Source organism: Kitasatospora sp. NPDC058048 (assembly GCF_042885555.1).
Taxonomy (GTDB): domain Bacteria; phylum Actinomycetota; class Actinomycetes; order Streptomycetales; family Streptomycetaceae; genus Kitasatospora; species Kitasatospora lactacystinica.
The window spans coordinates 1-57,671 of record NZ_JBHVRT010000055.1; the positions used below are offsets into that span (position 1 = coordinate 1).

Below are 57,671 nucleotides of genomic sequence, written 5' to 3' on the forward strand. Positions count from 1 at the left end.
CGGGCGGGTGCGCATGGCGGGTGTCCCTCGGGGCGGTGTGGGAGGACGGGTACGGGAAACGGGGGCGGCGCGGGGCGCGGCCGCCCCGGCACGGGTGGCCGCGCCCGGCGCGCGGGTCGCCCGGCGCGCGGGTCGGGCGACGTACGGGACCGTGGCACCGGGCTGCCGGGCTGCCGGGCTGCCGGGCTGCCGGGCCACGATCCTCGGGCGCGCGGCCCGCGGTCGGTCGGAGGTGCCTGCTTACGTGGTCTTCAGGAGCGACCAGTTCTGCTGCGGCCGGCCGTTCGCCTGCTGCAGCTCCAGCAGGCAACCGCCGTAGTACCAGCGAGTGCTGAGCCCCAGCACGAGCGAGCCGCCGTCCGCGGTGACGGTGAACCCGCCCTCGACGGCGTTGAGCTGCCACTTCTGCGCGGCCGTGTCGGAGCACGGCTGCTGGGCGACGTACTGACCGGCCACCGGGGCGCCGCCGAGCTGCAGGCACTTGCCGGAGCGCGCGGACTTGATCCGCACCGCGCCCTTCCCGGCGTCCTCGAACTGCCACTTCTGGTTGGCGTAGCCGGTGCGCTGGTAGGCGATGGCCACGGTCCCGTCGTTCATCGAGCTGCCCCACAGGTCGGCGGCCTGCCCGGTCAGTCCGTTGACCATCGTGTAGCGCGTGCCCGGCTGCGGGCGGCCGGTGTCGGTGACCGTGCGGAAGGTGGCGGTGCGACCGGGCTTGCCGACCGCTCCGGCGGCGTCGCGGACGGCCACGGCCACGGTGTACGAGGTGCCGGGGGCGAGGCGGACCACGCCGACCACCGTCGAGCGGACGGTGCCGATCGCCTGGCCGTTCAGCAGCACGTCGTAGCCGGCCGCGGCGGGTACGGCGGTCCAGCTGAGCACGGCGGAGTTCTGGGTGACCTGGCTGACGGCCACCGCGGGGCCGGTGTTGCCCGCCGTGGGGGTCGCGGTCGGAGTGGGGGTCGCAGTCGGTGTCGCGGTCGGGGTCGCGGTCGGCGACGGGGAGCCGGTCGGCGTGGGGGTGGTGCTGCCGGTGGGCGTCGGGGACGGCGAGGGCGTGCGGGTCGGCGTGCCGGTCGGAGTCGGGGTGGGCGTCGGAGTAGGCGTCGGGGTGGGGCCGCTGCCGCCACCGGCGACGAGGAAGCGGTTGTTGGCGACGTTCCAGTGCGTGGTGAGGTAACTGCCCGGCGACGGTGAGGTGTTGTAGTAGTCGTCGTGGTTGCAGTCGAGCCGGTCGTCATGGGCGCGGTCCGGGCAGACGGTCCGCATCTGCGGGTAGTCGGGGGCGTCCGAGTAGCACATCACGTCCCACTCGTCGACACAGTGCCCGGCCTTGCTGGAGTTGGGCGCGCTGTTGTTCACCGCGCCCAGGTTGTGGCCGAGTTCATGGGCGGCGGTGCTGCCGCCCCAGCACCCGGAGTCGGTCCGGCCGTACGAGGGACCGAAGTTGCTCAGGTTGTCCTGGCCGGGGCGCTCGTCGCCGGCGAAGGTGCCGATCCCGCAGTACACCTTGGCGTCGGTGAACATCATGTACTTGCGGTCCTTGCGGTTGAACCCCTGCGCGGTGAGGGCCCGGTTGCTCGCGTTGAAGTCCTGGATCTCGGCGTCGGAGATCTGCACGTTCAGCACCGAGGCGCTGCAGTCGGACTCGGTGACGAAGCGGACGTGCCGTTCGCCGCCGGTCTCCGCGGCGCTGGCGTTGTAGATGACGTCGACGTCGGCGGCCCACTTCTTGAACGAGCCGAGGTACTGGGCGAAGCGGTCGTTGCCCGGGCTGTGGACGTACACCACCTGGACGCGGTTGCCGCTGCTGCCATCGCCCTCGCAGACCAGCTTCGACCCGGCGGGCGCGTCCGCTCCGGCCGGGGCGGCGTCCGCGGCGGTGCCGGCGCCGCCGAGCAGTGCCTTCTGCGTGGCGTCCAGGACGGGCGCGGAGCCCTTCAGCAGGTCGGCGGCGGCGGGTACCTGGGCTCCGGCCGCGGCGGTGAGCGCGGGCGTCCGAGCGACCGGGGCCGCGACCGGCGGGACGTCCTGGCGGATGTCCACGCCCTTGGGCGGCACGTCCGGGCCGTGGCTGCACTGGGTGCTGCCGGTGACCTCCAGCGTGCCACCGCAGCGGTCGCTGCCCGGCAGGCTCAATCCGGCGTAGACCAGGCCGCGTTCGGGCTCGTCCTTGGGTATCGCCTTGAGCGGCGCGGCCTTCTGGTCCCGCTTCGGGGCGGGCGCCTGGGTGGCCCCCTCGGCGGTGCCGGTCTCCCCCGGTCCGCCGTCGTAGCCGACCAGCCCGGCCTGCGTCCCCGAACCGTCGACCCCGTCGGCCGCGGCCGTGACGGCGCCGTTCAGGGCCGCCGGCTCCAGCGCGGTGCGGATGCCGAGCGTTCCCGCCAGCAGCCCTGCCGCCACCGCCGCGGCGACCAGGGCGCTCCTGCGGGTGAGCCTGCGGCGCTTGCGCCGGCGAAGCTCGGTGCTCCGGTGTCCCATCGCGTTCCTTTCCTCGTGCGATGACCCGGACCCTGTGGTGTGGGGGTCCGGGCCTTCCGACACTCCGGAGAGCACGAGGGACGACCGGCGATAACAGAAACATCTTGCGAAAATATTCAGCGCGTTCGAACCGTGGGCGGCGGCGGAGCCGGTTCCGGCCGGGGTGGTCCGGAGCCCGGCGACGGCCCGTGCCGCACGGCCAAGAGGTGATCCGGTCGGCGAAGTCAGTGCCTTCGCCGACCGGATCACCTCAGAGCTCAGCGCTCAGTGCCCGGTGCTCAGTGCCCGGTGCTCGGTACGGACACGGTCAGAAGATGAGCTTCCAACCGTCGATGCGGCCCGAGTCGGTGCGGTACATGTCCTGCACCCGGAGCCGCCAGGTGCCGTTGGCGAGCTGGGCGGAGGCGTCGACCGTGTAGGTCTCGATGACGTTGTCGCCCGAGTCGCCGACGTTGCTCTTCTTCAGCGAGTACACCGTGCCGTCCGGGCCGACCAGGTCGACGACCAGGTCACCGCGCCAGGTGTGCTTGATGTCCACGCCCACCTTGAGGTCGCTCGGCGCCTGGCCCGGGATCCGGTCGATGACGATGTCCGAGAAGATCGCAGGGCCCCCGTCCGGAATCTGCACAGGGGTGGTGTTCGCGAAGATGCCCCGGGAGACCTTCCAGGTGAACGTCGTCGCGAGGCTGCTGTGGTGGGAGGCCTTGGCGGTGACGGTGACCGTGTAGGTGCCGGTGAGGGCCGGGACGCCGGTGACGCGGCCGGTGACCGGGTGGAGCGTCAGGCCCTCGGGGAGGCCGGTCGCGTGGTAGGTGACGATGCCGGGGTTGAAGTTGGCGGCCTTGATCTGGAGATCGGCGGGGGCGCCGATCGCGGTGATCTGGCTGGCGACGGGGTCCAGCAGGAGGCCGTCGACGACGCGCGGGCCGACGTTGATGGCCGCCCAGGCGTTGGCGGTGTTCATGTAGGTCGCGCTGGTCGGCCCGTACAGGTCGGCGGCGGCCTGCAGGGTGGCGGTGCGGGCCGCCGCGTAGTTGGTCGACGAGGTCATGTAGGTGGTCAGCGCCCGGTACCAGATCTTGGCGGCCGCGTCCCGGCCGATGCCGGTCACCGGCAGGCCGTCGGAGGTCGGGGAGTCGTAGGCCACGCCGTTGACGGTCTTGCTGCCGCTGCCCTCGGAGGCCAGGTAGAACCAGTGGTTGGCCGGGCCGGAGGAGTAGTGCACGTCGATGGAGCCGAGGTCGGACGACCAGGAGTCCCTGGAGCGACCGTCCTTGGAGGGCTTGTCCATGTAGCGCAGCGGGCTGCCGTTGCCCCTGATGTCGATCTTCTCGCCGACCAGGTAGTCGCCCTTGTCCTCCGGGTTGTCGGCCCAGAACTCGATGGCGGCGGCCATGATGTCCGAGGTGGCCTCGTTCAGGCCGCCGGACTCGCCGCTGTAGACCAGGTTCGCGGTGGCGGAGGTGACGCCGTGGGTCATCTCGTGGGCGCCGACGTCGATGGAGGTCAGCGGCTTGACGTTGCCCGCGCCGTCGCCGTAGGTCATGCAGAAGCAGCTGTCGGACCAGAACGCGTTGACGTAGTTGTTGCCGTAGTGGACCCGGGTGTAGGCGCCGACGCCGTCGTCCTTGATGCCGTTGCGGCCGTGGACGTTCTTGTAGTAGTCCCAGGTGAGTTGGGCGCCGTAGGCGGCGTCCACGGCGGCGGTCTGCCGGTTGGAGACGGTGCCGTCGCCCCAGGTGTCGGTCGGATTGGTGAACAGCTTCCTGGTGGAGCTGGTGCCGTTCAGGTCGTAGGTGCTGTGGCCGCCGCGGGTGTTGTCGGTCAGCGCGAAGCCGCCGCCGGCCGCAGCCGAGGTGCCGATGGTGACCTGGCCCGAGTACTTGCTGTTGCCGACGCCGGTCTCGATGCCCTGGTACTCGAAGATCTTCTTGCCGGAGTTGGCGTCGGTGATGACGTGCAGCTCGGACGGCGTGCCGTCCTCCTGCGTGCCGGTGACCACCGTCTCCCACGCGAGGCGCGGGGTGCCGGACGCGGCCCAGACCACCTTGCGGGCGCTGTCGGCCGCCGGCTCCGCGACCTTCGCGCTGCCGGCGCTGTCGAGCGCGAGGCCCTTCGCCGCCTCGGCGCTCTCCTTGGCGGTGGTGTCGACGGCGATGTCCGCCTCGGTGGCCTTGGTGACGCCCTTCGTGGAGCCGTCCGAGGCGGTGTGGACGACCAGGTCGCCGCCGAGCACCGGCAGTCCGTCGAAGGTCCGCTCGTAGCGGGTGTGCACGCTGCCGTCGGCGTCCTTGGTGACGCCCCTGGCGACCAGCGCCTCCTTCGACCCCAGCTTCAGCGACCTGGCGGTCTCCGCCAGCGACGCGTCCGCCGAGGCCAGCAACTCACCGCGCTGCTCCGGCGACAGCTGCACCGGCAGCGCGCCGGCAGCGGCCCGGACCTCGGCGGGGGCCTGGGCGGGGGTCTCGTCGGCGATGGCGACACCGGATGTCAGAGCAGCCACGATCATCGCGGCGCCGACTGTCAACGCGCCCGCGCCGGTGGTCTTTCGGGAGGATCGATTCACACTGAACTCCTTCTGCGACGACCGCGTGGGTGCGGCCGGAGTCAGCCGGGAGGGCAGGGATGGTGCCGCCCGGTAGAGCTGGTGGTTCGAGTGGGGGACAACCTCCACGTGATCACCGCAGCGGGTGGTGCGCGTGCGACTGCAAGGGCCGCTGCAGCGATGGGACGGTACAGTGCCATCTTTGTTGGAAACACGTCACCCGTGCGGCGACAAGTTGGCCGGAATGCTTCGTCATAGACGTAATGTCGAGGTAATACACCGTCAGAAGGCGGGTAATGCGGGGGAAAACAGACCCCAGCCGGCGACGGCCCCACCACCGGGCGTCCGGTGTGACGCCTACCGGAGGGCGCTCTTGACGGTGGGCTGGGTCTTCTGGTTGTAGATCTCCTTGCCGTCCGCGTTGTAGGCGTGGACGTAGGGGGCCGGGGGGAAGGAGTTTCCGTCGGGGTCGGTGGAGACGGCCGCGGTGTAGGCGAACGCGCCGCCGGCCATGACGGCCGGGTACTGGGTCGGGTCGTCGCCGTAGCTGATGGTGACCTTGGCGACGTCGGGTGTGTAGTGTCCGGCGCCCAGCGAGAGGAACTGCCCGGCGCCGGTCGGCGTGCTGAAGCTGTCGAAGAACGAGATCAGGTGACCGGTGCCCCACAGGCGGTCGTTGATGAACGTCGCCGGGGAGGACATGCTGTTGCCCTGGAGGCCCTTCGACTCGCACTGCACGTACTGGCCGGCGGAGTTGACGGCGACGACCACGCCGTCGGTGTCCGGCGAGGCGACGGGAGCGCGGACCGCGATCACCGCGTGGTACTGCGACGCGTCGGAGCCCAGACAGGAGGCCAGGATCTCCGCGACGGCCCCGGCCTCGATCGGGGCCGTCGTCGTGCTGGTGACCGTGAAAGCCGCCGGAGGGTGGGGGGAAGCCGGCACGGAAGGGGTCTCTGTGGCAACTGCTCCTTGCTGCGGTCCCGGTGAGTGCGGCACGGACGGGAGAGCCAGGCACAGGGTTGCCGCGGCGCAGGCAGCGGTCGCGCCCAGGGCGCGTCGGAGGTGGCGGCGGTGGCGGCGCCGGTCGGCGCGTCGGCGGATCTCCGCAGCGGGCAGGGCCGGTGCGGGCATCTGCGTGCCGAGCAGCCGCAGCCGGTCGGCGAGGGTGTCGTGGACGGGGTCAGACACGGAGCTTCCCTTCCTCGCTGGTCGGGGTCTGGTCGGCGAGTCTGGCCGCGAGCGCGGCCCGGCCGCGGGCGAGGCGGCTCTTGACGGCGCTCACGCCGGCGCCGGTCTCGACCGCGACCTGCTCGACGGAGAGATCGCACATGTGGTGCAGGACCAGGGCGATCCGCTGCGCCTCGGGCAGGTCGCGGAGCGCGGCGACCAGCATCAGGTGCTCCTCGGTGGGCGGCTCGACGGTGGCTGGTTCCTGGCGGTGGTGGCGTCCGGCCAAGTGCAGGCCCCGGGCCAGACGTCGCCAGCGGGAGAGGGCCAGCCGCCGGGCCGTGGTCCGGATCCATGCCTCCGGGGCGTTGCCCGGGTCGAAGGTGCGCCGTCGGTCCCACGCGCGGATGAACGCCTCCTGGACCACGTCCTGTGCTTCGGACCAGTTGCCGGTGATCGCGTAGAGCTGCCCGGTCAGGCGGGAGAAGGACGCCGCGTAGAACGCGTCGAACTCCTGTGGCGTCATCAAGGGCCTCTCTTCCGGGGCTGTCCGTCGGCTCGCGGCACAGGCGGCGCGCGAGGAAGCACTCCTCGGCCGCGGCGGCGGATCCGTGCGTCCTGGGCTGAGCCTCCCGCCCTGTACGCACGAGCCCCGCCCCGGCGTTGCGCCCACGACCTATGACCTGGATCACGTGCGCGGGGTGCGACCTGCCGGGCGTCGGGAGGCGTACAGGGGTGCTGGCATCAACCGGACGCCCGCAGGAAAGGACACGGATTCATGCGCATCCGCCCGATCATGCTCATCGCCGCCACCGTCACCGCCGCAGCCATCGCGACCGCAGGGGGAATGGCCACCGCCGCGACCGGCACCTCCACGCCCACCGCCACCCCCACGGCCCACGACAAGCCCTCCGGTGCGCCCACCGCCACGGCCTCCGACGCCGGCTCGGCCGGCGCCTCGGTGGCCCCCGGCAGCGGCTCGGCCGTCACCGGTGCGACTGCCGCCCCGGCGGCTTTCACCGTCACCAGCACGACGACGACCCCGATCGAGGCCGGGGCCGTCGCGGAGATCCTGGCCTCCTGCCTGGGCTCCGACGCGTCGCAGTACCACGCGGTGATCGCGGTCCGCGCTCCCGTCGCCTCGCCGGACACCGACGGCGTGGTCGTCGCCGTCAACTCCGCCGGCCAGTACGTGCAGTGCGAGTCGAAGGGCCTCCAGGGCAACAGCATGTCCTCCCCGGCGACGTTCATCAACGACCGCCTGTGGGGCACCGGTCACCTGATCTCGTTCTTCGACAGCTTCAGCACGCCGACCGGCGCCGGGCAGTTCCTCTCGCTGGGCGCCGGACACTACACGCCCGACGTCGCCAAGGTCACCATCAGCTACGGCGACGACCCGACCCAGTACCCGGCCGTCATGGCCGGCGGCGCGTTCGCCTACACCGCGGCCGTCTCCACCAACCCCAACGCGAACACCTTCCCCCCGGCCCCCTACGTCCACGCCTACAACGCGGACGGCAAGGAGATCTACAACCAGAAGACCCAGCCCAACATCAAGGGCACCCCCCAGTAGGCATCACACCAGGGCCCGGTGGTGGGGCGATCAGCCCGGCGGCAGCGCGGGCCGCGAGCGGCTCCGCTCCACCACCCACCGAAATTGCTCAATCCTGCGCCCGGTCCACGGCCCGGCGTCGCCGCGCGGAACCTCGTCCGGATCGTGCGAGTCCTTCGGCTCACCGCCGTCCATCCGGCCGCCTGCTCCTGCTCCTACTGGGCCACCGCTCTCAAAGCGCCTCCCCTACCGGTTTCCCCACTGCCTCGGACGGCGGCGCTCTCGAACGCGTCGCCCCGCCCGTCCGTGTCGTCCGAGAGTGGTCCGGGCTCCTGCGGCGTGCCCGGCGCTTCGGACGGTCCATTCCGGCATGCCGACGGCGTGCATCGTGGCGATCCTTCTGTGTGAGGTGTCAGCTCACAGCCGATCCCAGCGCAGGAGGTTCCGATGAGCAGTTCGGAGGTGCCGGCGGACGATGCCGAGCGATCGAGCAGCGCCCGGGCTGCGGACGCTGCTCGGGCAGCGGCCGGATCGCAGAAGATCACCTGGTTGACGCTGGCGCTGATGACGACCAGCTCCGTCGCGAGCCTGCGTGCCTCGCCCACCATGGCGGTGTACGGCCTCGCCTGTGTCTTCCTGTACCTGGTGCCGGCCATCGTGTTCCTGCTGCCCACCGCGCTGGTGTCGGCCGAGCTGGCCTCCGGCTGGAGCGGCGGTGTCTACAACTGGGTGGCGCAGGGGCTGTCGAAGCCACTGGCCTTCCTCGCCGTCTGGTGCCAGTTCGCCATGACGATCTTCTACTACCCCAGCCTGCTGGCCTTTGTCGCCAGCACGATCTCCTACGTGATCAACCCGGCGCTGGCCAGCAACGGCGTCTACACCGCGATCGTCATCGTGGTGCTGTACTGGACCGGCGTCTGGGTGTCCTCCCGCGGCACGAACGCCGTCGCGGGGCTGGCCTCCGGCGGCCTGATCATCGGCACGCTGATCCCCGGCACGTTGCTGGTCCTGCTGGGGTTCGTCTTCCTCGGCCAGGGCAACGCCTCCGCCGCACCGATGAACGCCTCGCACATCCTCCCCGAGTGGACCGGCATCGCCAGCCTGGTGCTCATCGTGAACAACTTCCTCAGCTACTCCGGCATGGAGATGAACGCGGTCCACGTCAACAAGCTCCGCGACCCGGCCAAGGAGTTCCCGAAGTCGATGTTCCTGGCCATGGGCATGGTGCTGCTGATCTTCATCCTGCCGGCCCTGGCCATCAGTTGGGTCATCCCGGCCGACCAACTCAGCCTCACCGCCGGAGTCATGCAGGCCTTTGACGCCTTCTTCCAGTACTTCCACATCGGCTGGCTGGTCCCGATCGTCGCGTTCGCGCTCTGCGCCGCCTCGCTCGGCGGAATGCTCACCTGGCTGGCCGGCCCCTCCAAGGGCCTGCTGCTGATCTCCCGCCAGGAGGGCTACCTCCCGCCCTACCTGCAGAAGCTCAACAAGCACGGCATCCAGCAGAACATCCTGGTCACCCAGGGCCTGCTCACCACGGTGATCGCCCTGCTGTACGCACTGATCCCGAACGTGTCCAGTGTCTACTGGATCTTCTCGGTGATCACCACCCAGGTCTACCTGATCATGTATCTGCTGATGTTCCTGGCCGCCATCCAACTGCGCCGCAAGCTGCCGGACCATCCCCGCGGGTACCGTGCGCCGGTGCTCACCACGCTCTGCGTGGTCGGTTTCGTCGCCTCCGCGCTGGCCATGGTGATCGGCTTCATCCCGTCCTCCCAGTTCAGCGGCGGCAGCGGCTGGTCGTACGTCGCCATCGTCGGCGGCGGCCTGCTGCTCCTCGGAGTGGTCATCCCCTTCGGCTTCCTGAAGGCACGCAAACCCGGTTGGCGCCAGCCCGACGCGGACGCCGTTCCCGTGGACGGAGGCACCGCGTGAGCCCCACCCTGATGCGGTCCCAGCACCGCTGGATCTACATCGGCGCGATCGTGGTGCTGGTCGCCATGATGATCATCGGACTGTTCACGTACACCCAGCAGCGGGCCACCAACGAGGCGCACCGGAAAGCCAACCAGCTGAACGACGCCCTCGTCGCCCAGGGCTTCCCTCCCCAGAATGTCGAGAACCTCGCCCTCACCCTCGGCACCGGCGGAGGCACCGTCTGCGACGACCCCAACTCGGCACTCAAACGCGCCCTCTGGCTGGTCCAGCTCTCCAATGGAGCAGGCGGCCCCGGACAGCGCCCGATCATCGCCGACCAGCGGATCCTCGAGGCCGGCGCCGAGGTGATCAAGGTGTACTGCCCGGACAGGCTGGACGACTACCAGAAGAAGATCAACAGCCTCAAGACCGCGGACGTGATCAATGACTGAGCCCGGACCGGCGAACGACCCGATCGACGACCTCGCCGACCGGGTGGCCGCACTCATGCCCCGGGCGAAGGCCGACCTCGCCGAGCTGGTCCGGATCCCCTCGGTCGCGGACGCCCGCCAGTTCCCGCCCGAGCACTGCCTGCGCGCCGCCGAATGGGTCGCCGCGGCCTTCGCCGAGGCAGGACTGGAGGACGTCAGGCTCGCGGCGACCCCGGACGGCAGCCACGCGGTGCTCGGCCACCGGCCGGCCCCGCCCGGAGCCCCCACCGTGCTGCTCTACAGCCACTACGACGTGCAGCCGCCCCTCGACGACTCCGCCTGGCAGTCCCCTCCGTTCGAGCTCACCGAGCGCGACGGCCGCTGGTACGGGCGCGGCACGGCCGACTGCAAGGGCAACATCGTCATGCACCTCACGGCTCTGCGCGCACTGGGCGACGACATCCCGGTGGGCCTGAAGCTGGTGGTCGAAGGCTCCGAGGAGCAGGGCACCGGCGGGCTGGAGGCCTACGTCCCCGACCACGCCGACGAGTTGCGGGCGGACGCGCTGCTCATCTGCGACACCGGCAACGCGGCCGTGGGAATCCCCACCGCGACGACCGTGCTGCGCGGCCTGGCCAACGTCGTCGTGACCGTCTCCACGCTGGCCGGGGACCTGCACTCCGGCATGTTCGGCGGCCCCGCCCCGGACGCCCTGGCCGCGCTGATCCGCATGCTGGACTCCCTGCGCGACACCGACGGCACCACCCGTGTCAACGGCCTGGACAACGACGGCATCTGGCCGGGGATCGGCTACGACGAGCAACAGTTCCGCGCGGACGCCGGGGTGCTGGACGGGGTCGGGCTGCTCGGCTCCGGAAGCGTCGCGGACCGGCTGTGGGCGCGCCCGGCCGTCACCGTCCTCGGCATCGACTGCCCGCCGGTGGTCGGCTCCGCCGCCGCCGTCCCCGCCACGGCCAGGGCCCGGGTCAGCCTGCGTGTGCCGCCCGGCACGGACGCCGCTGCCGCGGCCGACGCGCTGGCCGCTCACCTCCGGGCAGCGGCACCGTGGGGTGCGAGGGTCGAGGTGGAACGGGAGGGCACCGGCTCGGCGTTCCGTGCCTCCACGGACGGCCCGGCTTACGCCGCTCTCGACCGTGCGGTGCGGGACGCCTACGGCAAACCGGTCTCCTTCCTCGGCCAGGGCGGCTCGATCCCGCTGTGCAACGTCCTCGCCGGCACATTCCCCGACGCTGAACTGATCCTGATGGGCGTCGAGGAGCCCCGCTGCCTGATCCACGCGCCGAACGAGAGTGTCGAACCGTCGGAAATCGAGCGGATGGCCCACGCCGAAGCGCTCTTCCTGCGCTATTACGCTGCCGACCACGGCCAGCCTTCGGACGGCGCCGCGTCTTCCTCGGCGGACTACTGCTGATCGTGGCCTCCTGCGTGCTGATCGCGCTCGTCGACAGCACCGGCCGGCAAGGACTGTTCTGGATCGACGCGGGCATCGCCGCCGCCTGCGTGCCACCGATCCTGCGCATCAGCCCGGACATCCGGCGGGTCCTCAGCCGCGCCCCTCGGCCCTTCGCCGAGTGGGCCGCCCGCAAGGCCGCCGCGTTCCGCTGAGACCGGGCCCCGCCGCGCGAACCCCGGGACCTGGCACGGACCGGGGGCGCGGGGAGGGCGGCGTGCCCGGAGGCTGCCGGTCGGGTGTCAGCGGCCTGCCGGTGATGCGCCGGTCGGATGCAGGTGGGCTCTGGGACCTTCGAGAGGTCCCGCCGGGTACCGATCCGGCCGTGGACTCAGGGGAAGGGGATCTCTTGTGCATGACGTAGTGATCGTGGGCGCCGGCCCGGTGGGGCTGTTCCTCGCCTGCGAGCTCGGCCTCGCGGGCTGCTCGGTCCTGGTGCTCGAGCGGGAGCCGGAACCCCGCTCGCCGTTCAAGGCGCTGCCGCTCGGCATCCGGGGTCTGTCCTCCGCCTCGGTCCAGGCGTTCTACCGCCGCGGGATGCTGCACCGGCTGCTGAAGGCATCGGGCGTCGGCGATGAGCCCGGCGCGCACCCGGGACCGGACGCGCCGTCGGTTCCTCGTCGCGGTGGCCACTTCGCCGGCATGATGCTCGATCCGGCCAAGATCGACTCCGCGGCCCTGCCGTACCGGCTGCCCGACCCGGCACCGGAGGGCATGCCGACACACGTCGAAGCCATCGAGGCGGTGCTGGCCGAGCGGGCGTCCGAGCTGGGCGTGGACGTCAGGCGCGGCGTCACGGTCTCGGCCATCGCGCACAACGACGGAAGCGTGATCGCGCAGGCGGGCGAACACGCCTACCCGGCGCGCTGGCTGGTCGGCTGCGACGGCGGACGCAGTACCGTACGCCGGCTCGCGGGCTTCGACTTCGTCGGGACCGAGCCGCTGTGCACCGGCTACATCATGCTCGCCACCGTCGCCGACCCCGAGAAGCTGAACCCCGGGTTCCATCTGACGCCCACGGGCATGTACATCCAGCCCGCGGGGGACTACATCGCCATGCTGGACTTCGACGACGGCGCGTTCGACCGCTCGCGGCAGCCGACGCGCGACCATCTCCAGACGGTTCTGCGCCGGGTGTCCGGCACCGACGTGACGCTGAGCGAGGTCCGTCTCGCATCGACCTTCACCGATCGGGCGATGCAGACGACGGCCTACCGGCGCGGACGCGTCCTGCTCGCGGGCGACGCCGCTCACATCCACTCGCCCCTGGGCGGGCAGGGACTCAACGCCGGCATCGGCGATGCCCTGAACCTGGGCTGGAAGCTGGCGGCGGCCGTGCACGGACAGGCGCCGGACGGACTTCTCGACACCTACGGCCGCGAGCGCCATCCGGTGGGGTCGGCGGTGCTCGACTGGTCGCGCGCACAGGTGGCGGCCATGCGGCCGGACCCGCACGGCCAGGCCGTCCAAGGGGTGATTCGCGACCTGATCAAAACCCGGGACGGAACGACCTACGTGTTCGAGCGGATATCGGGATCGTCCATCCGCTACGACCTCGGCAGCGAGCACCCGCTGGTCGGCCGCAGCGCCCCGGACTTCTGCCTGGAGGACGGCATCCGGCTTGGCGACCTGATGCGGGACGGACGGGGCGTCACGCTCGACTTCAGCGCCGACCGATGCCTGCACGGTCCGGCGAGGGGCTGGGAGAGCCGGATGCGGTACGCGGCCGGTCCGGCGAAGGACGACCTCGGATTGGGTGCCGTGCTGGTCCGGCCCGACGGCGTGGTCGCCTGGGCAGGCGATCGCACACCTGATCGTGAAGCGTTCGAGCGGGCCGCAGGCTGCTGGTTCGACGGTCCGGAAAGCTGAAACGGGCGGGCCGCCCGGCACCCGGCGTCGTCCTCGGTTCCGAAGTCCCGGACGACGAAGGCCCGGACGACGAAGGCCCGGACGGCGAAGGCCCGGACGGCGAAGGCCCGATCCTCGACGTCGTGGGACCCCGCCCCATCGGCACGAGTGCCCCGCGACCCGCGCGACACCGTGAGCGTGAGGCCGACGCAGTGTTCACGACGACCCCGGCGGCCCGACGGCCGCCGGGGTCGCTTCACACCGCTTCGTCGCTATCGGGCCCGTCGCTGTCATGAAGCCCGGATCACGTCCCGGACCGGCCGCGGGTAGCCGATCTCGGCGATGTCCTCGGCCAGGTCCACGAGAGTGAGCTCCGAGTTCAGCACTGACACGAGCTTCCGGCTCAGCGGTCGCAAGGCGTAGACGTCGCGCACCGCTTCCAGGTCCACGGGAACCTCGTAGTAGTCCTCGGCGAAGCGCTGGAACGCTTCCGGCGAACGGTCGACCAGGAGCTCGAACAGGCCCGTCGCCCCGTCGGGGTCGGAACACTCGGCAGGGAAGTCGATCACGCCGTGCCGCCACCGGTCGTCCGTCGCCTCCCGCCACAGGCAGGCCGTCACGACGGGAACGTCGTCCTCGTCGGTGAACGCCGGCTCCTCGACGAAGGGCTTGAAGACCTCCGGAACCTCGTCGATCACTCCCGGCCAGGGCTCGCCGTCGTTGCCGTACGGGCTCATCGGTGCTTCGTGGTCGAAGCCACGGACATAGGCCCCGGCCGCCGAGAACACGATGGAGTACTCGTCCCCCGACCCGTTGCGCATCGACGCCATCTCCTCGCCGTCGGCCCAGCCGGCGTTGAAGGAGTAGTACCGGCCTTCCCAGTCCGGGCTCAAGATCGCATCGAGCATCGCCAGTGAGCGGCACAGGTTCCGCAGGTCGGCGATGGAAGGGAGCCGGCGGGCTACGTCATGAACAGTCACGTGCTCATCCAACCGGATGCCCCTGACAGCCAGAAACGGACCCCACGAAGCCGACCGCGAGCATCGTTTTCACCAGCCTCGGCCCGCCCGGCGACCCGTCCCTGACCCCAGCGTGTTCCTCAGCCCACTGCGCGACGGCGGCCCTCGCACCGCGCGGCGGCTACTGGGCGGTGGGCTTCCGGGTCGCCGTGCGGTAGAAGTTGAGCGAGACCGGGCCCTTGCTGCTGGTCGCCTCCGCGCTCTTGCTCGTCATCTTCCGCTTCATGTTGGCGTTGTACCGGCGGTCCTTGACCTTCTCTGCCGGCGCAACCGGGTTGTCGGACTCGAAGAGCTGAGCATGTCCCGAGTCGGCCACGACGAAGGTGTCCCCGTGCATGTTGGCCTGGCTCTCCCCCGCGTCGCCGAAATGCGCCGCCACCAGGATGTGGACACCCTCGTACGGTGCGTTCCAGAGGCTCTCCGCGGCGTTGTCCGAGCATATTTGGAGCCGGATCTGAACGCCCTTCACCGTGGTCTCGAAGTTCTCCTTCCCGATGGCGAAGAAGCCCTGCTCCACCTCCTCCGGCGAACGGTCCGGAGCTCCTCCCTCCCTCGGCGCCTCGAAACGCTTCGTGTAGGTCTTCGGCCCCTGGCCGCCCTGGAAGACACGCGCGTAGTTGTCGAACACGGTCACGTTGCCCGAGCCGTCGAGCGCGGGCCCCTGCTCCCAGACCTCCTCCAGCTCCGCTGCCGACAACTCGGCATACTCGTTGCCGCCGTCCACCTCGTCCTGGATCAGCTCCCGGCCCTTCCGCTGGTCGGCGCGCGCCAGGTCCGATCCCTGCTCGTCGAGGTCGCGCCGGCGGCCGATGGTTCCCGGCACCACCAGGTAGTTGCTGGGCAGACCCGCCAGGCGGTCGGCGAGCCAGTCGTCCACGCCGGCCGCCTTCTCCGCACTCAGGAAGTGGGTGCCCTCGCCGCTGAAGTAGTACTCCGGCGCGGTGAAGATGTACACGTGCTCGGGGTCGTACCGCTTGCTCCATTCGAGGAATGCGGTGTCCATCGCCTCGCCCAGGAGCCGTTTCTTCTCCTCCAGTTCGACGGCCGACCATTCCGCGCCCTTGCCCATCACCTTGTCCGTGGGGGCCTGGACGCCGGCGATGTGGACACCGGTCCTCCCAGCGCCGATCTCCATGTCGTGGGGATCGGACTCCTCGCGCTCCCACGGCTCGGTGCGCTCGCGCGCCGCGTGAGCGAGGGCCTCGGCGGCCTGACGGTCCTCCTCCGACGCGCGCTGCACCGGTACGTCGGCGCGGATGCCTCCGCCGGCCACGCCCTCGGTCCGCGCCGGTGGGAGCACCGACCGCTGCATGACGCGGGTGGCGTTGGCTTCGGCCTCGCGCTCGAAGCGGTCGGAAGGGTCGGAGACCTTCAGTCCGGTGCCGTTGTCGCTTCCGGCGACGGGGCCTTGGCGTTGCTGGATGACGTGGGTGAGTTCGTGGGCGAGGGTGTGCTTGTCGCCTCCGCCGTCGCCGATGACGACATGGTGGCCGGAGGTGTAGGCGCGGGCGCCCACCTCCACTGCCGAGGCCCGCGCGGCCGCGTCCGTATGGACACGGACGTCCGAGAAGTCCGCGCCGAACCGGCCTTCCATCTCGGTGCGGGTGTCATGGTCGAGCGGCCGCCCCGGGGCGCGCAGGACATCCTGGACGGTGGAGCGCTGAACGGCATGCTCGGCCTGCAGGCCGTCGAATTCGTCGCCCGGCCGGGGTCGTCCCCGAGTCCCTGGGTGTCCGGCTCGGTGGAGCATCTGGACGACCGCCGCGTTGCCGACGCTGCGCTGGAGGGCCAGGAGAGGCGGCGCGACCCGGCTTGCCGGCTTGCCGGCCGCTGGACGGCTGTTCTCGGCGTCATTGGTTCGTGTGCTCTGCTGGACGCGCATGCTCTCCCTCTCGCACGGCAGGCGGACATGCTCCTGGATAACAGATGGGCAGAGGCGCCACCAGAGACGTGAAGGCAGCCCGTGCTGCCTGATCGGGCACCACACGATGCCCGTCACGCAGGCACGACCACCGTCCGCCGGGCCGTCACGGCGGCCTGCTTTCGCACCGGCCTTCCTTCCACCGCGACGGCTCACCGGCCACCCGCGAACGGCGCCCGCCGCGGTGATCCCCGAACCTTGGGGGCGGGAGACGCTCCGGGTCCGTTCCCGCGGCCGAACGCACGCCGGAGCTCCGGGGAGCGATGTCGGGCCCGGGCCGGACGCGGTCGGGCGCGGATGCGGCCCTCGGGTCAGTGCGGGCCGGTTCCCGCCGCGCGCAGTCTGTCGAGGGTGCGGTCCAGGTTGGCCTGGGTCGCCGCGACGGCGGCGTCCGGGTCACCCGCGGCGATCGCCTCGACCAGGGTGCGGTGCGCGCGGGTGATGCTCTCCTCCTCGACGCCGTCGTGGAGTTGACTGTCGGCCACCACGTGGCCGGCCGCTTCGCGCAGCGCGTCGACGAAGGAGTCGAAGAGGCGGACGAGCACCGGATTGCGCGCTGCCCGTACGACCTGGCGGTGCAGTTCCGGGTCCGTCTCGACGAGTTCGGCCGGACCGACGGCCGCGTCCCGGGCGGCCAGCGCCGCCCGGAGCGCGGCGACGTCCGTCTCGGTGCGCCGCTGCGCGGCCAGCCGGCCCGCCTCCACCTCCAGCGCCGCCCGGACCTCGTACACGTCGAAGACTTCCGAGCGTCGCAGTTCCCGGTCGAACTCCGAGACCGGGGAGGCGGCGGCCACGTACGTGCCCGAGCCCTGCCGGGCGCGCAGCTGGCCGTCGACGATCAGCACCCGGACCGCCTCGCGCGAGGTGGTCCGGCCGACTCCTAGGAGTCGGCTCAGCTCCACCTCACCGGGCAGTTTGCTGCCGACCGGCCACTCGCCGGTGGCGATCAGTCGGCGCAGCTCGGCCGTGGCCTCCTCCACCATTGAGCGACGGCGTACCGGGCGAACAGTCATGAGGACGACCCTGAGGACTTCACCCCAGGGGCGGGTCCGACCGGTTGGCAAGGCAAGCCTTACTGGACGGTGGGGCCTTACCTGGACGGCGGGCCTGCTACGGTTCCGGGCATGTTCCTCCCCCGTGCGTAGCGGACCCGCCACGACCGTGCCCCCTCTCACCGGGCACGGCGCTCCGGTGTCCCCGCACGCCTTCGGGTACGGCCCCGCCCTGCCCGCCTTCGCCGAGGAACGTCTCCCTTGTCTTCGCCCACCCCCTCCTACGTCCCTTCGCCCACCCCCTCCTACGCCGCCGTCCTGCGCGCCCCCCACGCCGGCCGCACCTTCGGCGCCGCCCTGCTGGGCCGGCTCTCGTACGGGATGGTCCCGCTCGCCATGATGCTGGCCGTCCGGGACGCCACCGGCTCCTACCCGGTGGCCGGCACCGTGCTGGCCCTGTTCGGGCTGACCAGTGTCTTCCTCTCGCCGGCCCGGGCCGCCCTGGTCGACCGGTACGGCCCCCGGCGCGCGCTGCCGCCGATGGCCGCGCTGTACGCCGGGCTGCTGACCCTGGTGGCCGGCACCACCTGGCGGCCGGGCGCGCCGCCGGTCCTGACGGGTGCCCTGGTGGTCGCCGCCGGCGCCTGCACCCCGCCGCTCGGGCCGGTGATGCGGACGCTCTGGCGCCGGCTGCTGCCGGACCAGGAACTGCTCCGACGCGCGTACAGCCTGGACACCGTCGCCGAGGAACTGCTGTTCGTCAGCGGCCCGCTGCTGGTGGGGCTGCTGCTCGCGGTCGCCGGTCCGACGGCCGGGGTGGTTGCGGGGGCCGGGCTCGTACTGGCGGGCACCCTGGCCCTGGTCTCCTCCCCCGCCACGCGGGCGGCGGACCGGACCGGGGCGGCCGCACCCGGCGCGCGCCCGGACGGCGGGGAAGAGCTGCGCCGGGCGGTGCTCGCCTCGGCCGCGACCGGGCTGGCCCTCGGAGCGCTCGACCTGATGGTGGTGGCCTTCGCCGAGGAGCGCGGGCGGACCGGGGCATTCGCCTGGATCCTGGCAGCGCTCTCGGCCGGCAGTGCCGTCGGGGGCCTGGCCTACGGCGCCGTCGGCTGGTCCGCCCCGAACCGGGCCCGGCTGCCGCTGCTGGTCGCCGGGCTGGGCCTGGCGCTGGCGGGCGCGGGGCTGGCGCCGAACCTCCCCGTACTGACCTCGGCCGTCGCACTGGCCGGACTGTTCGTCTCCCCCGTCGTCACCACCGCCTACCTGATCGCCGACGAGACAGCCGCTCCACAGGCCCGCACCCGGGCCGGCGCCTGGGTGAACACCGCCTTCAACGCCGGCTCGGCGGGCGGCACCGCGACCGTCGGCCTGCTGGTCGGCCGGCTGCCGCTGCCGCTCTGCTTCGCCCTGGCGGCCGCCCCCGCGCTGCTCTCCGCCGCGTCAGCCGCCCACCGACTGCGCGACCTTGGTGGCGACAGGTCGCACCGAACGTCGGATACCGGGGCTGACCTGCGTCTCTAGGACCTGGCCGTCGTCACCGGGCGGATCGGCCGCGCACGGTAGTCGCGCATCTGCGACAGGGCTGCCCCGATCCGGTGCCGCCCAGGGTCGGCTGAGCCGGGGTCACTGCTCGTAGGCCCATGCCTGGCCGGTCTGCCGGTAATGCTCGACGGGGATGGGCTCGATGCCGCTCCGCATGCGGGTGGTGTAGAGCAGGCCGTCGAGGTGGTCGATCTCGTGGTGGACCAAGCGGGCGAGTCCGCGTTCGTAGGTGCTGGTGGCCACCTGGCCGTCCAGGGTGGTGGTCTCCACGATGATCCGCAGCGGTCGGGGGACCATGCCGCGGACGTCGAAGAAGGACAGGCAGCCTTCGTACTGCTGGTCCGTCCCGCTGGAGCGGTCGGTGATCGTCGGGTTGAGCAGGACGATCGCCGGCGCTCCCGGCTCGGCCGGCTGGACGATGGCTGCGGCACGGCCGATGCCGATCTGGGGTGCCGCGATGCCCATGCCCTTGGCGAAGGGGTGGACCCGGCCGATGCGCTCCATCGCGGTGAACAGCTTCTCGACGACCTGCTCAGCGGCCTCGCGCTCGGCGGGCAGGTCGAAGGGACGGGCGCGCTCGGCGAGGATGGGCGCCCCCTCCTGGACGACGCCGAGGTCACGCATCTGCTCGCTGGGCCGCACCTGGATCACCTGAACTCCCCTTGGGTTGTTTCGCGTTCGGGTCGGGCCCGGAACCTTCACAGGAGCAGCTCCTCGAGCTCCGGAAGTCGGCCGAACAGGTCGGGGAGGCCGCGCACTCCGTTGCGCACGGACTCGTGCGACAGCGCGAGGTCAGGGCCGGTGCTCGCCTCGACACCGGCGAGGCACCGGAGGATGTTCCACCTCGTGTGCCCCAGCCAGCCGCCGATCATGAATGCGAACCAGCTCGGACCTGACGGCGGCAGCGCTCCGCCCCCCGCGACATAGCCGTCCAGGACCGAGCGGAAGACGGCGGGCTCGATGCCGTCGAAGCCGGGTCCCTTCGCGAGGCTCAGCGCGGTCGAGCCGAGCTCACCGGACAGGTCGAGCATGCCCGCGAGCTCCCAGTCGAGCACCACCGGCCGCCCCTCCCGGGCGAGCAGGTTCCACGGCTGGATGTCCCCGTGGGTCAGCACGACGGGGCCCGGCCGTTCACAGGTGTCGACGAACTGGGCGATCGCGAGGAACGTCTCGACGTGAGAGGCGAGTTCACCGGCCCACGGCTGGCCGGTGGCCGCCGCCCGTGCGGCGAGCTCGGGCCAGTCCCGTGACGTCGGTTCCTCGATCGACGCACGGGGCCACGCGACGTCGAGCGCGTGGATGCGCGCGAGGATCTCACCGATCTCGAACGCGTACGCCACCGGCACCGGTGCCTCCGGCACCTTCTCTCCCTCGACCCATCGGTGAACGAGGGTGTGACGGCCGGCCGAGATCGGCTCCGGCATCGGAACGCCGGCGGCGAAGGCCGCCCGCTCAAACCTGAACACGTCCTCGACACGATAGGTCCAGCGGCGGTCGACGAGGTTCAACTCCTTCACTGCGAACGACCCTTGATCGGTGTCGAGCCGGTACATCCGGTTGGCGAAACCGCCGTGGACGCGAGTCATCGGCCCGATCGGCGTGCCGAGGTGCGAAAGGTCCATCCACGCATGCTAGTACCGGCAGTTCCTCTGGCCTGCTGGCCTGCCGGCCCGCTGGATCGGGCCATGGTGGCGTCGCACAGCGTGGGACCATCTCGGCATGCGACTGATTGCCGATGGGGCCACGCCGACCTCGCGGTTGGCTCTGGTCGAGGACTTTGAAACCGACAACGGCTACGCCTTCGAGCTGGCCAGACTGCTCTTCCTGGCCGTCGGTGATCGAATCGGCTTCGAGGACGGGAAGCCGGTCGTCGTGCGGCTGAGCGGAGAGCGGCTGGTTCCCGTCGGAGGCTGGTCCACCCGCTGCGGCATCAGGGCCGGCCGACGCCGCTGACCGTGCCGCCAACGCCCCTCTTCGGGCCGGTTGTTGAGACCGCCACGGGTCTGGTCGTTCGCCGGCCGGCGGTACGGCCTCGGCGTGATCTTGTGCGTGGTGAATCACCCATGATCGGCTCGGCTCCCCTGTCCCGGTCGGGCCGTCGGCGGGCGGCGGGTGGCGGGGCTCAGCGGCCGGGGTTCTCGTCGATCCGGGCGATGCGGTCGAGGACGGCGCCGGCGCCGTCCTCCGCTGCCATCAGCCCGGCCACGGTGGCCGCACGGCGGCGGACCGGCTCGGCCAGCGCGGCCGTGATCGCGGCGGCGAGGCGTTCGGCGGTGAGCTCCGCGAACGGCACGGGCTGCGGGGCGACTCCCAGCCGGTGCAGTCGTGCCGCCCAGAACGGCTGGTCGACCATGACGGGCACCGGTACGGCGGGGACCCCGGCGCGCAGCGCGGCACCGGTGGTGCCGGCTCCGGCGTGGTGAACAACGGCGGCGGTCCGGGGGAACAGCCAGTCGTGGGGGAGGTCGCCGATGGAGAGGATGCCGTCGCCCGCCGCCTCCAGTCCGGCCCAGCCCGCCTGGACGACGGCCCGCACGCCGGCCTGCCGTACGGCCGCCGTCACCACTTCCCCGAGTCTGGCACCCTCGCCCGGTGCCATGCTGCCGAAGCCGATGAACACCGGGGCCGGGCCGGCCTGGAGGAAGTCGACCAGTTCGGCCGGGGGTTGCCAGTTCAGCGGCCTGGCGGGCCACCAGAAGCCCGCCACGTCGACCGGGGCCGGCCAGTCCGCCGGGCGCGGCAGCAGCAGGGGGCTGTAGCCGTGGACGACCGGTCGGGTGTGCCCGAGCGGTGGCGGTGGTGTCGTGCCGGGCAGGCCGAGGCGCTCGCGCATCCGGGCCACGGCGCCCGCGAACAGCCGGTCCGCGCTCCGGAGCCGTTCCTGGCCGGCGGCGAGGTTGCCCTCCGGTCCCAGGTCCTCGCTGCCGGCGGGGCCGGGCAGCGGGAACTCCCTGGTGGCGAAGGCGGGCGTGAGGTAGGTGTCGAGGACGGGCACGCCGTGGGCCTCCCCGGCCGTGCGGCTGAGCGGCGACGGGGCGAAGGCGGTGAGCAGCAGGTCGGCTCCGCCCGCCGCGGCCTCCGCCACGCCGTCGGCGAGCCCGTCCACGAACGCGGTCATCAGCGCGCGGGTCTCCTCCGGGGAGGTCGCGCGGGCCCTGGCGCGGATGAGTTCCTCCGGGTCCCCCGGCAGCGGCCGGTGCTCCAGGCCGCAGGACTCGATCAGTGTCGTGAAGGTCGGATGGGCGGCCACGGCGACCCGGTGCCCGGCGTCCATCAGGCGTCGGCCCAGGCCCGTGAACGGCGCGACGTCCCCGCGGGAGCCGGTGGTGACGATCAGGATGCGCATGGAGGTGATTCTCCACGACGGGCCGTTCGGCTGTCGCCGTGCCGGGACTGGTGGACGGGCGCCGCCGGACGGCCGTGGGGGCGGCCTCCGACATTGTCGGTGGCCGCCCCCACGTCAGGGTCGGGACGGGGTGTCAGTGCCGGTGGCGCCGGCGGCGGGAGGCGAGGACGAGGGCCGCGCCGCCGAGGAGGACGGCGGCGCCGATGCCGCCGATCAGCGCGACCTGGCTGCCCGTCGCGGCGAGACCGCCGCCACCGCTCGGCTGCTGGGGCTTGCCGGTGGGCGCCGGGTCGACGCCGTTGCCGTCGGTCGCGGTCGGCGAGGGCGCGGATGTCGGCGTGGTGGAGGGCGACGTGGTCGGGGAGGCCGTCGGGGTCGGGGAGGACGTGGTCACGGTCACGGTGGCGGTGCATTCCCCGGCCGTCGCACCGGGCGGGCAGTTGCCGCCGGGCCGGTCGGCCACCGCGGTGTTGCGCAGGGTGTGGTCCCCGGCGGCGGGGTCCTTCACCTTGACGGTGTAGGTGAGCCGGGCGTTGCCGCCGGCCGGCAGGTCGCCGGTCCAGGTGAGGACCGGCTGCGTGTAGGAGGGGGTGCCGAGGGTGGCGGTGGCGTCGCCGTTGTAGGTGGCGTCGTCGAGGACGGCGCTCAGGTCGTCGGTGACGGTCAGTGCGGTGAGGGGCGTGTTCCCGGTGTTGGTGACGTCCACGTGGTAGGTGACGGTGTCGCCGGGGGCGGCCTGGCTCCTGTCGGCGGTCTTGGTGACCCGGTAGCCGGTGTGCTCGGTGACGGTATTGCGCACGGTGTTGCTGGTGCGGTGCTGTTCGCGGCCGGTCTGGGTGCCGCGGTAGGCGAGGGAGGCGGTGTCGTCGAGCCTGGTGCCCGGTGCGAGGCCGGCGTCGACCCTGGCCCGGAAGGAGACGGTGGTCTCGGCGCCCGGCGCGAGGTCGGCGGTGGGGCAGGTGACGTTGCGTCCGGAGGCGGTGCAGCCGGTGCCGGAGCCGTCGACGTAGCTGGTGCCCTGGGGCAGCACGTCGGTCAGGGTGACGCCGGTGGCGGTGTCGAGGTCGGCGGTGGTGCCGTCGGGGTGCCGGTTGGCGACGGTGAAGGTGTAGGTGATCTCGGCTCCGGGGTCGACGAGCCCGGGCGGGCTGTTGGTGGTGGAGCCGGCCGGGGTGTTGGCCTTGACGATCTGGAGGTCGGGTTCCAGGGCCTCGACGGCGAGCCAGACCGCCTGGGGGTGCAGCGCGTCGCCCTGGCCGGTGACGCGGAGCACGGCCTGCTTGCTGCCGGCGGGCAGCTTGCCGGTGACGTCGATCATCCGGGCGTCGTAGCCGACGTTGTTGACCGTGTTCGGGTTGCGGTCGGTGAGGTTGGTGCCGGTGCCGTCGGGCGCGACCCGGTCGATGCGGCTGGTGAAGGCGTTGTCGGGGGCGGGACCGGTGGCGGTCGGCATGAGCAGCGGGGTCAGCCGGCCGGCGTCGGGGCCGACTTCCAGGGAGTCCCCGGCGATGGGGGCGTCGCCGTCGCCGACGATGACGCCCATGGTGGCGGCCGGTGCGCGGCCGGCCGGGGTGCGGATGCCGTCGAGGGTCATGGTGATGCTGGGCTCGGGCGGGCGGATGAGCTGGTAGCCGTCCCAGACCTGCAGGTAGCGCAGCGGCTCCTTGGCGTCCTCGTAGGCGACGACCAGGGACCATCCGCCCCAGCAGCCGACGTTCTGGCCGCCGAAGTCGGAGGTGGAGGAGCGGCCCTGACAGGCCTGGATGTCGGCCACGGTGTACTCGCCGGAACCGGCCGCGCGCACCAGGTCGGTGACGTCCTTGACGCCCGCGTGGGCGGTGAGCGGGGCCGGGGGCGTACCGCCGGTCTTCTGGTCGAACCAGTCGTAGGTGTCGGCGGTCAGCCGCTGGTAGCCGGTCGCACCGGGGACCTTGAACTCGACCTGGTCGGCCTTGGAGGCGTCACCGGACGTGGACAGCCGCGAGGTTCCGACGGGGTTGGCCTGCCAGTACAGCCGGGCGTTGAGCACCTTGGCACCCGGCGGGACGGTCAGGGTGGCCGCGGAGGCGGTGTTGCCGGGGGCCTTGGGGTCGGTCTTGACCCAGTTGACCCGGTTGTTGTTGTAGGCGTTGAGGTCGCAGTCGCTGTCCTCGGGGTCGCAGGAGACCACCGAGTTGGACGCCATCGTGAGGTTGCCGTGCGCCAGCAGGTCGAGCGCCGGCTTCGGACCGATCGGCCGCTGCGCCCCGCTCGTACCGGCCTTCGCCGGCGGTGCCGCGGCGGCGTGCACGGCGAACGGCACGGACGACGCGAGCACCAGCGTCGTGGTGGCGAGAGCCCCGAGTACGGCACGACCGGGCACACGTCGGGCCCGGGATCCGGGTATCGGCCGCACCGCGTTCGTGACGGATGGTATGCGGTCGCTCAAGGTAGGGCTCCTGGGAGTGCTTGAGGGTACGGGAGGGTGAGGGGATGCCCTCCGGGCGGGTTCAGGACGATTGGTCCGAATTCATCCGCCGAGGAAGAATATGTCACACACTGACCAGTTTGGGTTAATGAAGCGTTCACATTCGGCGCGCCTCGGGTTGACGCGGCCTCAAGGCCCTGATCCCGGCCGGTGGCCGGGCGGGAGCGGGAGCGGGAGCGGGAGCGGGAGCGGGAGCGGGAGCGGGGGCGGGGGGCGGTCACCGGGCGAGAGCGGTCACCGGGCGGCGGCGGTCACCGGGGCGCTCCGGTCGCCGCGGGTGCGGGGTGGTCGGTGAGGCCGGTGACGCGCAGGGTGATGTTGAGGCGGCCCCGGGCGGGGCCGATGGCGGGGTCGCCGGTGCCGGGGAGGATCTTCGGCACGGCGTGGTACGCGAGGCGGGAGGGGCCGCCGAAGACCAGGAGGTCGCCGGAGGCGAGGGTCAGGTCGGTCCAGGGCCGGTTGCGGCTGCGGGTGTTGCCGAAGCGGAAGAGGCAGGTGTCGCCGATGCTGAGGGAGACCACCGGGGCGAGGGAGCGCTCGTCCTTGTCCTGGTGCATGCCGAGCCGGGCGTCGGCGTCGTAGAAGTTGACCAGCGCGGCGTCGGGTTCGTAGGCGGCGCCCTGGCCGGGGTCCTGGTAGGCGTCGGCCACCGCCCGGCGGCCGAGGTCGGCGAGCCGGTCGGGGAGGCGGGCGACGCGGCGGCCGTTCACGTCGTCGGCGGTGCGGGTGTAGGCGTAGGGCTGCCAGTGCCAGCCCAGGCACACGGTCTGCACGGACATGACGCCGCCGCCCGGCAGCCGGGTGTGCCGGATCGGGACGGGGCCGACGGCCCAGGCGCGGCACGCGGCGACGAGCTCGCGCTGCAGGTCGGGGGTGAGCCAGCCGGGCAGGTGGACGGCGCCCGGCGCGATCTCGCGGCGCTCGTAGCCGGCGGGCGGCGGGCCGAACAGGGCGGGGGTGCTGTTCACGCGGCGGCGCCCGGGCCGGGGGGCGGGAAGGAGGCGGTCCAGCCGGATTCGATGCGCCAGGTGCCGCCGTCCGCGCTCGCGCCGCGCACGCCGTCCAGGACGCCGGGCCCGGCGAGCGCCGCGGCGACCGGCTCGGCGAGGGACCCGAAGCCGAAGGTGCGGTCCGGGCGCCAGGGGGTGCTGTGGCGCAGGCGTCGGGCGAGCTGTGCCCAGCCGAGCGGGGCGGCGGCGATGACGAGGGCGTCGGGTTCGGGGGCGGTGAGGCGCTGGGCGGGCCGCAGCCAGGAGGCGGCCTGTTCGGGCCAGTCGACAACGGCCAGGACGGCGTTGCCGGCGGCCTGCCAGGCGTCGGCGAACGCGGCGGCGGCCGCGCGGGAGGCCTCGTCGCGGCTGTGGCCGATCGCGACGCCGCGCAGGGGCGGGCGGCGGTGCTCGGCGAGCAGGCGCAGCAGGGCGGCGAGTTCGGGGGCGGTGTGGGGGGCGGGTGCGGGGAGGTCGCCGTAGGCGGTGGTCCCGGGTTCGGGAAGGAGTGGGGAGCGGTCGGGGGCGGGGCGGGGGTTCATGGGGTGCGGTCCTTCTGACGGGTCTTCCACTGCCGGTACTTCCCGGGCAGGCACACCGAGCAGGGCCGGTAGGCGGCGGCGATCGCGGTGGCCTCGTCGGCGAAGAAGACGCGGTGGCGCACGTAGCCGCCGGCGGCGATGGCGCGCAGGGCCGAGGGGCAGTCGAGGCGGCCGTAGCGGCGGCCCCGACGGTGGCCGCCGAGGGTGCCGGGCGCGGCACTGGGGTAGGGGCGGTTGTCGGGTCCGGTCAGGGTGTAGCGGTGCGACGGGACCGGGGCGGTGCCGACGGTGGGCTCGGGTGTGAGTGTGGGCGCAGGCGCGGGTGTGGGCGCGGGTGTGGGCGCAGGTGTGGGCGCGGGTGTGGGCGCAGGTGCGCCGGCGGCGGCCATGGCGGCGGGGTTCAGGCGTCGTGGAAGACGAGGCCGAGGGTGTGGCGGCGGCCGGTGCGCACGGTGCTGACGCCGTGGCGGACCGGGCCGGCGCGGTGGCCGCGGGCGGAGGGGACGGGGCGGTCGCGGGTGGTGAAGATCAGGCCGTGCCCCTGGGGGAGGACGGTGGCGGTGCCGCGGGACTGGGCGCGGGGGCGCTGCTCGACGAGGAGGAACTCGCCGCCGGTGTAGTCGGTGCCGTGGGCGTCGAGGCCGATGACGACCTGGAGGGGGAAGACGAGGTCGCCGAAGACGTCGCGGTGCAGGGCGTTCCAGTCACCGGGGCCGTAGCGCAGCAGGATCTGGGAGCTCTTGTCCTGGCCGGCGGCGTGGCACCTGGTGGTCCACTCGGCGAGGGTGTCGGGCCAGGGGGCGGGGCGGCCGAGCTTCTCGGCCCAGGCACGGGCGACGGTGAGCAGGCGGGGGTAGAGGGCCTCGCGCAGGGCGGCGACGGGTTCGGGCAGGTCGTGGGTGAAGTAGCGGTACTGGCCGGAGCCGAAGCGGTGGCGGGCCATGTCGACGGTGGTGCGGAACAGTTCGGGCCGGTCGTAGAGCGCGGCGATCTCCCGGCACTGGGCGGGGTCGAGCAGGCGCGGCGTCGGGGCGCAGCCGTGGGTGTCGAGTTCGGCGGTCAGGGCGGTCCAGTCGGCGGCGTCGAGGGTGCGGACGACGGCCTCGGCGGTGCTGGGGACGGTGTCGGGGGCAAGGGTGTTCACGGCGCCTACTGATGGTGAGGGGCGGGCAGGTGGCGGGCGGTCAACGGGCGGGCGGTCAACGGGCGGGCGGTCAACGGGCGGGCGGTCAACGGGCGTTGTGGAAGATCACGCCGAGGGTGGTGCGCCGCCCGGACTCGACGGCGTTGGTGCCGTGCCGCATCGGGTGGCGCCGGTAGCCGCGGCTGCCCTGGACGGGGCGGTGCAGGACCGGGAAGACCACGGCCTGGCCGAGCTGCGGCCGCACCACGATCGCGCGGGACTGCGAGCGGGGTCGCTGCTCGACGAAGACGTTCTCCCCGCCGGTGAAGTCCTCGCCGGGCCGTTCCAGCATGATCGTGGCCTGCAGCGGGAAGACGAGGTCGCCGTACACGTCCTGGTGCAGGCAGGCGTGGTCGCCCGGACCGTAGCGCAGGACCAGCGGGGTGGGACGGTGCTGGCCCGCGGCCGCGCACTCGGCGTGCAGCTCGGCGAGCGTGAGGGGGTAGGTGCGCTCGCCCAGCCGTGCCGCCCACTGGTTGGCGATCCGGGCCAGCGGCGGGTACAGCTGCTCGCGCAGCGCATCCAGTACCGGCAGGGCCGCGGGATCGGCGTAGTACCGGTAGGTGCCCCGGCCGAAGCCGTAGCGCTGCATCACCACGGTGGAGCGGAACAGGCCGGCGTCGTCGAAGGTGTCGGCGAGCTCCCGGCACTGGGCGGGCGACAGCAGCGGCTCGGTGAGCGCCACACCGTCCCGGTCCAAGCGCTCGTGCACGCCCTGCCAGTCGAGCGAGGCGAGCGCGGGCAGGACGGCCGGGCCCGGGGCGGGCGCAGCGGTGGTGGGCGCGTCGGTGGCGAGGAGGGTGTCGTTCACGGGAGGGATCCTTGGACGGGCGGGGACGGACGGGGACCGGCGGGGACCGGCGAGGGCGTGGGCCCGCAGGCCGGGAGGGCCGCGGGCGCCGCACGGTCGGGCTGTTCCGATCGTCGTCCCTGGACGGGGCCGCGTGCTGGCGGCATTCGGACACCGCGTCGGACGCCACGGCGGGTGCGACGGACGGAAGGCGCCGCGGCGGGTGCGTCGGACGGAGGGCGCCGCGGCGGGTGCGACGCCGACCGGTCAGACCCGGTGGCGTGGGGTGAGCAGGCCGCTCTCGTAGCCGATGATCACCAGCTGGACCCGGTCACGGGCGTCGAGCTTGTCCAGCAGGTGTCCCATGTGGGTCTTCACCGTCGCCGCGGAGACATGCAGTTCCTGCGCGATCTCCGCGTTGGACCTTCCGGTGCCCACCAGTTGGAGCACCTGCCGCTCCCGGCCGGTCAGGCCGTCCAGGGCGGGCGGCGGACCGGTCGGCCCGGTGGCCGGTTGGCGACAGAACTCCGAGATCAGTCGCCGGGTGACGCTCGGCGAGAGCAGGCTCTCCCCGACGGCCACCACCCGGATCGCGTGCAGCAGTTCGGCCGGCGGGATGTCCTTGAGCAGGAACCCGGCGGCTCCGGCCCGCAGCGCCGCGAAGACGTGCGCGTCCAGGTCGAACATGGTGAGCATCAGGACCCGCACGCCCGGGTTCCGCTCACAGATCGTCCGGGTGGCCTCGATGCCGTCCGTTCCGGGCATCCGCACGTCCATCAGCACCACGTCGGGCCGCTGCTCGGCGACCAGCTCGATCGCGGCGGCGCCGTCCGCCGCCTCGCCGACCGCGGTCAGGCCGGGTTCGGCGTCGATCAGCATCCGGAAGCTGCCGCGCAGCAGCGCCTGGTCGTCCACCACCAGGACACGGACGGGCTCGGTCACACGGTCCTCCACACGTTCGTCGTTCGTCCGAAACAGGACGCCCCGGGCAGTCCGGCCCCCGGCCCCGGCCGGTCCGTCGCGCCGGTCCCGATCAGGGCTCCTCCCCCACCGGCACGGCCGCCCGGTAGGGCATTCCGGCCCGAACGGCGAAGCCGCCGCCGGCCAGTGGCCCGGCGTCGAAGCGTCCACCGAACACCTCCACCCGTTCCCGCATGCCGAGCAGGCCGTGGCCGTGGCTGCTCCCGTGCCCGGCCGCCTCGGTGGGCCCGTGCCGGGTCGGGTGCCCGCCGCCCTGGCCGGGCCGGCGGGCGCCGCGGGCCGTGGCGGCGCCCTCGTCGGTCACCTCGATCCGCAACTCGCTCCCGTCTGCCGCCAGTTCGACCAGGCAGCGGGTCGGCCCGGCGTGCTTGAGCACGTTGGTCAGGGCCTCCTGCACCACCCGGTACGCCGAGCTCTGCACGCCCTGCGGCAGGTCGGTGATGCCCTCGGTGATGCCCTCGGTGCGCAGTTCGACGGTGAGCCCGGCCGCGGTGGCACCGGCCACCAGTTCGGGCAGGGCGGCGAGCCCGGGTGCCGGCCGCAGCCCGTCCGCGTCGTCGGTCTCCGGCTCGGATCCGCCGGTCCGCAGCACGCCGAGCATCTGCCGCATCTCGGTCAGCGCCGATCGGCTGGCCATCTCGATCACCCGCAGCGCCTCGCCGGCCCCCTCCGGGTGGACGGCCAGGAGGTGATTGGCCACGCCGGCCTTCACCGCGATCACTCCCACGTGGTGCGCCACGATGTCGTGCAGTTCCCGGGCGATCCGCAGCCGTTCCTCGGTGACGGCCTCCCCGGCGGCCCGCCGGGCCGATCGGGCGGCGTGCGCGCGCCGCTCGCGGACCGCCCGGCCGAGCACCCAGGCCATCCCGGCCAGGGCCAGGCCGGCCAGGCGGAGCACGAGGTCCTGCAGGCCTCCCCTCGGGGAGCCCGAGATCAGGAGCAGCACCAGTACTCCGCCGCTCACCGCCCCGATCACGGGGGTGGGCACCCGCCGGGCCGAGGTGGTGACGGCCACCTGGTAGAGCGCGAAGGCCGCGCCGAGGAACGGCTCCCGGACGGCGCCGACCACCGCGGCCGCCACCGAGGCCGCCGCGACGACGGCGCAGACCGAGGCCGGACGGATCCGGCGCAGGGCCAGCGGCAGTCCCATCGCGGCCGCGACGGCGAGCCGGACCGGCCAACCGCCGTGGGAGCTCCACTCCGAGCCCGGCAGGGCCAGGAAGAGCGCGGTCAGCACCACCGCCACCAGACCGTCGACGGCCACCAACTCGCCTCGGCGCAGCGGTCGGACGGCACCGTCACGGTACAGCGCCTGCCGGGTCGAAGGGAGTTGGGCCATGCGCTCACCGTAGCCGCTCGGGCACGACGTCGCCTCGGCCGCGGGAACGACCACCCGTGGTAGGAGATGGCGCCGGTGGAGCCCGCCGCCTCCGCCGCCGGGTGGAGGCCACGGCTCGGAGCACCGGCCGATGTGCCGGGGTGCCGCTCCACGCCAGCCTGGTGCCGTGATCGAACTACGGCAACTGACCAAGCGCTACCGCGACACGGTGGCGATCGACGGGCTCACCTTCACGGTCCGGCCCGGCCACGTGACGGGCTTCCTGGGCCCGAACGGGGCCGGCAAGTCCACCACCCTGCGGATGATGCTCGGCCTGGACCGCCCCGACCGGGGCGAGGTCCGCTACGACGGCAAGACCTACCACCAGTTGCGCGAGCCGCTGCGGCACGTCGGCGCGTTGCTGGAGGCCAAGGCGGTGCAGAGCAGTCGCACCGCGTACCACCACCTGCTGTGGCTCGCCCGGACCAACCGGATCGGCCGCGCCCGGGTCCGCGAGGTGCTCGCCCTGGTGGGTCTGGAGTCCGTCTCCTCCCGCCGGGCCGGCGGTTTCTCCCTCGGTATGGGGCAGCGGCTCGGCATCGCCGCCGCGCTGCTCGGCGACCCGCAGGTGCTGCTGCTCGACGAGCCGGTCAACGGCCTCGACCCGGAGGGCGTGCGCTGGATCCGCACCCTGCTGCGGGGCCTGGCCGCCGAGGGCCGGACGGTCCTGGTGTCCAGCCATCTGATGAGCGAGATGGCGATCACCGCCGAGCACCTGGTGGTGATCGGGCGCGGCAGGCTGCTCGCCGACACCGGCACGGACGACTTCATCGCCGAGCACTGCCGCCCCCGGGTGCTGGTCCGTACCTCGGAGCCGGACCGGCTGCTGGGCGCCCTGGGCCGCGCCGGGCTGACGGCGCGCCAGGAGGAACGCGGCGCCGTGGTCGTCGACAGCGCCGGAGCGGAGGAGGTGGGGCGGATCGCGGCCGGGGCCGGGATCGCCCTCGGGGAGTTGGCCGTCCGCGCGGCCTCCCTGGAGGACGCCTTCCTCCGTCTCACCGGCGACGCCGCCCAGTTCCGGGCCGGGGCGTTCACGGAAGGGAACCGGCATGCCCTCTAACGCGGCCACCGCCGTGGTCCGGGCCGAGCTCACCAAGATCGGGACGGTCCGGTCGACGCTCGTCCCGCTCGTCGTCGCCCTGCTCGTCAGCGTCGGGATCGGCGTGCTGAACGGTGCCTCGGCCCGCTCGGCGATCGACAGGAGGAGCAGCCTGCTCCGCCCCGACTTCGACCCGCTGGACGCCGGGTTCGTCGGCGTCCAGTGCGGCCAGCTGGCCCTGATCGCCTTCGCGGTGCTGATGGTCTGCGCCGAGTACGGCAGCGGCATGATCCGTACCTCGCTCGCGGCGGTGCCCGACCGCGGCCTGTTCTACCTCTCCAGGATCACCGCCGCCACCGTGGTGGCCCTGCTGGTGGCCGTACCGACCGCGTTCCTCTCCTTCCTCGCCTCCCAGGCGGCGCTGGGCCCGCACGGCATCGGGCTGAGCCGTCCGGGCGCACTGCGCGCCGTCCTCGGGGCCTGCCTCTACCTGACCCTGATGTGCCTGTTCTCGATCGGCGTCGCGACGGTGCTGCGCAGGACCGCTCTCACGCTCACGCTGCTGTTCGCCTTCGTCTTCGTGCTCTCGCCGGTGGCCAACGCCGTCCCGGTGCTGCGGTCCGCCGCCCGGTACCTGCCCGACCACGCCGGCGCCGAGGTCATGAAGGCGGATCCGGGCCTCGGCCCGGCGACGGGTCTGCTGATCCTCGCGGCCTGGACGGCGGCGGCCCTGCTGGCCGGCTGGCTCGCGCTGCGCAGCCGGGACAGCTGACCGGGTCGACACCGGACGGTCCGGTGTCAGGGCGTGCGGGACCGGGTGGGCGTCAGATCCGCGACCAGGAGCGCCAGGAGTTCCGCCGGCGCCTCGATGAAGCGGTAGTGGCCTCCCTCCAGGAGTTCGAAGGTCGTTTCGCCGCACGCCGACCAGCCGGTCATCAGCGACGGGGCGATGCCGGTGTCCCCGGTCCAGCCGATGGCGGTGACCGGGCACGGCAGCCGGACCGGCTCGGCCACGTGGTACCGCTTGTTCATGTCGACGTCGTTGCGCAGGACGCCGAGGTAGAGCGCGAGCAGGCTCGGTTCCAGGGTGCCGCCCAGTTCCGCGACGAGCCGGCGCAGTTCGGCGGCCAGCTCGTCGTCGCTCATGCCGAGGAAGCTGCCGTAGGGGCCGTCCTGCGGCGCGACCTCGGAGGAGACGAACAGCCGGGTCGGGGCGGGGCAGCCCCGCTGGACCAGCCGTACGGCGGTCTCGTACGCCGCCAGCGCGGAGCCGCAGTGCCCGAACAGGGCGTAGGGGCGGTCCAGGTGGGGGCGCAGCGCTTCGCAGAGGTCGTCGGCCAGCGCCTCGTAGGTGGTGTGGGCGGGCTCGCGCATCCGGTTCTCCCGGCCGGGCGGCTGCACGGGGCAGACCTCGACGCCGTCGACCTGTGACGGCCACTGGCGGTACATGCTCGCACCGCAGCCGGAGTAGGGCAGGCAGAACAGCCGCGCCGGTGCCACCGGCGACGGCTCGCGCAGGAACCACTTGTTGCGGGTACGGGCCGTCGGAGCGTCCACTGATGACCTTCCGTGGGTGGGGTTTCTTCTCGGGTTCGGCAGCGGCCGTGGCGACGGCTCCTACCGGGTCCGCGCGGTGATCGGCAGGTGGGTGAAGCCCGCGATGATGTTCGAGCGCATGCGCCGCGGCGGCCCGGCGGGTTCGAAGCCGGTGAACCGGCCGAGCAGTTCGGCGAAGAGGATCCGCAGGGCCACCCGTGCGACGGTGTGTCCGATGCAGTAGTGCGCGCCGACGCCGAACGCGATGTGCTTGTTGGGACGCCGCCGGATGTCGAAGGTGTCCGGGTCGGCGAACACGGTCTCGTCGCGGTTGGCCGACGCCAGCCACACGACGACGGCGTCCCCCGCGCGGATCGGCACGCCCCGGATCTCAACGTCGCGGGTGGCGTGGCGCATGAAGTGCTGGGTGGGCGAGGCCCAGCGCAGTGCCTCCTCCACGCCGCTGCCGAGCAGTTCCGGGTGGGCCGCCCAGTCGTCCAGGACGGCGGTCCCGGCCAGTTCGGCCATCGCCGCGATCGGCGGCTGGGCGGTGGTGACGGTCGCTCCGAGCAGCAGGCTGTAGCAGTTGGACACGATCTCGCCGGGCGACAGTCGGCGTCCGTCCAGTTCCATGGTGAGCAGCACGCTGATCAGGTCGCCGCCCGGTGCGCGCCGACGCGCGGTGACGAGGTCCTGGAAGTAGGCGAACAGTTCGCGGTGGGCGGTCACGAGGGTGGCCCGTGGTCCGGCGGCGAGCTGGAACTCGGGGTCGTCCGCGGCGATGCAGGCGTGGGCGAGCAGGACCAGCCGCGGCCAGTCCTGCTCCGGTAGCGCCATCATGGTGCCGATCACCGCCATCGGCAGGGTGGCCATGGCGGCGGCGAAGTCGTACGGGCCGCCGTCGGCCAACGGCCGGAGCAGTTCGACGACGGCCCGGCGGATCGCCTCCCGGTCGTTCTCCACCGTCTTGATCGACAGCGCCTGCTGCAGCGGGCCGCGCAGGCGCGAGTGCCGGGGCGGGTCGGTCACGGCCATCTGCCGGCCGCCGGCGGGGTCGCCCTTGCCGAGGAGGTTGAGCAGGGTGCCCTGTTCGGAGGTGAACGTGTCGTGGTCGCGCAGGACCCGGTTGGCCTCGGCGTGGGCGACGATCGACCAGTAGCCGATGTCGCCGACCGGCTGCCAGCTCACCGGGGCGTCGCGGCGCAGCCGTCGCCACGCCTCGTGCGCCCCGCCCGAGAGGTAGAGGTCGGGGTCGATCAGATCGACCGGCTGCGGGGCGAGGACCGGGCAGCGCATGGTCGGGGGAACCGCCGTCATCGGAGCTGCCCCTCCCCCGCCTCGTCGGCCGGGTCCCCCGTCGGGCCGTCCGTCGGGCCGTCCGGGCCCGGCGTCCGCATCCGGGCGGTGAGCGCCGTCGCCAGCTCGGCAACGGTCGGCGAGAGGTACAGGGTCTGCGCGGGCAGGTCCACGTCGAACTCACGCTGGGTGGCGACCAGGAGGTCGGTGGCCAGCAGGGAGTGTCCGCCGAGGTCGAAGAAGTCGTCGTCGACGCCGACCGGTTCGACGCCGAGGGCGTCGCCCCACAACTCGGCCAGTCGCGTCTGCACCTCGGTGAGGGGCGGGACGAACTCGTTGGGCACGTTGCGCGGCACCCGGGTGGCGGTGGGCAGGGCCCGGCGGTCGATCTTGCCGTTGCGGTTCACCGGCAGCTCGGGACGGACGAGGATCGCCCAGGGGATCAGGTAGCCCGGCAGCCGGTCCCGCAGTTCGTGGCGCAGCCGCCGGCCGAGCTCGGCGTTGCCCGCCGGATCGGGTTCCGCGGGCACGACGTAGGCCAGCAGCCGGGTGCCGCCCGCGGGGTCGGGCTGCGGCAGCACGACCGCGTGCCGCACCCCGGCGAGCCGTTCCAGCTCGACCTCGACGGCTCGCGGTTCGGCGCGGTAGCCCTGGACCTTGACCTGGTCGTCCGCGCGTCCGACGAACTCCAGGGTGCCGTCGGGCAGCCATCGCACGAGGTCGCCGGTCCGGTACATCCGGGCGCCCGGCTCGGTCCCGAACGGGTCCGGCAGGAACCGTTCGGCGGTGGCGGCCGGGCGGCCCAGGTAGCCGCGGGCCAGGCCCGCCCCGGCCACGTACAGTTCCCCGCACTCGCCGACGGGCACCGGGCCGAGGTCGCCGTCGAGCACGGCGACCCTGGTGCCGCTGATCGGGCGGCCGATCGGCACGCTCCGCAGCTCCGGGAGGGTGCTGCTGGTCCAGCAGGTCGTGTACGTGGTGTTCTCGGTCGGTCCGTAGCCGTTGGTGAAGAGCAGCTGCGGGTGGCGGGCCAGCAGGTGCTGGACGTGGCTCGGGGAGGCCACGTCGCCCCCGGTGAGGACGTGCCGCACGTCGGCGAACGCCTCCGGGTGGGAGCTCGCCATCTGGTGGAAGAGCCCGGTGGTCAGCAGCAGGACCGTCACGCGCTCGGCCCGGACGACGCGCGCCACGTGCTCCAGCGTGATGGCGACCGGGGGGAAGAGGACCAGTCGGCAGCCGTTGACGAGGGGGGCCCAGATCTCGAACGTGGACGCGTCGAACGCGACCGGCGCGAGGTGGAAGAAGACGTCCTCGGCGCGGACGTCCATCCAGTCCGCGCCCCGGACGAGCCGGTCGATCGCCCGGTGGGGCACGCCGACGCCCTTGGGCTCGCCGGTGGAGCCCGAGGTGTAGCTGACGTAGGCGAGCCGGTCCGGGTCGCCGGGGCGGGCCGGAACCGCCGGCCCGGTGGCCGGCTCCCGCGCCGGGCGGCCTTCCGTCACCGTGACGACGGTGCCGGGCAGCTGCTCCCGCAGGGCCTCCTCGGTGATCACCATGCCCGCGCCGGCGTCCTTGAGCAGCAGCGCGTGGCGGCTCGCCGGGTCGTCCGGTTCGAGTCCGAGGTACGCCCCGCCGGCGACGAGGACGGCGAGCAGGGCCACGATCAGCTCCGGCGAGCGCGGCACCAGCACGCCCACGACGTCCTCCTGCGCCAGTCCGGCCGCTCGCAGGCGCCCGGCGAGCCGGTGGGCGCGGTCGTTGAGCTGCTGGTAGGTCAGGGTCCGTCCGTCGCAGGTGACGGCGGGCGCGTGCGGGGCCCGCTCCGCCTGTTCGGCGACCAGTTCGTGGATGGCCCGGGCGTCGAACGGCGGCCGTCCGCTGCCGACGAACGCCGGGATGTCGGAGGTGAAGACGGTCTTGGTCAACTGCTTCCCGCTTTCCTGTGCTGAAGTGTCCCCGTCGGGGTTGGACGCGCGACCGGGTGGGCCGTCGCCGTTGGCGCCGCTGCAGTTGCTGTGGCCATTGCAGTTGCTGTGGCCGCTGTGGCCGTGACTCAGACCGCGGGCACGTGGAAGAAGGTGTCCCGCGCGGCGATGCGGCCCTGCGGCGTCATCCGGAAGAAGTCCGCGAACCGCAGCTCGACCTCACCGCCGTCGTGCAGCACGCCGCGGAACAGGCCGTGCACCGCCACCTCGTCGTCGGTCGTGACCACGGTGGCCAGGGTGTGCACGCCGGTGCGGATCACCCGCTGGTCGCGGTAGAAGCGTTCCAGTTCGGCGTGCCCGACCATGGGCCGGTACCCGGGGCGGTGGTAGCGGGCGTCCGGGGTGAACAGGGCGACCAGCGCGGGCACGTCCCCGGCGTCGACGAGCTGGTAGTACCGGCGGACCTGGGACACCCCCAGTGCCGGGGCCGTCGGGGATGCTGCCGCGATCGGGGATTCAGGTGGTGCCGGCGCTGCCGGTGTGTCGTCGGGCTGGGAGAGGGTGTGGGCCATGCCGAGGTGCTTCCTGTGATCGCTGTCGGAGCTGCCAGAGCTGTCGGAACTGTCGGAACTGTCAGAGCTGTCGGAGTCGGGTACGTGGTGAGAGGTCCGGTACGGCCGCGGCGTCCGGGGCGTCGTCGAGCGCGTCGACCAGGCGCGCCGGCGTGGGCGCCTGGAACAGGGCGCCGAGGGTGAGTTCGCGGCCGAACCTCACCCGCACCCGGTTGACCAGCCTGGTCGCGAGCAGGGAGTTGCCGCCCAGCGCGAAGAAACCGTCGTCGACGCCCACCGCGGGCCGGCCGAGCACCTCGGCGAACAGCGCGCACATCGTCCGCTCCGCCGGGGTGCGCGGCCCGGGACCGGACGGTGCCGGTGCGAGGTCCGGGACGGGCAGCGCGGCCCGGTCGATCTTCCCTCTGGGGGTCAGCGGAAAGGCGTCGAGCGTGACGATCACCGAGGGCACCATGTAGTCCGGCAGCACCGCCGAGGCGTGCTCCCGCACCGACGCCGGGTCGAGCCCCGAGTCCCCGGCCGGGACGACGTAGCCGATCAGACGCCGTCCGGGCGGGGCACCCGGGCCGGCGACCACGGTCGCCTGGGCGACGGCGGGGTGCCCGGCCAGCACCGCCTCGATCTCGCCCGGTTCGATGCGGAACCCGTGGAGCTTGACCTGCTCGTCCGCGCGGCCGAGGAACTCCAGTTCCCCCTCCGCGTTCCAGCGGACCACATCGCCCGTGCGGTACATCCGCTCCCCCGGTTCGCCGAACGGGCACGGCACGAACTGGCCTGCCGTGCGGCCGGGGTCGTTCAGGTACCCGCGCGCCACGCCCGCACCGGCGACGTACAGCATGCCGGCCACCCCCGGCGGCACCGGCGACAGCGCCTCGTCCAGGACGTACACCCGCCTGTTGTCCATCGGCCGGCCGAGGGGGACGACGTCGGGCACGGCCTCGCCGGGGCGGAGCACCCGGCGCGTGGTGAACGTGGCGGCCTCGGTCGGGCCGTACCCGGCGACCACCACGGAGTCCGGACAGCGTGCCAGGACGCGCCGTACCGCGTCGGCCGGCACGATGTCACCGCCGGTCCACACCTGGCCGACCCCGGCCAGCGTGCCGGGGGACTCCTCGGCGAGCACCCGGAACAGCCCGGCCGTCAACCACAGTGCGCCGACCCGGTGGTCGACGATCAGCCGGTGGAGGTCGGAGAGCGCCAGCTCCCCGGGCGGGGCCACGACCACCCGGCCCCCGTTGAGCAGCGGTACCCACCACTCGAAGGTCGAGGCGTCGAAGGCGTGCGGGGAGTGCGCGAGCACGCGCGGGCCGCCCTGTTCGCGCCAACAGCCCTGCGCGGTCATGCTGATGACGTTGCGGTGGCTCAGGGCCACCCCCTTCGGCGTGCCCGTGGACCCCGAGGTGTACAGCACGCACGCCAGATGGTCCGGGCGCAGCGGCACCACGGGGTCGGTGGCCGGCTCCTCGGCGAGGCCGGGGTCGGCGTCGACGACGACCACCGGTGTGCCGTGGGACGGTGTGTGCTCCCGGGTGGCCCGGTGGGTGAGCAGCACCGCCGCCCCGGTGTCGTCCAGGACGCGCCGCAGGCGGGCCGTCGGGGCCCGGGTGTCCAGCGGCACGTAGGCGCCGCCGGCCTTGCCGATCGCCAGGACCGCCACCACCACGTCGGCGGAGCGTTCCATGAGCACGGCCACCGTGCTGTCGCAGCGGACGCCCAGGGCGATGAGCCGGTGGGCCAGCCGGTTGGCCCGGGCGTTCAACTCCGCGTAGGACAGCGTGGTTTCCCCGCACACCACGGCGGGCGCGTCGGGTGTGCGCGCGGCCTCGGCCGCGAAGGCCAGCGGCACCGTCGGGTGCGGCAGCGGCCGAGTGGTGCGGTTGCCGGCCACGACGGTCCGGTGCCGTTCCGCCTCGGTGAGGAGGTCGGGCCGGCCGATCGGCCGGTCCGGGTCGGCGGCCACCGCGTGCAGGAACCGGAGGAACCGCTGCTGGTGGGCGGCGAGTTCGGCCTCGGAGTAGAGCGCGGGGTTCGCGTCGACGTCGAGCCGGGGTTCGGTGCCGTCGGAGCGGTCGTAGACGGAGAACGAGAGGTCCTCGACCGGCCCGTTGGACAGGTTGTGCACGGTGGCCCGGACCCCCGCGAAGTCCAGGCGGTAGTAGAAGGACATGATGTTGACGACGGGCCCGAAGAGGACCCGCTCCGAGCGTGCCGGGTCCAGCTCCCGGCGCAGGTCCTCGCTGCGGTGGCGCTGGTGCGGGCGCAGCGCGGCGACCTCCTCGGCCACCTGTCGCGCGAGGGCGGACAGACCCTGTTCGGGGTGCACGCTCAGCCGCAGCGGCACCACGTTCGCGACCATGCCGGGGACGGCCGGTACGGAGGAGCCGGTGCGCCCGGTCACCGGCATGCTGAGCACGATGTCCCGTTCGCCGCTGAGGCGGTGGAGGTACGCGGCGACCGTCGCGGTGAAGGCGGTGGGCCAGCTCGCCCCGGCGGGTCGCGCGGCCCGCCGCAACGCGGCCAGGGTGGGCGCGTCGAGGCTGCCGGTACGGCGCAGGAAGCCGTCCGAGGCGGCCGCCGAGCGGCTGGCGAGGCTGACGGGATCCGGTCGGCCGGCCAGCCGGGCCGCCCAGAACTCCCGGTCCTGTTCGGGCTGCTGCGATGCGTGGTGGGCGGCGTCGTGCGCCAGCAGGAGGCTCAGCGGCCCGAAGGCCGGTCCTGCCCCGCCCCTGCCCTCGACCAGTCCGGTGTAGGTCTTGGCGACGCGGCGCGCGATCAGCGACATGCTGAAGCCGTCGACCACGATGTGGTGGACGCGCTGGTACCAGAGGAAGCGGTCCGGCGCGACGGTGAACAGGGCCTGGCGGAACAGCGGGTCCCGGGTGAGCCCGACCGGTGTGGACAGATCGGCGCGCATCCAGCGCTCGGCCGCCCGCAGCGGATCCGGTGTCGACGTGAGGTCGACGTGGTGCATCGTCCAGTCGGGCGCCGGGGTGACGACCTGCCGGGGGCCGTCGGCACCGTCGGTGAGGCGGACGCGCAGTGACTCCGTCTCGTCCACCACGCGCCGCACGGCCGTCTCGAACAGCTCCGGGTCGATCGGCCCGGGGATGTCCACGTACTCGCCGGTGTTGTAGGCGGGGCTGCCGGGGCGCAGGTGGTGGGCGAACCAGATGCCGGACTGCGCCGACGACAGCGGCAACTCGTGTCCGTCGCTCATCCGAGCTCCTCCAGGACGGCCGACAGCGCGTCGGCGAAGGGCGCCACATGGGGCGGCGAGAGCATGTCGTGGTGGTTGCCGGGGACCTCGACCACGTTCAGCGCCCCGCGGGTGCGTTCCCGCCACCGGGCGGGGACGACGACCGGGCCGGCCAGCGAGGGGTGGGCCTCGGCGCTCGTGAACAGGTGGATCGGTGTCCGCAGCCGTGCCGTCGACCGGTAGCGTCGGGCGGCCTCGCCGTTGGTGGTGAAGACCCGCACCATGCGTTGCAGTTGTTCGGTGCGCCCCCGCCGGGGAAGGCGCTCACCGGAGTTCGCGTCGTGGAGCAGCAGGGAGAGGACGTCCTGCTCGTCGAGCCCGTGGAGGTCCCCGGCCGACCCGTCGGCGGCTCCGGCGGTGGACGCGGGCGCTCCGGCGTCGATGATCCCGAGGAATCCCGGGGGGTTCCCCTGTTCCTCCAGCAGGCGGGCCATCTCGAAGGCGACCAGCCCGCCGAAGGACCAGCCGGCCAGCAGGTACGGGCCGTCGGGCAGGACGGACCGCAGCTCCCGCAGGTAGCGCTGCGCCTGCTCCTCGACGGTGGCCAGGGGCGGCTCGTCGGTGTTGTAGCCGACGGCCTCCAGGCCGTGGACGGGCCGGGCGCCCGCAGGGGATGCGGCGAGGCGCCCGGTGAGCTGTCCGGCCAGCTGGAGGAAGGAGCACACGTCGCCGCTCTGCGGGTGCACCAGGATCAGCGGCGCCCGGCGGCGGTCCCCCTCGGCCAGCGGGACGACGAGCCGGCGCAGCGCCCGGGACGCGTCGGGCAGTTCCGCGCACAGGCCCTCGACGGTGGGGTGGCGGAACACCGTGTTCAGCGGCACGGTGACCCCCCACTCCCGCCGGATCGCCTCCACCAGCTCGACCGCCCTGAGGGAGTGCCCTCCCAGCGCGAAGAAGTCGTCCCGGACGCCGACCCGCGGGGTGCCCAGCACACGCTCCCAGATCCCGGTCATCAGGAGTTCCGGCAGGTCCCGCGGCGGTAGCGCACCGGCCTCGTGGCCGTGGCGGGCGGGCGCGGGCAGGGCCCCGCGGTCCACCTTGCCGTTGGTGGTCAACGGGATCCGGTCGAGCGCGGTCAGCGTCGTGGGCACCATGAACTCGGGCAGGGTCTCGCGCAGGGAGCGCCGCAGGTCCCCCAGGTCACCGGGCCGGTCCTGCCACACCAGGTAGCCGGCGAGTTCGGCGTCCGTCCCGCTGCCGCGCACCGTCACCGCGGCCCTGGCGACACCGGGCTGCGCGCACAGCGCGGCCTCGATCTCGCCCAGCTCGATGCGGTATCCCCGGATCTTCACCTGCTCGTCGGTGCGGCCGAGGAAGACGAGGCTGCCGTCCGGCAGGTACCGCGCCAGGTCGCCGGTCCGGTACAGCCGGCCGCCGGCCGCGCCGAAGGGATCCGGCACGAAGCGCTCGGCGGTCAGCCCCGGCCGGTTGGCGTAGCCGCGGGTGACGCCGACCCCGCCGATGTGGATCTCCCCCGGTACGCCGACGGGCACCGGGGCGCCGGCCGGGTCCAGCAGGTGGATCCGGAGGTTGCCGAGCGGCCGGCCGATCGGCACGGACCCGCCCGGGCGGGCCAGGTCCCGTTCGGCGTCCACGCGCCGGGTGACACAGCCGACGGACGCCTCGGTGGGACCGTAGCCGTTCCACAGTGTGGAGACCCGGTCGAGGAGCCGCCGGGCCAGGGCGGGCTGGAGCGCTTCACCCACGCAGATCGCCTGGAACCGGCCGCCCTGCCATCCGCCGTCCAGCAGCAGGAGCCAGGTGGCGGGTGTGGCCATGAGCGTGGTGACGCCGAACTCGCGCATCATCTCCGTCAGGCGCGGGCCGTCGACGGCGACCTCCGACGGGGCGATCACCACGCTCGCGCCCCAGGCCAGGGGCATGAGCACCTGCGGGACGATGACGTCGAAGGAGATCGAGGCCACCGAGGCGACGACGTCGTCCCCACCGAGGTCCAGCTGCCGGCCGCGGACCACCAGGTAGTTGACCACGCCCTCGTGCGGGACCAGCACGGCCTTGGGGCGGCCGGTCGAACCCGAGGTGTAGATCGAGTACGCCAGGTTGGCGGGCGTCGCGAGCGGTGGCAGCGGGTCATCCGGCCGGGCCGCGATGAGCCGGGCCTCGGTATCCATCCGCACCGTCGCGGCGCCGTGGCTCGGGAGCCGGTCGGCCAGGGAGTCCTGGGTGAGCAGCAGCGGCACGTCGGCGTCGGCGAGCATGAACGACATGCGCTGCGCCGGGAGGTCCGGGTCCAGCGGCAGGTAGGCGGCGCCCGACTTGAGGACGGCCAGCAGGGCCACGACCAGGTCCGCCGAGCGCGGCAGGCACACGCCGACCAGGCGTTCCGGCCGTGCTCCGCGGGCTCGTAGGTGCCGGGCCAACCGGTTGGCCCGGCGGTCGAGTTCCCGGTAGGTCAGTCGCTCGGCGCCGCAGCGGACCGCCACCGCGTCGGGGGTCCGCCGGGCCCGCTCCTCGACCAGCTCGTGCACGCAGAGGTCCGCGGGAAAGGGCTCGTCGGTGGCGTTGGCGGCCACCATCAGCGCTTCGCGTTCGGCCTCGGTGAGCAGTTCCAGGCGCGAGACGGGACGGTCGGGATCGCCGGCCGCGGCGTCCAGCAGCCGGAGGTAGTGGCCGACCAGGCGCTCCACGCTCGCGCGGTCGAACAGATCGGTGTCGAAGGCCACCGTCCCGGTCGTCCCGCCCGTGCCGGCCGGCCCGTCGGCGATCACCAGGCTGAGGTCGACCTTGGCCGTGCCGTTGTCGACCTCGATCCGTTCGACCTCCGTCCCCGGCAGCCGGAGGGAGGCGGTCGGGTCGGACAGGCCGGCGAACATCACCTGGAACAGCGGGTTGCGGTCGAGACCGCGGGCCGGCCGCAGCTCCTGCACCAGCCGCTCGAACGGCACGTCCTGGTGCGCGTAGGCGTCCGCGGCGGTCCGGCGGACCCGATCGAGCAGCTCGGCGAAGCTCGGGTCGCCCGCGAGGTCGGTGCGGATGACCACGGTGTTGATGAACGAGCCCACCAGCGGGTCGAGTTCCGGACGGGTGCGGCCCGCGACCGGGGTGCCGACCGCCACGTCCGACTGCCCGCTGTAGCGGGCGAGCAGGGCCTGGAACGCGGCGAGCAGCGTCATGAACATCGTCGCGCCGTGCCGCCGGCCCAGCAGCCGCAACCGCCCGGCCAGCTCCTCGGGCACCGTGAAGGTGATCCGCTCGCCCCGGCCCGCGCGGACCGGTCCGCGCGGACGGTCGGTGGGCAGGTCCAGCGGCGACAGCCCGGACAGCTGTGCGCTCCAGTAGTCCAGTTGGCGCTGCAGGCGTTCGCCGGAGAGGCGGGCCCGCTGCCAGTGGGCGAAGTCCGCGTACTGGATCCGCAGGGGCGGCAGCTCGTGCTCGCGGCCTTCCAGCCGGCTCCGGTACATCGCCGACAGGTCGTCCCACAGCAGCGGCATCGACCAGCCGTCGACCGCGATGTGGTGGACGACCACCACCAGGACGTGTTCGTCCTCGTCGACCCGCAGCAGTGCCGCGCGCAGCAGCGGGGCGGTGGCCAGGTCGAACGGGCGCAGGATCTCGGCGTGGACGAGATCGAGGGCCAGCCGCGTCCGGTGTTCCGCGGGCTCGGCCCGCAGGTCCGTGACGGGCAGGTCGAGCGGCCGGGCCGGCTCGACCGAGGGGACGGGGCGCCCGTCCCGCTCGGGGAAGGCGGTGCGCAGGACTTCGTGGCGCCGCACCAGCTCGGTGAGGCTGTGGCCGAGGGCGGCCACGTCCAGCGGGCCGCGCAGCCGGAAGACCTCGTGGACGTTGTACATCGCGGGGCCGTTGGACAGCCGCTCGATCAGCCACATGCGTTCCTGGGTGAACGACGTCACCTGTGCGCCCTCCGGGCGGCGTGGGACCGCGTCCCCCGGCTCGCCCTCGGCGGCCCTGCTCCGGGCCGCGCGGACGCGTTGGTCCAGCAGGGCCCGGGTGGTGGCCGGCGGGGAACCGACCGGCCGGCCGGGTTCGGATCGACTGTGCGGTGCCTTCACGGGTGACGGGCCTTTCCGGCGGGGAGCGGTTCGGCTTCGGCGGGAAGCGCTTCGGCTTCGGCGAGGAGTGGTTCCGCTTCGGCGGGACGTGGTTCCGCTTCGGCGGCGCCGAGGTCCACCAGCAGCGCCGCGTCGACGGCGTCGGCGAGTTCGGCGACGGTCGGGTGGAAGAACAGCAGGGTGACCGGCAGTTCGAGGTCGAGTGCCCGGCCGAGTCGGGACATGATCTTCGACGCGAGGAGCGAATGGCCGCCCAGCTCGAAGAAGTCGCCGTGCACGTCGTCCGGGGCGGCACCGAGCACCTCGGCCCAGATCTCCAGCACGAGAAGCTCGGTCTCGGTCGCGGTCCTCGCGACGGGAGCGACGGGAGCGCCGGCCCGGTCGGCACCGGACCGCGGGGCCGCGGGCGGCACGGCGGCAGTGGCGGAGCGGCTCGCACGGAGGCCGGGAGGGGTCTCCCATGCCGATACCGGCCGTTCGGGGCTGCCGACGAGCTGGTCGAGCAGCGCCCTGAAACCCTCGGAGAGCTGCCGCACCGTGTCGCGCTCGAAGAGGTCGGTGGCGTAGCGGATGACGCCGGTGATGCGGTCTCCGCGGTCCGTCAGGGAGACCTCGATGTCGAACTTCGCCACCTCGTTCGGTATCCGATGGTCGCTCACCTCGATCCCCGGGAGGCCGGACGGGAGCGCGGGCGGATCCTCCAGCTGGAACATGACGGTGAACAGCGGGTGCTGGCCGAGATCGCGTTCGGGCCGCAGCTCCTGCACCAGCCGTTCGAAGGGGACGTCCTGGTGGGCGTAGGCCTCCACCGCGCACCGCCGTACCCGGGCGAGCACGTCGGTGAAGCCGGGGTCGCCGGACAGGTCGGTGCGCAGGACGAGCGTGTTGACGAAGAAGCCGATCAGCGGCTCCACCTCGATCCGGGTCCGTCCGGAGATCGGCGTCCCCACCGTCACGTCGGCCCGTCCCGTGCAGCGCGCCAGCAGGACCTGGAAGGCGGCCAGCAGTGTCATGAACGGCGTGACCTCGTGGGCGCGCCCCAGTGCGCGGACGCGGTCGGCGAGTTCGGCGGGAATCTCGATCTCGACCTGGTCGCCCCGGCCCGACCAGACCGCGGGGCGGGCCCGGTCCGTCGGGAGCACCGACAGGCCGAGGTCGGCCAACTGCTCGCGCCAGTAGGAGAGTTGCTCCTGCAGCGCGGCTCCGTCCTGGTTGTTCCGTTGCCAGTCCGCGAAATCGGCGTACTGGACGGGCAGGTCCGCCAGGGCGATCGGCCGGCCTTCGACGGCGGCACCGTATCCGGCGGAGATCTCCTCCCACAGCACCGACAACGACCAGCCGTCACAGGCGATGTGATGGATCACCAGGAGCAGCAGGTGGTCGTCGGGGGCGGTGCGGATCAGTCGGGCCCGCAGCATCGGAGCGGTCCCGAGGTCGAACGGGGTCGCCAGATCGGCGGCCATCAGCTCCCGGACCCGCTGCCGGGCCTGCTCCGCCGGGGCATGCGTCAGATCGGTGATCGTCGGCACGAAGCTCCCGACCGGGTCCGTGACGTGGCGCGGTCCGTCGCCGGAGTCGACGATCCTGCCGCGCAACACCTCGTGGCGCCGCACGACTTCGGTCAGCGCCCGGACGAGCGCGTCCTGGTCCAGCCGGCCGCGCAGGCGGACCGCGGTCGGGACGTTGTGGTCCGGCCGACCCGGCCGCAGCCGGTCGAGGAACCACAGCCGTTGCTGGGCGAAGGACAACAGGGTCGGAGCGTGCGCGCGCCGATCGGAGCCAGGCATGACGGATCCACCTTTCACGGCGATCGGGAACGCTCGAACGCCCCGGAAATCCCCTCGCCGATTCGCTACATCGCGATCAGTACGGCGGATAGTAGGCAGCTCCCGTCTCACTCCGCAAGACAGGAAACGGAGTTGCAGGCATCAAGACAATCTTTACGCCAGTCCACCGGATTCCTTATGTAGATCGAACACGCTCGACGGCTAGCATCGGCGCGATCGGCCGCGAGACCGCCTCTGACGTGCCGTCATGACCCCGGTCGAGCAACCCACTTCCGTGGACGGGCGCCACGTGATAATTCTTCTTTCACCAGGTGGACGGCCGGGTGAGCCCCTTTCGTGTCGGCCCCAACAATGTTCCGAATGAGATCGGTGAACCCGTTGCATGAACTCATCCGTTGAATATGAACTCACTTCGTTCGCATGAACTCGGAGAAGGCATGACGCAGCAGCAGAGCCTGGTGGGTTCATTCGTCTCGCACGCCACCGGCCATCCCGGCGATCCGGCGCTGGTGTGGCACGGAGAAGAGACGACCTACGGTGAACTCCACCGACTGGCGGAGCGGGAACGCGCCCGGATCGGCCGGCTCGCCCCGGACGAGGACGAGCCGATCGGCATCCTGGCCGCCAAGTCGCCCTCGACGATCGCCCTGGTGCTCGCCTGCCTGCTCGAAGGGCGGCGCTTCCTGCTGCTGCCGGCCCCCACGCCGGAGGGGCGGACGTCCCACGCGTTGGTCGAGCGGGCCGGAATCCGGCACGTCCTGACTCCGGACAGCCCCCGGGCGCCCGGGCCGGGCGCCGGGGACCGGCCGGCGGAACCGGGGGCGGAACCGGGGGCGGCGCGCGATACGGAGCCCGCCGACATCTCCTTCATGTTCACCACCTCCGGTTCCACCGGGCAGCCGAAGATCGTGCCGCTGAGTACGGGGGCGGTGGACCGCTTCACCACCTGGGCCGGCGAGCGGTTCGGCATCCGTCGGGGGACCACGGTCCTCAACTACGCCCCGCTCACCTTCGACCTGTGCCTGCTGGACATCTGGACCACGCTCAAGTACGGCGGCCGCGTCGTCCTGGTCGATCCGGCCCGGGCCACCCACCCGGGCCACCTGCTGGACCTCGTCTCCCGCCACCGGGTCCAACTCGTCCAGGCGGTACCGATGTTCTACCGGCTGCTGGTCGACGCGGCCACCGGGAGCGGCCGGCGGCTCGACACGGTCGAGCACGTCGTCTTCACCGGTGACAGCATGCCCGCCCGCTGCCTGGCCGAACTTCCGCACCTGTTCACCGGCGCGCGGCTCTACAACGTCTACGGCTGCACCGAGACCAACGACAGCTTCCTGCACGAGGTCGACGGCACCGAGCCGGCGGACGGCCCGGTGCCGATCGGGCGCCCGCTGCCCGGCGTCCACGCGGTGATCGTCGACGCCGACGGCGGGATCGTGACCGGGCCGGGAACCGGCGAGCTCCATGTCGCGACGCCGTTCCAGACCGCCGGCTACCTGGACCGGGAGCAGAACGCCGACAGGTTCGCGACCCACCGCCACGAAGGGGAGACGCGGCGCTACTTCCGCAGCGGCGACCTCGTGCGGCGCGACCGGGACGGCCGCATCACCCTGGAAGGCCGGAACGACCACCAGGTCAAGGTCCGTGGCACACGGGTCAACACCCATGAGGTCGAACAGGTGCTGCTCGCCCATCCCGACGTCGTCGAAGCGGCCGTACTGGCCGTGCCCGACCCGGTGGCCGGCCGCCTGCTGCGGAGCGTGGTCCGTCGCGCCCCGGACAGTCGGCTGAACTCGCTGGCGCTGCGCCGGCACTGCGCACAACGGCTTCCGCTCACCGCGGTCCCCTCGACCCTGCTGATCACGGACGACCCGCTGCCCAGGACGTCCACCGGAAAGATCGACCGCACTCCCATCGAGCGCACCTGCTCCCCGTCCCAGCTCCAGTCCCAGCTCAGCGAACCCCAGCCCAGCGAAGGAACGGCCACGTGAAGCACGCCGCGACAGTCACCCGGTTCATCATCGAGGAGTTCCTGCCGGACGTCGGCGCGCACGAGCTGGACTCCGACTACGACCTCGTGGACGGCGGGGTCATCGACAGCCTCGGCCTGCTCAAGACGATCGCCTGGCTCGAGGACCGCTTCGACCTGCGCGTCGAGGAGTTCGACCTCGACCCGGACAGCTTCCGCTCCGTCGCCTCGATCAGCAGGTTCATCGAAGAGGCCCAGCCGCACCGGACGGACTCCCACTAGCCATGCACGAGGTACTGCGAGCGCTGATCGACCGGGACCGCACCGTCGACCAGGAGCTGTGGGGGTCCTTCTGGGACCAGCTGCGCGACGGCGCGCTGCGGTCCGGCGAGACGGTGGCGCTGCTGTCATCGCTGTCCACCCGGATGCCCGATCCGGACACGCTGGTCGCGATGCTCCGCTCCCTGGACGAGCGACGGCCGGCCGTCCCCGCGCGGCTGGACGGCGCGGCCAACATCGTCGGCACCGGAGGCGGGCCGGCCACGTTCAACATCTCCACCGCGGCGGCGTTCGTCGCCGCGGCCCTGGGCGTCCGCATCGTCAAGACGGGATCCCGCGCCTATACGAGCAGCTGCGGCTCCCACGATCTGCTCGACCGTCTCGGCATCGGCAGGACCACCTCGTACGAGCAGACCGAGGTCCAGCTGGAACGCTTCGGCATCGCCTTCCCGGGGAACTTCGTCTACCCGCGGGAGGTGGCGCTGCTGGCCCGGAGCATCGTGCCGATGGACCTGCGGATGATCGGCGGATTCATCAACTCCGTCGGCCCCTTCCTCGCCGCGGTGCCGGTCTCCGCCCAGCTCGTCGGCGTCTCGGACCGTTCGCTGGTGCCGACTCTGGGCCATGTCGCCGCCACCGTCGCCGGCCGGCGGATCTGGCTGTGCTCCAACGAGCTGGGCATCGACGAGCTCGTCGGTTCCGTCGACAACACCGTCCTCACCAATGACGGCACCGACGGGATCCGGCTGCCGGCCGAGGCTCCGGGGACCGGGACCGGGACCGGGATCGGGACCGACGCGATCGCCGAACTGCGGCCGGCCGGAAGGGGCGAGGACGTGGTCGACCACTTTCTCGGCGTGCTCTCCGGGGAGGGGACGGATCTCGCGACGCGGACCGTCCGCCTGAACGCCGCCGCGCTGGCCGTCGCGAGCGGGCTGGTCGACGGGTGGCCGGAGGCGATCGGGGCCGCCGACGACGCCCTGCGCAGCGGCGCCGCCCGCGAGCTCGTCGAGCGCCTGCGCGCCCGACCGGCGCGCCGCACGGCGGCCGCGGCGCGTGCGTGGTGAGCGGGTTCTTCGCACACCGGCCGCCGGACCGGCCCGGCCTGGCGATGTTCCTCAACGCCGGAGACCCGCCGCTGCCGGTACTGGCCGACGTCATGCGGATGCTCGACGACTGCCGGGTGGACTGCCTGGAGCTGGCGGTGCCCTTTCCCCACTCGGTCACCGACGGGCCCGTCATCCGCCGATCGGCGCAGCGGGCCCTGGCCGACGGGGGCGGACTCGACGAGGTGCTCGACTTCCTCGGCGGGATCCTGCCCCGGCTGCGCCACCTGCGGGTGGCTCTGCTGGCCGACTGGAGCCACACGGTCAGGGACCTGACCGTGCCCGTGTTCGTCCGGCGGGTCGCCGACTCGGGCGTCCACGGGCTGCTGGTCCACGGCCTGCCACCGCGGCTACGGGCCGGCTGCCTGGAAGCGGTGCGGGAGGCGGGGCTGCCCATGGTCGCCACCTGCTACGCCGCGTCGACGGCCGAGGTGAAGGCCGCGGCCGCCGAGTGCGCCACCGCGTACCTGTACCTGGTGGCCCACTACGGCCGCAGCGGCGGCAGGCTCACGGCCGACCACCGGGAGCTGGCCGCCGCGCTGGCCGAACTGCGGAAGGCGACCGCCGTACCGATCGCCGTCGGGTTCGGCGTCCGCTCCGGGGCGGACGTCGACCTGCTGCACGGCCTGGGTGCCGACGCCGCGGTCGTGGGCAGCGCCGGGGTCGCCCGGATCGAGCAGGCCCTCGCCGAAGGGGCCGACGTGGTCGAGGAGTTCCACACCTTCGTGCACACCCTTTCGCCGTACTCAGCCAACACCAGGAGGCACACCCGATGATCGTCCGACGTCTTGACGAAGCGAAGACCGTGGACTGGGGCAACGGGCTCAGCCGCAGGTTCCTGCTCGAATCCGACGGCCTGGGCTACACGATGACGGACACCACCGTCCGCGCCGGCACCAAGTCGAGGCTGGAGTACCGCCGCCACCTGGAGGCCTGCTACTGCATCGAGGGGACGGGCGAGGTCGTGGACGCCGACGGCACGTCCCACCCGATCGAGCCGGGCACGCTGTACGCGCTCGACCGGCACGACGCCCACTTCCTGATCGCGAGCCAGGACGAGGACCTCCGCCTGGTCTGCGTGTTCTCGCCCGCGCTGCGCGGCGACGAACGCCACAACCTGGACTCGGCCGAATTCTCCGAGTACTGACAGGACCGACAGGACTGACGGGACCGACAGATGATCAGGTGGAACGCCGACCAGATCGCCCTGGGCGAGGGGATCGCCCAGTGGTGCGAGGAACTCAGCTCGGGCCATCTCGAAGGGGACGCCGAAGGCGCCTTCCCGTGGGACAAGTGGAAGCTGATCAGGAGGTCCGGAATCCTCGGCCTGCCGTTCGACGAGCAGTGGGGCGGGCTGGGCCAGGACCTGCTCACCACCATGCACGTGCTCGAACAGCTCGGTACCGGATGCCGTGACGGCGGACTGAACTTCTCGGTCGCCACCCACCTGGTCGGCGCCGGGGTCCCGCTGCAGCGGTTCGGATCGCCGGCGCTCAAGGCGCGTTACCTGCCGGGGATCTGCTCGGGAGAGACGATCGGGGCGCACGCGATCAGCGAGACCGAGAGCGGCTCCGACGCGCTGGCGATGAGGACCACGGCCACCCGCGAGGACGACGGCTTCGTGCTGCGGGGCGGCAAGTCCTTCATCACCAACGGCCCGGTGGCCGACGTGTTCGTGGTCTACGCGCGCACCCACCCCAACGGCGGCCCGCTCGGCATCACCGCCTTCGTCGTGGAGCGGGACACCCCGGGGCTCGTCGTCGGGCCGCCCGTCGCCACCATGGGACTGCGGACCGCTCCGCTGGGCGAACTGCACTTCGACGACTGCAGGGTCCCCGCGTCCGCCGTGATCGGCCGGGTCGGATCCGGGTTCCTGGTCCTGGACCACGTGATGAAGTGGGAGATCCTCTGCTCCTTCGTCATCAACACCGGGCAGATGCGGTACCGGCTCGACCGCTGCGTCGAGTACGCCAAGGAGCGCGTCCAGTTCGGCCATCCGATCGGCTCGTACCAGTCGATCTCCCACAAGCTGGTGGACATGAGCATCGGCCTGGACACCGCGCGGAAATGGCTGTACGACACGGCGGTTCGGCTGACGGAGGGCGAGAACGTCACGAGGGACATCGCCGTCAGCAAGCTCGTCGCCAGCGAGAGCAACCTCTCCTCCGCGCTGGCCGCCGTGCAGATCTTCGGCGGCAGCGGGTACCTGGCCGAGTACGGACTGGAGAAGGACGTGCGCGACGCGGTCGCCGGCCCGATCTACTCGGGCACCTCGGAGATCCAACGCAACCGCGTCGCCGCCATGTTGGGGCTGTGACGCCTGATGCTGGTCAAGATCTGCGGAGCCGCCTCGGCCGGGGACGTGGCCTCGCTCGACAGCGCCGGAGCCGACCTGGTCGGCCTGTGGCACGGCGTTCCGGGGGGTCGCACAGAGCTGACGCTCCGTCAACTGACCGTGCTGGCGGACGTCGTGCACCGGACGGCGCGACTGCGTCCGGTCCTCGTGACCTTCCTGAACGACGCCGGGGCGCTGCGCGCGGCGACGGACGCGGCCCGGGTGCCGTGGGTCCAACTGCACGGCTACCAGCCGCCGGGTCTGGTCCGCGCGCTGAAGAGCACCACGGACCTCACCGTGGTCAAGGTGCTGCACCTCGGTACGGACACCCGCGCGGAGCGGTCCCTGATCGCGGCGTACGAGCGGGCGGGAACGGACCTCTTCCTGCTGGACACGGTGGCCGGGGACGGCCGGATCGGCAGTACCGGGCAACCGGCGGACCGCGCGGCCGTCCTCGGGATCGCGGACCGCCTCTCGCGCCCCTTCCTGCTGGCCGGCGGCATCACGGCCGGCAACCGGGAGGAGTACCGGGAGGTGGTCGACCACCCCCTGTTCCTGGGCATCGACGTGGACACGGCGGCCAGGGACCCCGACGGACGGCTGAGCACCGACCGGGTCACGGCCGTGCGGCGCGGCTGGCGAGCGGCGGACGGCAGCGGGGTGCCCGGATGACGGCCGAGTTCATCGAGGCGCTGCTGGACGCCCGCCGACCGGTGATCATGGAGCTCAAGCGGCAGGACGCCGCTGGAAACGACCTGTTCGGTGACAGGTCGGCCGCCCGCCTGGTCGCCGACTACCGGGACGTCGGCGCACCCTGCCTGTCCGTGGTGACCGGGCGGTGGTTCGGCGGCACCCAGGACCTGCTGCGCGAGGTCGTGGAGACGACGGACCTGCCCGTGCTGCAGAAGGACTTCATCACCCGCCGGAGCCAACTGCACCAGGCCCGCGAGAGCGGCGCCTCCGCGGTCCTGCTCACCGCCGCGCTGCTGCCCCGCGCCACCCTGGGCCACCTGGTCGACCTCGGCCTGCGCCTGGGCCTGACGCCGTTCGTCGAAGTCACCACCGAGGAGGAGATCAGCCGCGTGCCACGCGCCGAGGAGTGCGTGGTCGCGGTGAACAACAAGGACATCGCCACCCGCGAACGCGGCCCGGGCGACCTCGGCCGGAGCTCCTCGCTCCTGCCCGCGGTGCTGAACAGCGGCACCCGGTGCCCGGTGAGCGCCGGCGCCATCCGCTGCCCCGACGACGCCGCCCGCCTGCTCGGGGAGGGCTTCGCCGGTGTGCTCGTCGGGACGGGCCTCCTGCGCACCGCCGGCCTGCCGGGATGGCTGGACGGCCTCGACGCCCGCCTCGGCACCCGCCCCGACGCCGCCCCCGAACCGGCTCCACCCGTCCGCCGCCCGGCGGACCCCCCACCCACCAGCGACATCCGGAGGTAACGCCATGACCAGCGCGGCAACCGAGCAGTGGAAGGTCGTCGTCAACGACGAGGAGCAGTACTCGATCTGGTCCGCCGACCGCGAGTCGCCGGCGGGCTGGCACGAGGTCGGCGTACAGGGCGCGAAGGACGAATGCCTCGCGCACATCGAACGCGTGTGGACCGACATGCGCCCCCACAGCCTGCGCCTGCGGTCCGTCCCGGAGGACGGTGCGCAGTGAACCCGACGCTCGCACCGCACGGTGCGCGCCCGGCGACCGGGCCCGTGCTCTCCACCGCCCTGGACCTCCCGGAGTGCCGGGCCCGGGGCTGGGTCGTCGTCGACTCCGTGGTCGACGGCCTCGCCATGGGCGGCACCAGGATGACCCGGACGGTGACCGAGCAGGAGCTGACCGGGCTCGCCAGGGCGATGACCCACAAGCTGGCGCTGGTCGGCCTGCCCATCGGTGGCGCCAAGGCCGGCATCGCCCCCGACCCGGACGCCGGCGTCGAACGGGAGGCGGTGATGCGGGAGTTCGGCCGCGCCGCGGCCCCTCTGCTGCACGGCGGGGTGTATCTGGGCTGCGACCAGGGCACCACCTACGCCGACCGGCGGCTGGCCTTCGAGGCCGCCGGGTACGACGTCACCCGCCTCCCCGGCACCACCCGCCTCACCGTCGGCTGGGCCGAACTGTGGGACCACATGGCCGACATCACCGGGTTCGGCGTGGCCGTCGCGGTGCTCGGCGCCCTACGGGCCTCCGGCGCGCCGACCCCGCAGCGCATCGCGATCCAGGGCTTCGGCACCGTCGGGCGCGCGGTGGCCGGTCACCTGGCCGCCCACGGCCACCGGGTGGTGGCCGTGGCCGACGTCCGGGGCACCGTCGAGGACCAGCGCGGACTGCCCGTCACCGAACTCGCCGCGCTCACCAGCAGCGACGGCACGATCGACCGGAGCCGGCTGCCCGACCGGGTCACGGTCCACGGCCCCGGGCAGGCGTGGCTGCACGTCGACGCCGACGTGCTGGTGCTGGCGGCCTCCGCCTCCGCGGTCGACGAGGAGGCGGTGCCCGCGGTCCGGGCCCGTCTGGTGGTCGAGGGCGGGAACCTGAGCTGCACCGCACCGGCCCGCCGGCTGCTGCGCGAGGCCGGCCACACCGTCCTGCCGGACGTGGTCGTCAACGTCGGCGGCGCGGCGGCGACCGGGTGCGTGCTCACCGGGCTGGCCCCGTCCGACCTGCCGCTCCCGCAGCTGTCCGAGTGGCTGCGCGAGTGGGTCGCCGGCAGGATCGCCAGGAACTGCGAGCTGGTGCAGGAGCTGAGCGCCACGGGCAGCGCCGATCCGGTCGCACAGCTCCTCGGTTCGCGCGCCGCCCCGGCCGGGGCCGGCCCTGCCGACGCCCCCGCTCCGGCCGGGGCCCCCGGACCGGGGATCCCGACCGACCGGGCCCCCGGCCGGCAGCGCGGCTAGGAGAGCGAGGGCGTGGCCGCCGCGGCCCGGGTCTGCTCGGCACCGGAGCCGATCGGCGTCGTCGCGGCGCCGAAGTCCTGCAGCAGGTAGCTCTGGGCCAGCGTCATGTGCTCCAGCTCATCGAGGCTGACGCTCTCGTGCAGTGCGTGGATCAGGCACTTCGGCTCCTCGCAGCCGATCACCAGCACGACCGCCTTCGGGCTGTTCGCCTGGAGGAGGGTGACCAGGGGGATGGAGCCGCCCTGCCCGGCGTACTGGGTCCTGGTGCCGGGGTACGCCTTCGCCAGCGCCTTCTCCGCGGTGTCGTAGCCGGGCAGGGTGATGTCGGCGAAGAAGCCCCGGCCGAGTTCCTGGGGCGCCGAGACGACGACCTTGGCGCCCCACGGATTGACGGCGGCGCTGTTCAGGAACTCGCTCAGCTTCCCGGCGGCCTTCTCCGGGTCCTCCAGCGGCGCGAGCCGCATGCCGATCCGGGCGGTCACCGTGTCGATGAGCTGGTTGACCGGCTGGTCGTGCGGCGGGAGTTTCGAGGTCAGACCGATGACGTTGATCGAGGGCCTGGTGTACAGCCGGTCGCCCAGCGGGCCGGTGCCCAGCAGCTTCATCCCCTGGACGACCCCGGCGTCGGCGCGGAACGCGTCCTCGCTCGGCTGCACGCCGTCCCACGTGTCGGAGCGGAGCCCCGGCACGGCCACGTTGCCGTCGGCGTCGTGCAGCCGGGCCAGCATGCGGGCCAGCACCATGAAGGCGTCCCCCGCCGGGCCGCCGAACATGCCGCTGTGCCGGGTGCCGTCGACGAGCGTGGTGACCGTGACGTCCACGATGGCGAAGCCCCGCAGTGACTTGGTGAGCGTCGGCTGGCCGAGACCGGTGTTGCCACCGTCCGCGACGATGATGACGTCCGCCTTGAACTTCTCGGGGTGGGCCTGGATGTACGCCTCCAGGGTTCCCCGGCCGGCCTCCTCCTCGCCCTCCAGGACCACGACGAGGTTCACCGGCGGCTTGCCGTCCAGCGCCCGCAGGGTGCCCACGTGCATCATCACCCCGGACTTGTCGTCCGCGGCCCCGCGGCCCTTCAGCCGGTTGTGCTCGTCGATGCTCGGCTTGAAGGCGTCGGGCCACTTGGTCTCGTCGGTCTGCACGACGTCGTAGTGCGCGTACAGCAGGACGGTGGGCGTGTGGGGCCCGGCGTCCGGGCACTGGTAGGTGCCGTGGACGAGCTTGGAGTCGAACTGCTCCCCCGCGCCCCCGCCGCCGATCTCCACCAGGTCGACCTGGGTGAGGCCCGCCTTCTGCAGCAGCTTCTGCGCCGTCGTGGCCGCGTTGTCGAGGTCCGCCTCGTGGGATTTCGGGTCCTTCGTGTCGTAGATCGACCGGATCTTCACCAGCTCGATCAGGTCGTCGGTGATCCCCTTCATCAGACCCTTGACCTTGTCGGGCAGTCCCTGCCCGTCACCGTCCGTGGTGACCGTTCCCATGCTCGCTCCGCCTCCGTCGGCGTGGAAACGACGCGCGGGCGCGCATCGCACGAGTCATGGATAGAGTGCGAACCACCATGGCGCGGCACCGACGTGCACGGACCCTCGGACGGCCACCCGGGCGGAGCAGCAGGCCGCCGGACGGCGCGCCACCGGCGTCCCGGCGGCGATCGCCGAAGCCACCGGCCGACCTGACACCGCCCCCTTCCATCCGGTCCTCTCCAGGAGCCCCCGTGCAGCACGTCACCCTGAACAACGGCGTCCGGATGCCGATCCTCGGCTTCGGCGTCTACCAGATCCCGGCGGACCGGACCGAGCAGGCCGTCTCCGAGGCCCTCGCCGCCGGCTACCGCCTGCTGGACACCGCCGCCGCCTACGGCAACGAGGAAGCCGTCGGCCGCGCCATCGGGAGCAGCGGAATCCCCCGCCGGGAGCTGTTCGTCACCACCAAGCTGTGGATCCAGGACGCCCCCGCCGAGGCCAACGCCCGCCGCGCCTTCGAGACCTCGCTGACCAGGCTCGGCCTGGACCACGTCGACCTGTACCTGATGCACCAGCCGTACGGCGACGTGTACGGCCAGTGGCGCGCCATGGAGGCCGTCAACCGCGAGGGCCTGGCCAAGGCGATCGGCGTCGCCAACTTCTACCCCGACCGGCTCCTCGACCTGGTCCTCAACAACGAGATCACCCCGGCGGTCAACCAGATCGAGACCCACCCCTTCTTCCAGCGCCCCGCCGACCAGGCCCTCATGCGCGAACACGGCGTCCGGCACCAGGCGTGGGGCGGCTTCGCCGAAGGCAGGAACGAGCTGTTCACCAACCCCGTCCTCGCCGGGATCGGCGAGGCGCACGGCAAATCCGTGGCGCAGGTCGTGCTCCGCTGGCTGGTTCAGCGCGGCATCGTGACCATTCCCAAGTCGGTCAACCCCGACCGGATGGCGCAGAACATCGACGTCTTCGACTTCGAACTGGACCACGACCAGATGTCCGCCGTCGCCGCCCTCGACACCGGCACGACGCTGTTCTTCGACCACCGGGATCCCGAGATGGTCGCCTGGCTCAGCCGGCGCCGCCTGGACGGCTGAGCACCGGAGCGGGAGCGCGGCGGCCGGGGCTGTCAGGTATCGGAGTAGCTGAGGTCCCCGATCGTCCAGCTGCTGATGTCCTCGATGGCGATGCGGTACATGCCGCCCGTGTGGGGCAGTGCGAAGTCGCCCTGCAGGATCTTCGCCCGGTGGAGGTGGAGGTGGGTGGGCCGCGCGGGCGGGCCGTCCGCGGGCGGGGCGAAGAGGGCGGCGAACGGCTTCAGGTGATCCGAGGCCTGGAGGACCTCCGCCACCCGTTCCCACCACAGGGCCACCGGTGCGAGTCTGCCGGTGATCACCGCGCCGGGGACCACCACGGTCAAGGCCATCTGGTTGCTGTGCTCGGACTCCACCATCGCGGCGATGTCGACGAGCAGCCCATCAGGGTTCGACATGACTCCCAGGGTAGGGCACGGCCCGGTCCCCGTACGTGTCGCGGGTGAGGCGGTCGCCGACGGCGACGTGTCCCGTTCGGAGTGCGCGAGGGCGCCAGGGCGCAGGGGTGCGCGGCCGGACACGGC

General features: G+C 72.8%; 48 protein-coding genes. 21 read left to right on the forward strand and 27 right to left on the reverse strand.

The annotated features are described in order from the left end of the window. Positions 1–240 precede the first annotated feature (240 nt). The 4 genes from ACFVVA_RS37740 to ACFVVA_RS37755 all read right to left on the reverse strand — a co-directional run bounded on the left by ACFVVA_RS37740 (position 241) and on the right by ACFVVA_RS37755 (position 6,722). Entirely contained in the window at positions 241–2,481 is a 2,241-nt protein-coding gene (locus ACFVVA_RS37740) for an RICIN domain-containing protein (protein ID WP_387695227.1), read from the reverse strand. Between the two features lie 307 nt (positions 2,482–2,788). Further along, positions 2,789–4,990 (reverse strand): M4 family metallopeptidase, encoded by a 2,202-nt coding sequence (locus tag ACFVVA_RS37745; RefSeq protein ID WP_387695271.1) that lies wholly within the window; start codon positions 4,988–4,990, stop codon positions 2,789–2,791. Positions 4,991–5,383: 393 nt separating this feature from the next. Beyond that, positions 5,384–6,217 (reverse strand): hypothetical protein, encoded by an 834-nt coding sequence (locus ACFVVA_RS37750; protein WP_387695228.1) that lies wholly within the window; start codon positions 6,215–6,217, stop codon positions 5,384–5,386. Beyond that, entirely contained in the window at positions 6,210–6,722 is a 513-nt protein-coding gene (locus ACFVVA_RS37755) for a SigE family RNA polymerase sigma factor (RefSeq protein WP_387695229.1), read from the reverse strand. The genes ACFVVA_RS37750 and ACFVVA_RS37755 overlap by 8 nt, the downstream gene beginning before the upstream one ends. Positions 6,723–6,974: 252 nt before the next feature. On the opposite strand from ACFVVA_RS37755, the gene ACFVVA_RS37760 reads away from it, so the two are divergent. The 6 genes from ACFVVA_RS37760 to ACFVVA_RS37785 all read left to right on the forward strand — a co-directional run bounded on the left by ACFVVA_RS37760 (position 6,975) and on the right by ACFVVA_RS37785 (position 13,439). Further along, positions 6,975–7,769 (forward strand): hypothetical protein, encoded by a 795-nt coding sequence (locus ACFVVA_RS37760; protein ID WP_387695230.1) that lies wholly within the window; start codon positions 6,975–6,977, stop codon positions 7,767–7,769. A gap of 426 nt (positions 7,770–8,195) precedes the next feature. After that, entirely contained in the window at positions 8,196–9,686 is a 1,491-nt protein-coding gene (locus tag ACFVVA_RS37765; protein ID WP_387695231.1) for an APC family permease, read from the forward strand. Continuing rightward, positions 9,683–10,120 (forward strand): hypothetical protein, encoded by a 438-nt coding sequence (locus ACFVVA_RS37770; RefSeq protein ID WP_387695232.1) that lies wholly within the window; start codon positions 9,683–9,685, stop codon positions 10,118–10,120. The genes ACFVVA_RS37765 and ACFVVA_RS37770 overlap by 4 nt, the downstream gene beginning before the upstream one ends. Next, positions 10,113–11,531, forward strand: a complete 1,419-nt coding sequence (locus tag ACFVVA_RS37775; protein WP_387695233.1) for a dipeptidase — start codon at positions 10,113–10,115, stop codon at positions 11,529–11,531. The genes ACFVVA_RS37770 and ACFVVA_RS37775 overlap by 8 nt, the downstream gene beginning before the upstream one ends. Before the next feature lie 2 nt (positions 11,532–11,533). Beyond that, a complete protein-coding gene (locus ACFVVA_RS37780) occupies positions 11,534–11,725 on the forward strand; it encodes a hypothetical protein (RefSeq protein ID WP_387695234.1) in 192 nt (63 codons plus the stop codon). Between the two features lie 196 nt (positions 11,726–11,921). Next, the gene (locus ACFVVA_RS37785) at positions 11,922–13,439 is read left to right on the forward strand and encodes an FAD-dependent monooxygenase (protein ID WP_387695235.1); all 1,518 of its coding nucleotides are present in this window, start codon (positions 11,922–11,924) and stop codon (positions 13,437–13,439) included. A gap of 269 nt (positions 13,440–13,708) precedes the next feature. On the opposite strand, the gene ACFVVA_RS37790 is transcribed toward ACFVVA_RS37785, so the two are convergent. The 3 genes from ACFVVA_RS37790 to ACFVVA_RS37800 all read right to left on the reverse strand — a co-directional run bounded on the left by ACFVVA_RS37790 (position 13,709) and on the right by ACFVVA_RS37800 (position 17,341). Then, the gene (locus ACFVVA_RS37790; protein WP_387695236.1) at positions 13,709–14,398 is read right to left on the reverse strand and encodes a hypothetical protein; all 690 of its coding nucleotides are present in this window, start codon (positions 14,396–14,398) and stop codon (positions 13,709–13,711) included. Positions 14,399–14,558: 160 nt separating this feature from the next. Beyond that, positions 14,559–16,319, reverse strand: coding sequence for a DUF4157 domain-containing protein (locus ACFVVA_RS37795; RefSeq protein WP_387695272.1), 1,761 nt, complete (start codon positions 16,317–16,319; stop codon positions 14,559–14,561). A gap of 350 nt (positions 16,320–16,669) precedes the next feature. Beyond that, on the reverse strand, positions 16,670–17,341 hold the full coding sequence (locus ACFVVA_RS37800; protein ID WP_387695237.1) for a FadR/GntR family transcriptional regulator: 672 nt from the start codon (positions 17,339–17,341) through the stop codon (positions 16,670–16,672). 270 nt (positions 17,342–17,611) lie between these two features. On the opposite strand from ACFVVA_RS37800, the gene ACFVVA_RS37805 reads away from it, so the two are divergent. Next, entirely contained in the window at positions 17,612–18,871 is a 1,260-nt protein-coding gene (locus ACFVVA_RS37805; protein ID WP_387695238.1) for an MFS transporter, read from the forward strand. 102 nt (positions 18,872–18,973) lie between these two features. Here ACFVVA_RS37805 and ACFVVA_RS37810 read toward each other — a convergent pair whose 3' ends face one another. Beyond that, positions 18,974–19,543 (reverse strand): peptide deformylase, encoded by a 570-nt coding sequence (locus tag ACFVVA_RS37810; protein WP_387695239.1) that lies wholly within the window; start codon positions 19,541–19,543, stop codon positions 18,974–18,976. 47 nt (positions 19,544–19,590) lie between these two features. Beyond that, complete coding sequence (locus ACFVVA_RS37815) at positions 19,591–20,514, reverse strand: phosphotransferase family protein (RefSeq protein WP_387695240.1); 924 nt, start codon at positions 20,512–20,514, stop codon at positions 19,591–19,593. Between the two features lie 97 nt (positions 20,515–20,611). Here ACFVVA_RS37815 and ACFVVA_RS37820 point away from each other — a divergent pair, with 97 nt between their 5' ends. After that, positions 20,612–20,845 (forward strand): hypothetical protein, encoded by a 234-nt coding sequence (locus tag ACFVVA_RS37820; RefSeq protein WP_387695241.1) that lies wholly within the window; start codon positions 20,612–20,614, stop codon positions 20,843–20,845. A 169-nt stretch (positions 20,846–21,014) separates the two neighbouring features. On the opposite strand, the gene ACFVVA_RS37825 is transcribed toward ACFVVA_RS37820, so the two are convergent. From ACFVVA_RS37825 to ACFVVA_RS37865, 9 genes are all read right to left on the reverse strand, one after another. Beyond that, positions 21,015–22,238 carry a glycosyltransferase gene (locus ACFVVA_RS37825; RefSeq protein ID WP_387695242.1) on the reverse strand — a complete coding sequence of 408 codons (1,224 nt, stop codon included), beginning with the start codon at positions 22,236–22,238 and terminating at the stop codon, positions 21,015–21,017. A gap of 133 nt (positions 22,239–22,371) precedes the next feature. Then, positions 22,372–24,555 carry an LPXTG cell wall anchor domain-containing protein gene (locus ACFVVA_RS37830; protein WP_387695243.1) on the reverse strand — a complete coding sequence of 728 codons (2,184 nt, stop codon included), beginning with the start codon at positions 24,553–24,555 and terminating at the stop codon, positions 22,372–22,374. 401 nt (positions 24,556–24,956) lie between these two features. Next, complete coding sequence (locus ACFVVA_RS37835) at positions 24,957–25,673, reverse strand: alpha-ketoglutarate-dependent dioxygenase AlkB family protein (RefSeq protein ID WP_387695244.1); 717 nt, start codon at positions 25,671–25,673, stop codon at positions 24,957–24,959. Then, positions 25,670–26,236, reverse strand: a complete 567-nt coding sequence (locus tag ACFVVA_RS37840) for a hypothetical protein (protein WP_387695245.1) — start codon at positions 26,234–26,236, stop codon at positions 25,670–25,672. Before ACFVVA_RS37840 ends, ACFVVA_RS37835 begins: the two co-directional genes overlap by 4 nt. Further along, positions 26,233–26,625 (reverse strand): metal-binding protein, encoded by a 393-nt coding sequence (locus ACFVVA_RS37845; RefSeq protein ID WP_387695246.1) that lies wholly within the window; start codon positions 26,623–26,625, stop codon positions 26,233–26,235. The genes ACFVVA_RS37840 and ACFVVA_RS37845 overlap by 4 nt, the downstream gene beginning before the upstream one ends. Positions 26,626–26,636: 11 nt before the next feature. After that, the gene (locus ACFVVA_RS37850) at positions 26,637–27,299 is read right to left on the reverse strand and encodes a 2OG-Fe(II) oxygenase (protein WP_387695273.1); all 663 of its coding nucleotides are present in this window, start codon (positions 27,297–27,299) and stop codon (positions 26,637–26,639) included. Between the two features lie 166 nt (positions 27,300–27,465). Further along, the gene (locus ACFVVA_RS37855) at positions 27,466–28,230 is read right to left on the reverse strand and encodes a 2OG-Fe(II) oxygenase (RefSeq protein ID WP_387695247.1); all 765 of its coding nucleotides are present in this window, start codon (positions 28,228–28,230) and stop codon (positions 27,466–27,468) included. A 246-nt stretch (positions 28,231–28,476) separates the two neighbouring features. Next, positions 28,477–29,151: a response regulator gene (locus ACFVVA_RS37860; protein WP_387695248.1), complete on the reverse strand. Its 675-nt coding sequence runs from the start codon at positions 29,149–29,151 to the stop codon at positions 28,477–28,479. Between the two features lie 91 nt (positions 29,152–29,242). Continuing rightward, complete coding sequence (locus ACFVVA_RS37865; RefSeq protein ID WP_387695249.1) at positions 29,243–30,529, reverse strand: sensor histidine kinase; 1,287 nt, start codon at positions 30,527–30,529, stop codon at positions 29,243–29,245. 166 nt (positions 30,530–30,695) lie between these two features. On the opposite strand from ACFVVA_RS37865, the gene ACFVVA_RS37870 reads away from it, so the two are divergent. Together ACFVVA_RS37870 and ACFVVA_RS37875 are read left to right on the forward strand one after the other, a co-directional pair. Continuing rightward, a complete protein-coding gene (locus ACFVVA_RS37870) occupies positions 30,696–31,628 on the forward strand; it encodes an ATP-binding cassette domain-containing protein (RefSeq protein ID WP_387695250.1) in 933 nt (310 codons plus the stop codon). Beyond that, positions 31,618–32,379 carry an ABC transporter permease gene (locus tag ACFVVA_RS37875; RefSeq protein ID WP_387695251.1) on the forward strand — a complete coding sequence of 254 codons (762 nt, stop codon included), beginning with the start codon at positions 31,618–31,620 and terminating at the stop codon, positions 32,377–32,379. The genes ACFVVA_RS37870 and ACFVVA_RS37875 overlap by 11 nt, the downstream gene beginning before the upstream one ends. 26 nt (positions 32,380–32,405) lie before the next feature. Here the strand turns inward: ACFVVA_RS37875 and ACFVVA_RS37880 are convergent, their stop codons facing one another. From ACFVVA_RS37880 to ACFVVA_RS37910, 7 genes are all read right to left on the reverse strand, one after another. Further along, the gene (locus tag ACFVVA_RS37880) at positions 32,406–33,164 is read right to left on the reverse strand and encodes a thioesterase II family protein (RefSeq protein WP_387695252.1); all 759 of its coding nucleotides are present in this window, start codon (positions 33,162–33,164) and stop codon (positions 32,406–32,408) included. Positions 33,165–33,224: 60 nt separating this feature from the next. Further along, positions 33,225–34,460 carry a cytochrome P450 gene (locus ACFVVA_RS37885; RefSeq protein WP_387695253.1) on the reverse strand — a complete coding sequence of 412 codons (1,236 nt, stop codon included), beginning with the start codon at positions 34,458–34,460 and terminating at the stop codon, positions 33,225–33,227. Further along, positions 34,457–36,364, reverse strand: a complete 1,908-nt coding sequence (locus ACFVVA_RS37890) for an amino acid adenylation domain-containing protein (protein ID WP_387695254.1) — start codon at positions 36,362–36,364, stop codon at positions 34,457–34,459. Before ACFVVA_RS37890 ends, ACFVVA_RS37885 begins: the two co-directional genes overlap by 4 nt. Positions 36,365–36,492: 128 nt before the next feature. Continuing rightward, positions 36,493–36,936: a nuclear transport factor 2 family protein gene (locus ACFVVA_RS37895; RefSeq protein ID WP_387695255.1), complete on the reverse strand. Its 444-nt coding sequence runs from the start codon at positions 36,934–36,936 to the stop codon at positions 36,493–36,495. Positions 36,937–36,997: 61 nt separating this feature from the next. Continuing rightward, on the reverse strand, positions 36,998–40,153 hold the full coding sequence (locus tag ACFVVA_RS37900; RefSeq protein ID WP_387695256.1) for an amino acid adenylation domain-containing protein: 3,156 nt from the start codon (positions 40,151–40,153) through the stop codon (positions 36,998–37,000). Further along, a complete protein-coding gene (locus ACFVVA_RS37905; protein ID WP_387695257.1) occupies positions 40,150–44,064 on the reverse strand; it encodes an amino acid adenylation domain-containing protein in 3,915 nt (1,304 codons plus the stop codon). The genes ACFVVA_RS37900 and ACFVVA_RS37905 overlap by 4 nt, the downstream gene beginning before the upstream one ends. A 155-nt stretch (positions 44,065–44,219) precedes the next feature. Further along, a complete protein-coding gene (locus ACFVVA_RS37910) occupies positions 44,220–46,010 on the reverse strand; it encodes a condensation domain-containing protein (protein WP_387695258.1) in 1,791 nt (596 codons plus the stop codon). A 437-nt stretch (positions 46,011–46,447) separates the two neighbouring features. On the opposite strand from ACFVVA_RS37910, the gene ACFVVA_RS37915 reads away from it, so the two are divergent. Genes ACFVVA_RS37915 through ACFVVA_RS37960 form a run of 10 tightly spaced genes read left to right on the forward strand, consistent with a single transcriptional unit; the run spans position 46,448 to position 54,587 of the window. Next, a complete protein-coding gene (locus ACFVVA_RS37915; RefSeq protein WP_387695259.1) occupies positions 46,448–48,001 on the forward strand; it encodes an AMP-binding protein in 1,554 nt (517 codons plus the stop codon). Beyond that, complete coding sequence (locus ACFVVA_RS37920; RefSeq protein WP_359908886.1) at positions 47,998–48,261, forward strand: acyl carrier protein; 264 nt, start codon at positions 47,998–48,000, stop codon at positions 48,259–48,261. The genes ACFVVA_RS37915 and ACFVVA_RS37920 overlap by 4 nt, the downstream gene beginning before the upstream one ends. 2 nt (positions 48,262–48,263) lie before the next feature. After that, entirely contained in the window at positions 48,264–49,325 is a 1,062-nt protein-coding gene (locus ACFVVA_RS37925; RefSeq protein WP_387695260.1) for an anthranilate phosphoribosyltransferase, read from the forward strand. Then, positions 49,322–50,140: a tryptophan synthase subunit alpha gene (trpA, locus tag ACFVVA_RS37930; RefSeq protein WP_387695261.1), complete on the forward strand. Its 819-nt coding sequence runs from the start codon at positions 49,322–49,324 to the stop codon at positions 50,138–50,140. Before ACFVVA_RS37925 ends, trpA begins: the two co-directional genes overlap by 4 nt. Further along, complete coding sequence (locus ACFVVA_RS37935) at positions 50,137–50,511, forward strand: ectoine synthase (protein ID WP_387695262.1); 375 nt, start codon at positions 50,137–50,139, stop codon at positions 50,509–50,511. The genes trpA and ACFVVA_RS37935 overlap by 4 nt, the downstream gene beginning before the upstream one ends. Before the next feature lie 30 nt (positions 50,512–50,541). Then, on the forward strand, positions 50,542–51,681 hold the full coding sequence (locus tag ACFVVA_RS37940) for an acyl-CoA dehydrogenase family protein (protein ID WP_387695263.1): 1,140 nt from the start codon (positions 50,542–50,544) through the stop codon (positions 51,679–51,681). A gap of 6 nt (positions 51,682–51,687) precedes the next feature. Then, positions 51,688–52,371 (forward strand): N-(5'-phosphoribosyl)anthranilate isomerase, encoded by a 684-nt coding sequence (locus ACFVVA_RS37945; protein ID WP_387695264.1) that lies wholly within the window; start codon positions 51,688–51,690, stop codon positions 52,369–52,371. Next, positions 52,368–53,138, forward strand: a complete 771-nt coding sequence (locus tag ACFVVA_RS37950; RefSeq protein ID WP_387695265.1) for an indole-3-glycerol-phosphate synthase — start codon at positions 52,368–52,370, stop codon at positions 53,136–53,138. Before ACFVVA_RS37945 ends, ACFVVA_RS37950 begins: the two co-directional genes overlap by 4 nt. Before the next feature lie 4 nt (positions 53,139–53,142). Then, the gene (locus ACFVVA_RS37955) at positions 53,143–53,358 is read left to right on the forward strand and encodes an MbtH family protein (RefSeq protein WP_387695266.1); all 216 of its coding nucleotides are present in this window, start codon (positions 53,143–53,145) and stop codon (positions 53,356–53,358) included. Continuing rightward, positions 53,355–54,587, forward strand: coding sequence for a Glu/Leu/Phe/Val dehydrogenase dimerization domain-containing protein (locus ACFVVA_RS37960; RefSeq protein WP_387695267.1), 1,233 nt, complete (start codon positions 53,355–53,357; stop codon positions 54,585–54,587). Before ACFVVA_RS37955 ends, ACFVVA_RS37960 begins: the two co-directional genes overlap by 4 nt. Here the strand turns inward: ACFVVA_RS37960 and ACFVVA_RS37965 are convergent. After that, a complete protein-coding gene (locus tag ACFVVA_RS37965; protein ID WP_387695268.1) occupies positions 54,584–56,065 on the reverse strand; it encodes a M20/M25/M40 family metallo-hydrolase in 1,482 nt (493 codons plus the stop codon). The two genes, ACFVVA_RS37960 and ACFVVA_RS37965, sit on opposite strands and share 4 nt — an antisense overlap. A 233-nt stretch (positions 56,066–56,298) precedes the next feature. Between ACFVVA_RS37965 and ACFVVA_RS37970 the strand changes: the two genes are divergently transcribed. Further along, complete coding sequence (locus tag ACFVVA_RS37970; protein ID WP_387695269.1) at positions 56,299–57,150, forward strand: aldo/keto reductase; 852 nt, start codon at positions 56,299–56,301, stop codon at positions 57,148–57,150. A 32-nt stretch (positions 57,151–57,182) separates the two neighbouring features. Here ACFVVA_RS37970 and ACFVVA_RS37975 read toward each other — a convergent pair whose 3' ends face one another. After that, on the reverse strand, positions 57,183–57,545 hold the full coding sequence (locus ACFVVA_RS37975) for a hypothetical protein (RefSeq protein WP_359908853.1): 363 nt from the start codon (positions 57,543–57,545) through the stop codon (positions 57,183–57,185). Between the last annotated feature and the right edge of the window lie 126 nt (positions 57,546–57,671).

Excerpts from the sequence above, each read along its gene's own strand:
- ACFVVA_RS37740 (WP_387695227.1), bottom strand. The coding sequence starts at position 2,481 with ATGGGACACCGGAGCACCGAGCTTCGCCGGCGCAAGCGCCGCAGGCTC.
- ACFVVA_RS37745 (WP_387695271.1), bottom strand. The coding sequence starts at position 4,990 with ATGATCGTGGCTGCTCTGACATCCGGTGTCGCCATCGCCGACGAGACC.
- ACFVVA_RS37755 (WP_387695229.1), bottom strand. The coding sequence starts at position 6,722 with ATGACGCCACAGGAGTTCGACGCGTTCTACGCGGCGTCCTTCTCCCGC.
- ACFVVA_RS37760 (WP_387695230.1), top strand. The coding sequence starts at position 6,975 with ATGCGCATCCGCCCGATCATGCTCATCGCCGCCACCGTCACCGCCGCA.
- ACFVVA_RS37765 (WP_387695231.1), top strand. The coding sequence starts at position 8,196 with ATGAGCAGTTCGGAGGTGCCGGCGGACGATGCCGAGCGATCGAGCAGC.
- ACFVVA_RS37775 (WP_387695233.1), top strand. The coding sequence starts at position 10,113 with ATGACTGAGCCCGGACCGGCGAACGACCCGATCGACGACCTCGCCGAC.
- ACFVVA_RS37795 (WP_387695272.1), bottom strand. The coding sequence starts at position 16,319 with ATGCGCGTCCAGCAGAGCACACGAACCAATGACGCCGAGAACAGCCGT.
- ACFVVA_RS37800 (WP_387695237.1), bottom strand. The coding sequence starts at position 17,341 with ATGGTGGAGGAGGCCACGGCCGAGCTGCGCCGACTGATCGCCACCGGC.
- ACFVVA_RS37815 (WP_387695240.1), bottom strand. The coding sequence starts at position 20,514 with ATGGACCTTTCGCACCTCGGCACGCCGATCGGGCCGATGACTCGCGTC.
- ACFVVA_RS37820 (WP_387695241.1), top strand. The coding sequence starts at position 20,612 with ATGCGACTGATTGCCGATGGGGCCACGCCGACCTCGCGGTTGGCTCTG.
- ACFVVA_RS37825 (WP_387695242.1), bottom strand. The coding sequence starts at position 22,238 with ATGCGCATCCTGATCGTCACCACCGGCTCCCGCGGGGACGTCGCGCCG.
- ACFVVA_RS37840 (WP_387695245.1), bottom strand. The coding sequence starts at position 26,236 with ATGAACCCCCGCCCCGCCCCCGACCGCTCCCCACTCCTTCCCGAACCC.
- ACFVVA_RS37845 (WP_387695246.1), bottom strand. The coding sequence starts at position 26,625 with ATGGCCGCCGCCGGCGCACCTGCGCCCACACCCGCGCCCACACCTGCG.
- ACFVVA_RS37865 (WP_387695249.1), bottom strand. The coding sequence starts at position 30,529 with ATGGCCCAACTCCCTTCGACCCGGCAGGCGCTGTACCGTGACGGTGCC.
- ACFVVA_RS37875 (WP_387695251.1), top strand. The coding sequence starts at position 31,618 with ATGCCCTCTAACGCGGCCACCGCCGTGGTCCGGGCCGAGCTCACCAAG.
- ACFVVA_RS37885 (WP_387695253.1), bottom strand. The coding sequence starts at position 34,460 with ATGACGGCGGTTCCCCCGACCATGCGCTGCCCGGTCCTCGCCCCGCAG.
- ACFVVA_RS37895 (WP_387695255.1), bottom strand. The coding sequence starts at position 36,936 with ATGGCCCACACCCTCTCCCAGCCCGACGACACACCGGCAGCGCCGGCA.
- ACFVVA_RS37900 (WP_387695256.1), bottom strand. The coding sequence starts at position 40,153 with ATGAGCGACGGACACGAGTTGCCGCTGTCGTCGGCGCAGTCCGGCATC.
- ACFVVA_RS37910 (WP_387695258.1), bottom strand. The coding sequence starts at position 46,010 with ATGCCTGGCTCCGATCGGCGCGCGCACGCTCCGACCCTGTTGTCCTTC.
- ACFVVA_RS37915 (WP_387695259.1), top strand. The coding sequence starts at position 46,448 with ATGACGCAGCAGCAGAGCCTGGTGGGTTCATTCGTCTCGCACGCCACC.
- ACFVVA_RS37925 (WP_387695260.1), top strand. The coding sequence starts at position 48,264 with ATGCACGAGGTACTGCGAGCGCTGATCGACCGGGACCGCACCGTCGAC.
- ACFVVA_RS37935 (WP_387695262.1), top strand. The coding sequence starts at position 50,137 with ATGATCGTCCGACGTCTTGACGAAGCGAAGACCGTGGACTGGGGCAAC.
- ACFVVA_RS37940 (WP_387695263.1), top strand. The coding sequence starts at position 50,542 with ATGATCAGGTGGAACGCCGACCAGATCGCCCTGGGCGAGGGGATCGCC.
- ACFVVA_RS37945 (WP_387695264.1), top strand. The coding sequence starts at position 51,688 with ATGCTGGTCAAGATCTGCGGAGCCGCCTCGGCCGGGGACGTGGCCTCG.
- ACFVVA_RS37950 (WP_387695265.1), top strand. The coding sequence starts at position 52,368 with ATGACGGCCGAGTTCATCGAGGCGCTGCTGGACGCCCGCCGACCGGTG.
- ACFVVA_RS37955 (WP_387695266.1), top strand. The coding sequence starts at position 53,143 with ATGACCAGCGCGGCAACCGAGCAGTGGAAGGTCGTCGTCAACGACGAG.
- ACFVVA_RS37965 (WP_387695268.1), bottom strand. The coding sequence starts at position 56,065 with ATGGGAACGGTCACCACGGACGGTGACGGGCAGGGACTGCCCGACAAG.
- ACFVVA_RS37975 (WP_359908853.1), bottom strand. The coding sequence starts at position 57,545 with ATGTCGAACCCTGATGGGCTGCTCGTCGACATCGCCGCGATGGTGGAG.